Annotated in this window: 36 protein-coding genes; 15 read left to right on the top strand and 21 right to left on the bottom strand. The window is 65.4% G+C overall.

Annotated elements, in window-relative coordinates:
* The 18 genes from GPJ75_RS02755 to repA form a co-directional block, all read right to left on the bottom strand.
* Nucleotides 1-686, bottom strand: a 686-nt coding sequence (locus GPJ75_RS02755) for a hemagglutinin repeat-containing protein (protein ID WP_163264831.1), incomplete at its 3' end; no start/stop codon positions are given.
* A gap of 423 nt (nucleotides 687-1,109) precedes the next feature.
* Nucleotides 1,110-1,481 carry a hypothetical protein gene (locus GPJ75_RS02750; protein ID WP_163264829.1) on the bottom strand — a complete coding sequence of 124 codons (372 nt, stop codon included), beginning with the start codon at nucleotides 1,479-1,481 and terminating at the stop codon, nucleotides 1,110-1,112.
* Nucleotides 1,482-1,490: 9 nt separating this feature from the next.
* Nucleotides 1,491-2,345: a hypothetical protein gene (locus tag GPJ75_RS02745; protein ID WP_163264827.1), complete on the bottom strand. Its 855-nt coding sequence runs from the start codon at nucleotides 2,343-2,345 to the stop codon at nucleotides 1,491-1,493.
* 201 nt (nucleotides 2,346-2,546) lie between these two features.
* The gene (locus GPJ75_RS02740) at nucleotides 2,547-2,828 is read right to left on the bottom strand and encodes a hypothetical protein (protein ID WP_163264825.1); all 282 of its coding nucleotides are present in this window, start codon (nucleotides 2,826-2,828) and stop codon (nucleotides 2,547-2,549) included.
* Between the two features lie 341 nt (nucleotides 2,829-3,169).
* Nucleotides 3,170-3,418, bottom strand: coding sequence for a hypothetical protein (locus GPJ75_RS02735; RefSeq protein ID WP_163264823.1), 249 nt, complete (start codon nucleotides 3,416-3,418; stop codon nucleotides 3,170-3,172).
* A gap of 11 nt (nucleotides 3,419-3,429) precedes the next feature.
* On the bottom strand, nucleotides 3,430-12,762 hold the full coding sequence (locus GPJ75_RS02730) for a two-partner secretion domain-containing protein (RefSeq protein ID WP_163264821.1): 9,333 nt from the start codon (nucleotides 12,760-12,762) through the stop codon (nucleotides 3,430-3,432).
* Between the two features lie 192 nt (nucleotides 12,763-12,954).
* Nucleotides 12,955-13,263: a hypothetical protein gene (locus GPJ75_RS02725; RefSeq protein ID WP_163264819.1), complete on the bottom strand. Its 309-nt coding sequence runs from the start codon at nucleotides 13,261-13,263 to the stop codon at nucleotides 12,955-12,957.
* Nucleotides 13,264-13,311: 48 nt separating this feature from the next.
* Nucleotides 13,312-14,130 (bottom strand): tetratricopeptide repeat protein, encoded by an 819-nt coding sequence (locus GPJ75_RS02720; protein WP_163264817.1) that lies wholly within the window; start codon nucleotides 14,128-14,130, stop codon nucleotides 13,312-13,314.
* A gap of 48 nt (nucleotides 14,131-14,178) precedes the next feature.
* Nucleotides 14,179-16,047 (bottom strand): ShlB/FhaC/HecB family hemolysin secretion/activation protein, encoded by a 1,869-nt coding sequence (locus tag GPJ75_RS02715; protein WP_205602448.1) that lies wholly within the window; start codon nucleotides 16,045-16,047, stop codon nucleotides 14,179-14,181.
* Nucleotides 16,048-18,093 carry a filamentous hemagglutinin N-terminal domain-containing protein gene (locus tag GPJ75_RS02710; protein WP_246248880.1) on the bottom strand — a complete coding sequence of 682 codons (2,046 nt, stop codon included), beginning with the start codon at nucleotides 18,091-18,093 and terminating at the stop codon, nucleotides 16,048-16,050.
* Nucleotides 18,090-19,058, bottom strand: a complete 969-nt coding sequence (locus GPJ75_RS02705) for a ChaN family lipoprotein (RefSeq protein WP_246248879.1) — start codon at nucleotides 19,056-19,058, stop codon at nucleotides 18,090-18,092. Before GPJ75_RS02705 ends, GPJ75_RS02710 begins: the two co-directional genes overlap by 4 nt.
* A gap of 73 nt (nucleotides 19,059-19,131) precedes the next feature.
* On the bottom strand, nucleotides 19,132-19,728 hold the full coding sequence (locus GPJ75_RS02700; protein ID WP_246248878.1) for an invasion associated locus B family protein: 597 nt from the start codon (nucleotides 19,726-19,728) through the stop codon (nucleotides 19,132-19,134).
* 101 nt (nucleotides 19,729-19,829) lie between these two features.
* Nucleotides 19,830-21,002: an RHE_PE00001 family protein gene (locus GPJ75_RS02695; protein WP_163264815.1), complete on the bottom strand. Its 1,173-nt coding sequence runs from the start codon at nucleotides 21,000-21,002 to the stop codon at nucleotides 19,830-19,832.
* Between the two features lie 98 nt (nucleotides 21,003-21,100).
* The gene (locus GPJ75_RS02690) at nucleotides 21,101-21,619 is read right to left on the bottom strand and encodes an RES family NAD+ phosphorylase (RefSeq protein WP_163264813.1); all 519 of its coding nucleotides are present in this window, start codon (nucleotides 21,617-21,619) and stop codon (nucleotides 21,101-21,103) included.
* Nucleotides 21,616-22,017 carry an MbcA/ParS/Xre antitoxin family protein gene (locus GPJ75_RS02685; protein WP_246248877.1) on the bottom strand — a complete coding sequence of 134 codons (402 nt, stop codon included), beginning with the start codon at nucleotides 22,015-22,017 and terminating at the stop codon, nucleotides 21,616-21,618. Before GPJ75_RS02685 ends, GPJ75_RS02690 begins: the two co-directional genes overlap by 4 nt.
* Before the next feature lie 79 nt (nucleotides 22,018-22,096).
* Nucleotides 22,097-23,455: a plasmid replication protein RepC gene (repC, locus tag GPJ75_RS02680; RefSeq protein ID WP_163264810.1), complete on the bottom strand. Its 1,359-nt coding sequence runs from the start codon at nucleotides 23,453-23,455 to the stop codon at nucleotides 22,097-22,099.
* 210 nt (nucleotides 23,456-23,665) lie between these two features.
* Nucleotides 23,666-24,739: a plasmid partitioning protein RepB gene (gene repB, locus GPJ75_RS02675; RefSeq protein ID WP_163264808.1), complete on the bottom strand. Its 1,074-nt coding sequence runs from the start codon at nucleotides 24,737-24,739 to the stop codon at nucleotides 23,666-23,668.
* The gene (gene repA / locus GPJ75_RS02670; RefSeq protein WP_163264806.1) at nucleotides 24,736-25,995 is read right to left on the bottom strand and encodes a plasmid partitioning protein RepA; all 1,260 of its coding nucleotides are present in this window, start codon (nucleotides 25,993-25,995) and stop codon (nucleotides 24,736-24,738) included. Before repA ends, repB begins: the two co-directional genes overlap by 4 nt.
* Nucleotides 25,996-26,752: 757 nt before the next feature.
* Between repA and GPJ75_RS02665 the strand changes: the two genes are divergently transcribed.
* On the top strand, nucleotides 26,753-28,000 hold the full coding sequence (locus tag GPJ75_RS02665) for a bifunctional alpha/beta hydrolase/OsmC family protein (protein WP_163264804.1): 1,248 nt from the start codon (nucleotides 26,753-26,755) through the stop codon (nucleotides 27,998-28,000).
* A gap of 20 nt (nucleotides 28,001-28,020) precedes the next feature.
* On the opposite strand, the gene GPJ75_RS02660 is transcribed toward GPJ75_RS02665, so the two are convergent.
* Entirely contained in the window at nucleotides 28,021-28,914 is an 894-nt protein-coding gene (locus tag GPJ75_RS02660) for a LysR family transcriptional regulator (protein WP_163264802.1), read from the bottom strand.
* A 118-nt stretch (nucleotides 28,915-29,032) separates the two neighbouring features.
* Between GPJ75_RS02660 and GPJ75_RS02655 the strand changes: the two genes are divergently transcribed.
* The 14 genes from GPJ75_RS02655 to GPJ75_RS02590 all read left to right on the top strand — a co-directional run bounded on the left by GPJ75_RS02655 (nucleotide 29,033) and on the right by GPJ75_RS02590 (nucleotide 44,623).
* Entirely contained in the window at nucleotides 29,033-30,331 is a 1,299-nt protein-coding gene (locus tag GPJ75_RS02655; protein WP_163264800.1) for an NAD(P)/FAD-dependent oxidoreductase, read from the top strand.
* Nucleotides 30,328-31,491 carry an NAD(P)/FAD-dependent oxidoreductase gene (locus GPJ75_RS02650; protein ID WP_163264798.1) on the top strand — a complete coding sequence of 388 codons (1,164 nt, stop codon included), beginning with the start codon at nucleotides 30,328-30,330 and terminating at the stop codon, nucleotides 31,489-31,491. The genes GPJ75_RS02655 and GPJ75_RS02650 overlap by 4 nt, the downstream gene beginning before the upstream one ends.
* A 30-nt stretch (nucleotides 31,492-31,521) precedes the next feature.
* On the top strand, nucleotides 31,522-32,235 hold the full coding sequence (locus GPJ75_RS02645; RefSeq protein ID WP_163264796.1) for an SDR family NAD(P)-dependent oxidoreductase: 714 nt from the start codon (nucleotides 31,522-31,524) through the stop codon (nucleotides 32,233-32,235).
* A 55-nt stretch (nucleotides 32,236-32,290) separates the two neighbouring features.
* Nucleotides 32,291-33,832, top strand: coding sequence for an ABC transporter substrate-binding protein (locus GPJ75_RS02640; RefSeq protein WP_163264794.1), 1,542 nt, complete (start codon nucleotides 32,291-32,293; stop codon nucleotides 33,830-33,832).
* A 278-nt stretch (nucleotides 33,833-34,110) separates the two neighbouring features.
* A complete protein-coding gene (locus GPJ75_RS02635) occupies nucleotides 34,111-35,052 on the top strand; it encodes an ABC transporter permease (RefSeq protein WP_163264792.1) in 942 nt (313 codons plus the stop codon).
* Entirely contained in the window at nucleotides 35,049-35,951 is a 903-nt protein-coding gene (locus GPJ75_RS02630; RefSeq protein WP_163264790.1) for an ABC transporter permease, read from the top strand. The genes GPJ75_RS02635 and GPJ75_RS02630 overlap by 4 nt, the downstream gene beginning before the upstream one ends.
* The gene (locus GPJ75_RS02625) at nucleotides 35,948-37,759 is read left to right on the top strand and encodes an ABC transporter ATP-binding protein (RefSeq protein WP_163264788.1); all 1,812 of its coding nucleotides are present in this window, start codon (nucleotides 35,948-35,950) and stop codon (nucleotides 37,757-37,759) included. Before GPJ75_RS02630 ends, GPJ75_RS02625 begins: the two co-directional genes overlap by 4 nt.
* Before the next feature lie 87 nt (nucleotides 37,760-37,846).
* A complete protein-coding gene (locus GPJ75_RS02620; RefSeq protein ID WP_163264786.1) occupies nucleotides 37,847-38,749 on the top strand; it encodes a LysR family transcriptional regulator in 903 nt (300 codons plus the stop codon).
* 111 nt (nucleotides 38,750-38,860) lie between these two features.
* Nucleotides 38,861-39,715 carry a putative hydro-lyase gene (locus GPJ75_RS02615; protein ID WP_163264784.1) on the top strand — a complete coding sequence of 285 codons (855 nt, stop codon included), beginning with the start codon at nucleotides 38,861-38,863 and terminating at the stop codon, nucleotides 39,713-39,715.
* Nucleotides 39,716-39,738: 23 nt separating this feature from the next.
* Nucleotides 39,739-40,776 (top strand): TRAP transporter substrate-binding protein, encoded by a 1,038-nt coding sequence (locus GPJ75_RS02610; RefSeq protein ID WP_163264782.1) that lies wholly within the window; start codon nucleotides 39,739-39,741, stop codon nucleotides 40,774-40,776.
* A 29-nt stretch (nucleotides 40,777-40,805) separates the two neighbouring features.
* A complete protein-coding gene (locus GPJ75_RS02605) occupies nucleotides 40,806-41,348 on the top strand; it encodes a TRAP transporter small permease subunit (RefSeq protein ID WP_163264780.1) in 543 nt (180 codons plus the stop codon).
* A 3-nt stretch (nucleotides 41,349-41,351) separates the two neighbouring features.
* On the top strand, nucleotides 41,352-42,632 hold the full coding sequence (locus GPJ75_RS02600; RefSeq protein WP_163264778.1) for a TRAP transporter large permease: 1,281 nt from the start codon (nucleotides 41,352-41,354) through the stop codon (nucleotides 42,630-42,632).
* A gap of 24 nt (nucleotides 42,633-42,656) precedes the next feature.
* Entirely contained in the window at nucleotides 42,657-43,328 is a 672-nt protein-coding gene (locus GPJ75_RS02595; RefSeq protein WP_163264776.1) for a DUF2848 domain-containing protein, read from the top strand.
* A 17-nt stretch (nucleotides 43,329-43,345) separates the two neighbouring features.
* Nucleotides 43,346-44,623: an amidase family protein gene (locus tag GPJ75_RS02590; RefSeq protein WP_163264774.1), complete on the top strand. Its 1,278-nt coding sequence runs from the start codon at nucleotides 43,346-43,348 to the stop codon at nucleotides 44,621-44,623.
* A 259-nt stretch (nucleotides 44,624-44,882) separates the two neighbouring features.
* Here GPJ75_RS02590 and GPJ75_RS02585 read toward each other — a convergent pair whose 3' ends face one another.
* Together GPJ75_RS02585 and GPJ75_RS02580 are read right to left on the bottom strand one after the other, a co-directional pair.
* Nucleotides 44,883-45,302, bottom strand: coding sequence for a hypothetical protein (locus GPJ75_RS02585; protein WP_163264772.1), 420 nt, complete (start codon nucleotides 45,300-45,302; stop codon nucleotides 44,883-44,885).
* Nucleotides 45,303-45,580: 278 nt separating this feature from the next.
* Nucleotides 45,581-45,766, bottom strand: a complete 186-nt coding sequence (locus GPJ75_RS02580; RefSeq protein ID WP_163264770.1) for a hypothetical protein — start codon at nucleotides 45,764-45,766, stop codon at nucleotides 45,581-45,583.
* Between the last annotated feature and the right edge of the window lie 49 nt (nucleotides 45,767-45,815).

The raw sequence follows: 45,815 nt of genomic DNA, 5'->3' as shown, positions 1-45,815 counted from the left end.
TCGCCGAGCTCGCGCAGGTTGGTGACGTTGAGCTCGCCCGAGAGCCTGGTGTGCCGGTCGCGCGTGATCTCCTGCCAGGTGCCGGCGTCCTTGTTGATGGCCGCGAGCTGCTCTTGCGCCGCCCTTTGGTCGGCGGCCGTGCCCGGCGTGCCGTCGCGGTCTGCGTCGCGGATGGTGACGTCGAGTTCGCCCGCCGCGTCGAGTGTCGTGCGCGTTTCGCCCCGCTTGTCCTTCTCCTCGTAGGAGAAGCCCGCCGTGTCGAGGCCGCCGGCGTTGAAGCCGAGGGAGCCGCCGATGTTGCGGTACTGGTCGTGGTCGCGGTTGTCGGTGACGGTGAGCGTGCCGGTGTCGATCCTGATGTCGCCGTCGGTGGCGTGGAGCAGCGCGCCATTGAGCACCGTGTCCTCGCTGGCGGAGATGTCGATCAGCTCCTCGGCGACGATGGACGAGCCCGAGGACCAGGCCTTGGAGCCGTCCTCCTTGGAGCCGCGGATGCCGAAGGAGGCCGGGTTCCAGCCGATGGTGAGCCCGAAGGAATAGCCGTCGCGCCAGCCTTGAGCCTGCGGCGACAGCACGGCGAGATCGCGGCCGGCGTCGATGGCCACCCGCCGCCCCTCGATGTTGCCGCCGAGGAGCGCCGTGTCGCGGCCCGACTTCAGCGACACGTCGCCGCCGGCGACGATCATGGCGTTGGTCAGCGCCTCGTCGTAGCCCTGCGACCGCGATTAGACTACCGCATCACATTAATCTGATAATCTCATCGGTCGTGCGCTTGGGAACGCCGTCCGACAGGTGGGACCAAATCGACTGAAACATGGCCCCACGCGCATCAGACCTCTGCAAAAACCTTTGCACGCGCAAGACTGTCTCTCTATAGTCGTAATAGAAATTATCAAAAGTTATTAAATAATGGCTATTTCTATCAAAATTCTACGTTCTTTTGGATTTTTACTTTCATAAATTATTCCGTAATTCTCCAAAAATTGATGCATAAAGCCAAATCGAACTAATGATGGTGAGAAGAAGTTTGTCGTATCTTCACCATGTGTGCTGAACGTATGGCCAAACCTTGCCTTAGTAATCTGAATTGGTGCAGTATTTGGCGCCTTTTAATTTTTGTTCAGGCTCTGAGTGAAGGCAACCTTTATTCTTGGCCAGACAGAAAGTTCCAATCTTTGAGACCAACTGTCATCACCTAGGGTAACGACAATCATTTGCCGTCCCTCGTCCAATCGAATGCTGGAAAGACGCTCATCGTAGACCCGCACTATTTCGGCACCATCTCTTGCAATTGATAGGCTAAATGTCCGATCTGCGGTCCCAATCCACATCTTGGATATCTGCTTGAAACTATCAGTAAATGCATAGCACTCGGTGTGTGTCTGTTCGTCAAACTCGACATCACAACCAAATGCTGCAACAAAATCCTCGGATGCTGGGAGACTTAAATCGTCTCGCTGAATAGCTGCTCGCATCATCATCGCTCACTTCTATCTGTAGGGAATAGTGGTGATGAAACGGCTTGAGCCGTCAGCCATTGTTTCAAACGTAGTTTCTAGTCGAACAAAGCCCCCTGGACCTGGAAGCAGCGACTCCCTCACTATGAAGTTCTGTGTCACACCGTTTCGTGTTTCCGTAAAAGTTCGCACAACGCTCGACGGATCGGACGCCACATCACTGAAATGACTAGCCAGCGTCTGTCGTCCGCTCGGCGTGTCATAAATTCCTACACGAGACAGTTCGCTTTGCAATTGTTGTGAACGGGCCGTGTTATGTGGGTTAGATGTGACTCGACCGAAAAGGTAGTCAAATTTCCCGCTATCAATTTGCACCGTTCCCTTTGGTGCACCTCCCTTGGAAATGATTATCGCCCCTCCTCTGTCATCGACAAAGGCAAGGCCCTTGGCTTTCAGATAGTCGATAGTTTCTTTCGAGATGAGCGTCCCGGTGGCGGTCTGGAAATACTCCACGCCAGCCTTGACGACGAACTTGCCGGCGATTTTGGTTGCCACACCCGCGACGCCGACCACGTCGAAGATGCCATCGGCCGTTTCGATCCCACCATACTTGGTGTCGGTATGCGCCACACCTTCCTGTGCATTCGACACCAGCCAGTTCGTGCGCTGAAGATTGGCGCCCGGTACGGAAGAGACAATGTCAGAAAGCGGGTTCGCGCCCACATTGTCAGCACACAGGAGATAGGAATAGTAAGCCTGCTGCAGTTCTGCCTCGACGACATTGTAACGAAGGCGCTCCTCATCACTCATCCGCCCTACATCGCTAGGAATCAGGAGACGATGGCCCCGACGGCTCTGGCCAATCTTGGTCATCCATAAAAGTGTCATAAACCTCCTTTGTTCCGCTCAAATCTTTGCGGCGGAGATACATATGGAGATCCAAAAAGGTCGCGAACTCGATAGAATCCGCGCAGAACCACGTGGCCTCGCATTCATAGCACAGAAACACCGTCCGGTTCGTCGCCCCAATGTAGACCTTTCTTACCCAGTCTTGCTCACAACGAGGACATGCAATTTTCATCTCAACACCTAATACGGGTAAGCGGTAATGACTTCGGTCGTTCCGGGCTTCACGATGATCCGAATACTGGTCTCGCCCGATGTACCTATGGGCCGTCCCATATCTACGACGTACGCACCTGGGTCTTTCGGGTCTGGCGCTCCTCGCATTGCCCATGCCTCATCAACCAACGCCAGAGCATTATCATCCTGCGTGTTGAATACTGAATGCTTTGGTTTGGTGGCGGCGCCGGCGATGATGCCCTTGCCCTCTTGCGCCTCCGCCCAGCGGTGGAATTCCTCGTCCGCCACGCGTTGCGTGCGCGTGCGTTTTCAGGAATTTGGAAGCCATGTGAAACGGCTTCATCCGCTGCCCCTACTCCCTTTGGAGGCAGTAGATTATTGAATGTCGCTAGCCTCCACCGTCGCAAGTGCATACCTGTCACTGTCCTTCAAAAATGCCTCCACCTCATAGGCGACGGGTGCGCAAGGATCGCCAAGCACAAGTACAACTGAAACGACCTGTCCCGCAGGCAACAACACTACGTCGTGTTTGCCAATCACTGTGGCCTCGACAGGCTTCGACAACTAAAATACGTCATTCTCTCTCATTATTTTCATTTTTTTGAATCGTGAGACCCCGCAAGACTATTTCAGTAGACGACCTTGAAACGTTCCTGACTTGAATCGCCAAACAGTGCCAAAAAATCCTTCGACGCTGAGATCGATTTGGAAACCTGATGCAATGGTAATGATGAGAAGTCCGCAATCCCATCTAAATCAGGAATGTTCATACCATCCTTACAGAGAAATCTCTCTATCCCATATATAAACGTGCCGTTCTCCTCACATTCCTGCACAAACTGATGAGCTTGATCCAACGTCAGGTAGCCAGTTTCCATGGTCTTGCACCTCAATCGAAGGGTGATTTCCAACTTGGATCAGTACGATCTGAAACTTGAACAATATCACCGGTCCGGTCGTTCCTCACCACATAGCTACCGTCTGCATTGATATACGCGGTTGCCGGATCATCGTTGCGAGTGCCAGTTTCCGGATTGTGGCGAGTATCCTTGGTTGTGACGGTTCGCTGCGGTTTGGAAATCGTTTCATCGATAGAAACCCTATCCCAGCCTCGCTTGCCCATCTGCTTTTCAATTTTAGGGGCAATCTGGGTCCCTACAGTATTTGCGGCACCGCCTCGCTTAACAAAAAGGGCGCCACTGACATCGTCGACGAATGCCCTGCCTGTTGCAACCAACTCATCGACGGCCTCCTTTGAGATCAGCGTTCCAGCGGCGGTGCGGAAGGCTTTGACGCCGTTGACGACGACGAACTTGCCGGCAATCGCGGTGCCGCCCGAGACCACTCCGGCAAGGTCGAGCGCTTCCATGTCGGCGTTGTTGATGTGGTCGCTGTTCTCGTAGGAAGCCTTTGTCCGCGCGTCGGAGACCGCGCCTTCCACATAGACCGTCGTCAGATAGGCGGCATAGTGTTCGGGCGAGATGGGCCCCAGGCCGTCCGCGGGTGCCGCCTCCTGCACCCCCTTCACGACTGGTCCTAGGACATCGGCCAACGGACTGGCGCCCACCGTGTCGTAGCAGAGCTCATAGATAAAGGCGGCTTCCGTAAGCTTGGCCTTCAGCCGCTCAATCTCAAGCGACAGTCCGGCGCTGTTTCCCTCCAGCAGCCTGCGCTCGAGCAGCGCGTTGAGCTCGGGCACCAAGCTTTCGATCGTCTCTTCCGCATCGCTGACCGCGAGCGTCGCAAACTGCTGGTAATCCTGAATCCCACCGGGACCCCCAGCCTGTTTGTTGAATTCATAGAGGCAGCCTTGGCCAAAGGTCCCGCAACCTGAGCGCCGCACCATAGGGGCACCTTGCGAGAAGTCGAAATCGATGCCGCTGGCGATCGCCGCCCTGACCTCCGGCGGCACGCTGCCGGCCGATCCGTAGAACTTAACGGCCTCGTTCCAGTTCTGCTGGGTAGAAACCAGCGACTGGACCTCCGGCGTCTGCAGCGCGGCTTGCGCCTCCTGCCCTGTCAGCCCGTTGGCGCGCAGCCTGCGATAATAATCGACATTCTCCGGCCCATCGGCGGCCACAGTGTCGGGAACGGGCGCATTGACGGCGTTGAGATAATCGTTGATCGCCCTGACGTTCTCGCCGAGCTCGCGCAGGTTGGTGACGTTGAGCTCGCCCGAGAGCCTGGTGTGCCGGTCGCGCGTGATCTCCTGCCAGGTGCCGGCGTCCTTGTTGATGGCCGCGAGCTGCTCCTGCGCCGCCCTTTGGTCGGCGGCCGTGCCGGCGATGCCGTCGCGGTCGGCGTCGCGGATGGTGAGGTCGAGTTCGCCCGCCGCGTCCAGCGTCGTGCGCGTCTCGCCTCGCTTGTCCTTCTCCTCGTAGGAAAAGCCCGCCGTGTCGAGGCCGCCGGCGTTGAAGCCGAGGGAGCCGCCGATGTTGCGGTATTGATCATGGTCGCGGTTGTCGGTGACGGTGAGCGTGCCGGTATCGATCTTGATGTCGCCGTCGGTGGCGTGGAGCAGCGCGCCATTGAGCACCGTGTCTTCGCCGACGGAGATGTCGATCAGCTCCTCGGCGACGATGGACGAGCCCGACGACCAGGCCTTGGAGCCGTCCTCCTTGGAGCCGCGGATGCCGAAGGAGGCCGGGTCCCAGCCAATGGTGAGCCCGAAGGAATAGCCGTCGCGCCAGCCCTCGGCCTGCGGCGACAGGACCGCCAGATCGCGGCCGGCGTCGATGGCCACCCGCCGCCCCTCGATGTTGCCGCCGAGGAGCGCCGTGTCGCGGCCGGACTTCAGCGACACGTCGCCGCCGGCGACGATCATGGCGTTGGTGAGGGCCTCGTCGTAGCCCTTCGAGCTGGCGATGTCGAAGCCGATGGAGGAGAAGGAAAGCGACAGGCCGAAGGAGGAGGATTTGTCCTTGGCGTAGTCGGTGAGCGCGGCGAGCACGATGTCGCGCCCGGCGTCGATCGACACGTCCTCGCCGGCGATCAGCTTGGTGCCCTCATCGAGGATGACGTCGAGCCCCGCCTTCATCACCACGTCGCCGCCGGCCACCAGCTCCGAGACCTGGCTTTCCGACCAGCGCTGCTCGTTCTTCCACGAGGAGATCGTCAGGCCGAAGTTCTTGAAAGAGAAGTTGCCCTCGGCGTCGGTGAACTGCGACAGCGGGTTGAGGCGGTCGGTGAGCGCCTTGCCGACGCCCGCCGCGCCGCCGTCGATGCCCAGCTTGTTGAACTCGGGAACGGACTTGCCGAAGATGGACGCCCCGCCCGTGGCAAGATCAACCGCCGCCAGCCCCGCGGCCAGCCCGTTGTCGGCGTTGGCGAGGCGGGCGAGCGTGCGCGTCAGCGGGTTGAGGTCGGCAAGGCCCGTCAGCACATCGCCGCTAGAGCCGCCCTGCAGCGCCGCATCGATGCCGGCCGAGCCGGGGAAGGTCAGCCCGATATAGAAGCCCTTCTCGGTGAAGTAGCGGGCGTCCTGGGCGGCCTTGAAGCGGATGTCGCTGTCCGTCAGCATCAAGAGGTCGCCGGCGGCCTGGATCTTCGTTCCCGTGCCGGTGATCGGGCCTGTCGCATCCAGCGTGACGTTGTTGCCGGAGATACGGGTGACGGAGGTGGAGATGTCGTTCCACCGCTGCTTGACCTTGCCCCAGCCGAGCCCCTTGAAGCCCCACTCCTTGTAGGTGTTGTGCACCTCCTGCGACACCGCGCCCATCTCGATGCCGCCGGTGGCCTTGAGCGCCACGTCGCCATAGGCCGACACCAGGGCGCCGTTCAGCACCGCATCGGCTTGGCTGTCGCCCGCGCACAGCGTGCCGCCGTCGCACACGCCGTAGCCGGCGAGGATGGACACGTCCCCCACCAGGCTCTGCGCCTTGGCTTCCGCCGTGGTGATGGTGTGCTCGACGATATCCGTGCCGGAGAGGAAGCCGCGCTGATGGAAGTCCTTCGTGAGGTACGAATCTTTCAATGTCTCGAATTCGACATTGCCGCGGGCGGCCAGAAGCATGTCGGTGACGGAGCCGAGCTCGCCGCCCCGGTTGATCAGGTCCTCGCCGGCAATGACGGTGAGATCGCGGCCGGCGGTGATCTTGGCGATGTTCCAGTCCACCGCGTCGCCGCCGCAGGCATCGCCCAGGCACAGGTCGAAGCCGTCGACGGCGCGGCGGTAGCGCTGCGTCTCGTTCAAGAGGCTGCCGCCCACCCGCAGGTCGAGCGAACCGGCCGAGGCGATCGTGCCGCCGCGGTTGACGAGGTCGCCATCGGTCGTCATCAGCAGCGTGCCGGCGGTGATGAAGCCGGTGTCGCCGCGCCCGCCCGTATAGGCGCGCTCCCGCATGTCGAGGTCCGCCATGCGCTGGTTGATGATGGACGAGGCCGAGATCGAGGCGAGGCCTTCGGCCGCCAGCGTGCCGGTGTTGGCAAGCCGGCCGGAAAGATCGAGAAGGAGATCGTCGGCCGCGATCAGGCCGGGGCCGCGCGGCCCGCGCAGAAGCGCGTCGGAGGACGGCAGGTAGAGCCGCGGCACCAGCACCGGCTTGCCGTCGATAATCCGCGTCTCGTGCCAGACGACGGGCTCTGTGAGCGCGGCGCGCTGCGCCTCCGTCAGCGCCACGCCGTACCGGGCACCCGTGCGCTCGGCGAAGGCGGCGGCGTTGCGGTAGAGTTCGGTGCGCTGCTCCTCGGGCGAAAGCGACGGGTCGATCACCAGATGCGTGCCCGTGGCTCTCAGCGCCGCTTCGGCCAGCGCCCGGGCCTCGCGCACCGGATCGGAATAGTAGGAAAGCTCAGAGCCGGTGATGTTGCCGGCGCTGGCGAGCAGCCTTGCCGCCTCGAGCGAGCCGGTGAAGCGCTCCAGATTGCCGAACGCGTCCGGATCGAGGCCCACCAGATTGCGCTCGTTGAAGGCGCCGAGGTCGAGAGGCGGCACCGCCACATCGTCGAGCACGAAGTCGACGACGCCTGCCCGGCCGCCGACAAGGCCGAGGCCGGAGCCGCCGTGGGCCGCCACGCCCTTTCGGGTGGGATCGAGGCCGGCGAGGCCGGAACCCTCACCCGGCGCAACGCCGGCGCGGTCGAAACGGCCGAAGCCGGAGCCGTCGACACCGTCGATCGCGCCGATGCCGTTGTGGAGCGTGCCGCCCTCGATGGAACCGAGGGTGCCCTCCATGGTGCCGCGATTGGTGATCTCGTCGCCCGAAATCAGGAGCGCGCTGCCGGCCTTGATGAGGGAACCCTGCGCGACGGTCGCCTCGCCGACGTAGGTCTTGTCTTTGAAGCGGTAACGGCCCTCGCCGAGATCGTCTATGCGGCTGGAAAGCACGACCGTCTCGGACAGGCTTCCAGGCTCTATGCCGAGCGCCTCGAAATTCAGGAACTGCGCGACGTCGGCATTGTCGAAGATTTCCAGCTTGGCATGGCCTTCTGCGTCCGACTGGCTGATGTCGTCGGAGCGAATCGAGACGGGCGAATCGCCAGAGGCGATGAGGACGCTGCCGATGCTGTCGAACAAGAGCATCTGGCCTTCCGGCGTATGGAGCTCGTCGACAGGAACGGTATTGAAAAGCCCAAGAACGGCATGCTCGACCCCGTCGACGGTCGTCTTCGGCAGCCCGGCGATCAGAGCGTCCAGGGCCTCCTCTGTAAGCACACCGGGCTTCCACTCGAACACCGACCAACCGCCGCCATCCGGTGCGGTGAAGGGCAGGTAGTGGTCGTCGGTGTAATCGCCCCACTTCAGCTTGTAATGGTCGACGGCGTATTCCTGTGCGTCGTTGACCAGGATGCGGGTCTCGATGCTGAGGTCGCCCTCCGCCAGGATGCGGCCTTCCTCGTTGTGAAGGGTGTCCGTTTGAAGGATCAGGTCGCGGCCGGAGCGGATGACACCGGGCTTGTCGAGCTCGATGGTGCCGGAGAACTCGTCACGCTCGGCGGTGATGAAGGTCTCGTGGTCAGTGCTGAGGAAATGCCGATCCTTATCGTATAAATAATCGACCGTGAGTGCGCCGAGCGCGTAGTGGTCGACCGTCCCCCCGTCGGTGCCGGCGAGTGCGGTGTTGATCAGCGTCCGCGCGGCGATCTGCATGTCGCCGCCCGACTCGATGCGCGCCGAGGCGTTGGTGAGGGTGCCGCCTGCTTCGATGCCGAGCGAACCCTCGGCCAGGATGCGGCCGAGCAGATTGTCGAGCTTGCCGGCCACTTTGATCGACAGGTCGCCATCGGCGCCGATCAGCGCATCCTCGCCGCGGTTGGCAAGGCTGCCGGCCTCAAGAGCCATGCTGCTGCCGGAGCGGATGGTCCCCTCATTGGTCAAGAGCCCGGTGACAACGGCCTTCAACGCACCCTTGGAAATGATCGATCCGAGATTGGTGAGGTTTTCGGCGATCGCCATCTCGATCGCGCCAGCCTCGATGCGACCGGTTTTCGTGTTGGTGAGGCTGCCATCGATATCGAGGCCGAGGCGCCCGGCGACGGCGAGCTGCCCGTCATTGACGAGCGAGGAGCCGAGGATGAGGTCGAGGTTGTGGGCCGCCAGCCGTGCCGCTGGCGAGCCCGGCACGTAGGCATATGCTTTAAGCCGCAGATTGCCGCCGGCTTCGATGCTGCCGCCGTTGGCGACGTTTTGGCCGCTCTTGATATTCAGGGCGTTGGCCGAGACGATCTCGCCGAGATTGGCGAGCCCACCGGAAAGGCGCATGGTGAGCGTGCCCGCATGGACAATGCCCTCCGCCGTCGTCTGGATCGTCCCGACATGGATCCTGCCGCCGGCCCGATTGTCGAGCGTGCGGGCGGTGAGCGTTGCGCGGCTGCCGCTCTCCAGGAGCCCCGAATTGTCGAGCGCTCCGGCGACGGCGAGGTTGAGCGCGCCGCTGGTGCGGATGTCGCCGCGGTTGGAAAGGAGGCCGCCCACCGTGGCCTTCAGCGCCCCTTCGGAAAGGAGCGCACCGAGATTGACAAGGTCGCCGGCGACTTCGGCTTCCAGCGCCTGCGCCACGATCTCGCCTGCAGCCTCGTTGCGCAGGTTCTGCCCGACATCGAGGCCGAGAGCGCCGGCGGCCGCGATCAGCCCGGCGTTCCTGAGCGCGCCGCCGAGGATAAGGTCGGCCTTCGCCGCCACCAGCTCTGCTTCCGCCGCGCCGGCCGTATAGGAGCGCGCTTGCAGATGCAGCGTGCCGCCGGCCTGGACGATGCCGTCGTTCAGGACATCGCCGGCCTTGAGCACATCGAGCGTGCCGCCGCTGACGATCTGCCCGAGATTGGAGAGATCCCCGCCCTTGAGATCGATGCGCACGGTGCCCGCATGCAGCGCGCCGCCGGCAAGGTTGTCGAACCCGTTCGCCGCCAGCGATACGCCCTGTTCGCTGTAGAGCAGGCCGGAATTGGTGAGCCTCGCGGCGGCCGCCAGGTCAAGGTCGCCCGTGGCGAAGAGGCCGCCTGAAAGATTGTCGATCCTGCCCGCCGACTGCACCTTCAGGGCGGCCTTGCTGTCGATAACGGCTCCTGAACCGCTGTTCACCAGATCGGCGGCCGTAAGGTTGATATCGGCGCCGGCGCGGATGGTGCCGGAGTTGGAGAAGAGGCCTTGAACGGCCACTTCGAGGGTCTCTTCCGACAGAAGCGTACCGAGATTGGTGAGCTCCCCGGCGATGCTGGCTTCCAGCACATTGGCGGCGATCTCGCCGGCGGCCATGTTGCGCGCATCGCCCCCGACATCGAGGCTGAGCTTCTCCGCCGCCGCGATCAGACCTGCGTTCCTCAGCGCGCCGTCGAGGATGAGGTCGGCCCGCGCGGCGACCAGCTCTGCCTCGGGTGCGTCGGCCGCATAGGAAACCGCCTCAAGGCGCAGGGTCTTACCCGCCTGGACGATGCCACCGTTCAGGACGTCGCCGGCCTTGACCACGTCGAGCGTGCCGCCGCTGACGATCTGCCCGAGGTTGGAGAGGTCCTTGCCCTTAAGATCGATGTGCACCGTGCCGGCGTGCAACCGGCCGGCCGCTTTGTTGTCGAAGCCGCCGGCGACAACCGACACGCCTTCTTCGCTGTAGAGCAGGCCGGAATTGGCCAGAAGGGCGCCGGCCACGAGGTCGAGGCCATCGGTGGCAAGGATGCCGCCGCCCCGATTGTCGATGCCGCCGCTTGCGTGGACGGTCAGTGCCGTGTTGCTGTCGATGCGCGCATCCTCGCCCATGTTGAGGAGATCGGCGACCGTCAGGTTGAGCGCCCCGCCGGAGCGGATGTCGCCGGCATTGGAGAATTTGCCGCCGGCCTTAATGTCGAGCGTGCCGGTGCTGAGGATGGCACCGCTGTTGCTGACGTCCTTGCCGAGGACGAGATCGGCCTTCGCCGCAAGGAGCTGTGCCGCCCGCGCGTCGGCCGTGTAGGAAAGCGCCTCAAGGGTGAGCACGCCGTCGGTGCCGATGGTGCCGTCGTTGAAGACGTTGCCCTCGGCCAGGAGGGCGAGCGTCCTTTCAGACAGGATCTGGCCGAGATTGGTAAGGTCGCCGCTGGTGTGGATGTCGATGCCGACGGCTTCGATCACGCCGGTCTCGGCATTGGTGAGGGTTTCGGCATTCACGGCCGCATCGCCGCGCGCCAGAAGCACGCCGGCATTGTCGAGCGTGCCGGCCTCGATCGCGTGGCTGTCGCTGGCGAAGGCGCCACCCTCGGCGATGGCGAGGTCGCGGAAGGCCAGCGACAGGGCCGGATAGTCGGCCGTGTCGAGCAGCGTGCCGATGGTCAGCCGCCGCGTGGCCTCCACATCGATGCCGATGTCCGGATCGAACGCGGTGTCCTTGCCGAGCGTGACATCGACGCCGGCGACCCTCGCCCCCTCGCCTGGAATGATCCAGGTGCCGGTCACGTCGATCGTCTCCGCGCCGAGATCGATCGTCGGCGCGATCAGCGTCGCCTTGTCGGTCGTGAGGCTGTCGCCGGCCGAAAAATCGAGCCCGTCATGGGCGGCGATCAGACTGGAGAAGGAGGCGCTGCCGCCGGCCGCCGCGCGCAGCGTGCCGCCGGATTTGAGCGTCGCGCCGGAGACGATGTCCTCCTGCGCGACGATTTCCAGGCCTTGTCCGGCGTGAACGCCGGCGCTCTTGAGAAGCGTGACGTCCCCGGCGGTGATTGCGATCCTGCCGGTGGCCGACAGGTCGCGCGCCAATTCGAACGCGCGTGCCGCCTCGACATGGACAGCGCCCGAGGCCTCGCCCGAGACGAGGCTCTGGCTCCCGGCAGAGACGATCTTCAGGTCCCCGGGGACGAGCTTGCCGTCTTCGTCGTAGGACCCCAGCGCCTGCAGGTTGCCGGAAAGCACGATCCCGGTGTCGAGATCGGAAGAGAGCACATCGATCGATGCTGCGCGGATAACGCCGGCGGCGCTGGAGACGATCGCATCGCCGCCTTCGGGCGCGGCATCGGTAAGCCGGCTGGCGGTGCCCGTCGCCGGGTCGATGCGCGTTGCACCGGCGCTGATATCCACCTTCTCCTTCGCCTCGGCCAGGCCGTCGAGGTTGACCGTGCGGCCGATAAGGTTGAGGCGGTCGGCCATCTGGCCGCCCGGCGCTAAGACCCCCGCCCCGGAGATCGTGATGTCGCCCTTGCGGGTCTCGAAGCCCACCGTGCCGGCGTCATAGTCGACGATGGGGCGGCCGGTGGTGAGCGTGGCGGTGCCCGTGTTGATGAACCCGCAGCCCACGCAGCCGATCCCGTTCGGGTTGGCGACGATCACGTCCGCCTTCCGGCCGAACACCTCGGTCACGCCGTTGAGGCTGGAACGCTTGGTGCCGGTCACCTCGTTGACGATGATCCTCGCCTCGCCGCCCGGCTGAAGGTTCGGATTGGGCGCTACCTTGCCGCCGATCACCGAGGTGCCGCCGAGCCCGGAGTTGTTGAGGATCAGCCCGCGCGTGTCGATGTTGTATTCGCGGAACTTGTTGTGGCTGACACCGCCCTTGGACGGCGTGACGATATTGACCGTCGGCGTGCCGTTACCCGATGAGGCGATGCCGGGCCGGAACTGGATCGGCGCGGTGGGATCGGTGATCACCTGCGCATAGGCCGGCGCCAGCGGCCCGACGAGGGAGGACAACAGAAGGTTGAGCGCCGCGAGACAGGCGACCGGCCGCCGTAGAGCGGGGCCCTTGGGCCTGATCTTGCTTAGGAAATGGAAAATGCTGAGCGACCGCCGGGCTTCACCGGTCTCCGCAATCCGACGGTCCATATGACCCCCACAATAAAAATATAACAAACACTAATGCGCGCGCAGTATCGAAAAGAACCGGACTCTTCAACCTGGGGTATTGCGCCACAGCCCAACCACCCCATCATATTTTGCTACTCTCGGTTACAATCCCTCTAAAAAAGGGGGGACTGCCGCTCTTAAGGTCTCAGCGGCGAGGCGAGCCCGCCGGCGCTACCGGCACCCCTTGATGAAATACCTCCAGATCGTCTGCTCCATATAGCCTCGCGGCGTATAAGCGAGCCGCGAGGAGGTCTCGACGTTGAGGACGGAGGCACCCGGTTCGCACTTGGAAAGCACCTGCTTGCGGCACTCGCCCTCGGTGAGCGTGAAAAGCGTGCTCCGACAGGTGCTGGTCATGACATCCCCTCCCCCCGCCACGGGCACCGCACGCGGCTCCGTCGCGTAGCAGCCGGACAGCACGAGAAGCAGTGCCGCTGCCGGCAGGATCGGCCGGACTTCAAGGACGCGAGAAAGTGTCATCTCACCGGACCTCTCGATTTCATCCAGACAATGTTGCACTTGGTTACGCTAATTCCCCTCCGCGGCCCCGGCCGGCTTCCAGTTCCTCGCCCGCGCCTGCGCGTCCTCGATCTGTTCGGGCGTCATCGTCGCGGTGAGGCGGTCGAGGGCGGCCTTGGCGCCAGGGTGGCTGCGCTCGTTGGCCAGGTTGTAGTAGAGGTGCGCGCGCACGGGGTCGGCCGCCGTGCCCTCTCCGTTTTCCAGCATCTCGGCCAAGCTGAACAGCGCCACGGGATTACCGAGAGAAGCCCCCTTCTCGAAATATCCGAGCGCTTTCTCGGGGTCCTGCTCGGTTCCCGTGCCGGTCCGCAGAAGGACGGCCACCATGTTGCGGGCGCCCGTATGGCCGTTTTCGGTCGCTTTCTCGTAGTAGGCGAAAGCGGCGGCGGGATCCTTCTGGCGGCCCGTGCCTTCGAGGGTGAGGCCCGCGCAGTTGAACTGGCCCTCGGGGTTGCCGAGGTCGGCGGCCTTGCAGATGAGCTCGGCAGCGGCGGCGAAATCCTGGCGCACGCCCTCGCCGCGCAGATGCATGAGGCCGAGCCGGTTCATGGCCGCGGCCGAGCCCTTCTCGGCGGCGGCGATATAAAGCGCCCGCGCCTTGGTGAGGTCCGGCGCAAAGCCGACGCCAAGCTCCACCATGCGGGCGAGGTGGAAGCCGGCCTCGGCATCGCCCGCGTCGAACCCTTCGGCGAATTTTTCCGCCGCTGCCGCGAAGTCCTTCTTCTCCAGAAGGACCTTGCCTTCCTCCAGTGCGTCGGCATGGGCAAGGCCAGGCCCAGTGGTGGCGAGGGCTGCCGCGATTGCCAGCCCCCGCAGGAGCCCGGTCATCTTATTCTTTCCTGGAATATGAAAATGCATGAGCCAAATCCTTTTCAGTCAGAAAACCTTCAGGCGCAGGTTGAAGAACAGCTCGCCGGTGGCGTCGCCGTCGGTCGTCTTGTCGTCGTGGGCGAGGCGGAATGCGTAGCCGACGTCGTAGCTGAACGTGCGGCCGCCATAGCGCACGCCGAGGCCGGCGGAGACGCGGTAGCCGGTGATGTCGTTGGCGTTGTCGTGGCCGAGGCCGCCGTCCAGGAAGACATAAGGATTGACGCGGGAAAGCACCGCGCGGGCCCATTCGGCGGACGCCGTCTCTCCCTTGACGAGGCGCTGCGCAGGAACGGCGAAGAAAGCCTCGTTGCGCCAGATGAAGCCGCTGTCGGCTTTCATGAAATCCTTGGAGAAGCCGCGCACGGTCTCCACCGAGCCGATCGTCATCTGATCATTCGATAGGAGCGGGCGCTCCGTCCACTGCCCCTTGACCGTGGATGACAGCGAGGCCGTCTGCGGAATGGTGTAGGTCGCGGAGAGTTCGCCGTCGAGCTTGGCGAACTGATAGCGCGCCGTGTCGGGAGCGGCGTCGCTTGGATCCCGGTTGGCATTCAGGATCGGCAGGCCGACCGTCACGCCGAGACGGCCCGACACCGAGCCCCGCTCGAAAAGACGCGTGTAGGTGACGCCGGTGGCGAGGGTAGTGACGCGCTGCTCGTCCAGTCTGAGGCCGCCGATGTAGCGGTTCTCCTCACGGTGATCGAGGGTCAGGTCGAGCGTCGTGCGCGCCGTCTTGGTGTTTTGCACCGTCCAGTAGACGCCGGCCGAAGCGCTCCACATCGTGTAGTAAAACTCCGTCAGGCCATCGAGCTCCGTCGTGTTCTCCGACCAGGTGCCGCCGCCCGTGAACGTCAGGCTGCCCACCGGAACGGAAACGCTGCCCGACAGCTCGTTGCTGTCGACGTCGCTGCGCAGGGTCGCCGACCAGCTGTCGTTGATGCCGATCAGATTGTCCTTTTCGGCCGTGATGCCGAAGCGCCGGCGGTCGATGCCGGAGGCCGACTTGTTGTCGTAGCCGGCGTAAAGACGGAACGTATCGTCGACGCGGTTCTCGATGGTGACCTTCGAGGTGGCGGACACGCGCCCCGGCGCCAGATCGGCCTTTGCGTCGTGGGAGGAAACGCTGTTGAGCGCGTCGAGCGTGCCCTGAAGCGCGTCAAGCTGCAGGACATCGCCGTCCTCGACAGTCCTTGTCATGGCGATGCGCGCCGACGGCGGCAAAAGACTGAAACGGTCGAGATCGTCGTCGACGGCATCCCACCAGTCCCCCGCCCGCCCGACGAGATCGCCGGGGCCTTCCGCCTTGAAGAGGCGCGAGGTCCGGTCTGCCATCCGCGGCAGGAACCAGCGCCAGGGCTTGTGCTTCTCCACATAGACGATCTCGTCGATCCGCCCCGGCACGACGCGCAGGGTCAGGGTTCTCGTGGCGGCGATGTCCTGCTCGGGCAGCCAGGGCTGGGTGGTGACGAAGCCGTTCTCCGCGTACAGCCCGCTGACGGCTTCCAGAAGGCCGCCGACGCTGGTGTTGCCCTGGCAGGAAACGGCGTGCGGCCTGACCGCCTCGACGATTTTTTCACGCGGCAACAGCGTGTGGTCGCCGGCGATCTCGATCGTATCGACCGGAAAGCATGGCTCGGCCGCCCCTTCCCCACCATCGGCAGCCGCCCCGCCGGTGGGGATGCGGATCGGCTCCGGCTCGCCCTCCGTCGCAAGCAGCCCGGAGGCGCCCGGCGCCTGCTGCCCCTCGGGGGCGACGGCCTGCGCCAGCGCGCCGTCCCAGGCAAGCGATGCCAGAACGGCGGCGAGGCCCACCGGCCAGTGCCGGCGAGGCTCCCACGCCTTCGCCAATGTCCCCCTGCGTTCGCCAGCCTCCATCTAGTTTCCGCTCAACTTGCGGAAGAGGCCGATCGGGTCCTTGCCGAACGGCAGGTCCCTGGACGGCGGGGCGACGATCTCGACGCCGCTCGGGATGATGATGTCTTCCTGCGCGTCGAGGATGCCGGCGTCGACCTTGACGGGCTCGACGGCATTGATGACGAGGGTTCCCTCCGGCACGGTGAAGACACCGCCCAGGTCCTCCGTGCCGACCCAGGCCGAGGATCCCGACCAGAAATTGTAGAGGCCGGGCGGGCGGGTATGGATGCTCGGCACCCGCAGGCCCGTAACCGTCACCTCCGGCGCCGACAGAACGGAATTGTCGAGCCCGGTGAGTTGCCCGCCCTTGTTGTCGATGCGCTCCCCGGCGCTGAGGAGGATGTCGCCGTCCGCGTTGAGGCGCCCGCCCACGAGGCTCACATCGGACGAGCCGTAGCCGACGCAGGTCAGGCGGCAGGTCTTGGTGAAGCGCAGGGACCCGCTGGCGGTAGCCTCGTTCAGGATCGAGGATCCCGCCGCGACGGTGAGAGACCCGCCCGCCGCGCCTTTGGGAGCGCCCTCATCGGGGATGTCGGCGTTGATCGAGCTGCCGCGGTTGATGACGTCGCCGCCGGCCTGCAAATCGACATCCAGCCCGACGATATAGGCTTGCTGGTCCTGAACCCGCGGTGCGCCGTAGGTTACGCTGATCGTCTCGGTGCGCTCGCGCTCCAGCCACAGCGTGTACCACAGGCGCTTGCCGCGCTTCGTCTCGCGCTTCCATTCGCCGATGGTCTCGCCCGGCGCCACCATGTCGGTCACGTTGGCGATGTCGCCGCCGGCCGACACATGGGCCGTGGCGTTGGACAGAAGCCGCCCCGTGTCGTTCGTCACGTTTCCGTTTGCGCGGACCACGAGGTCGTCCGCGGAGGAAAAGACGATTGCCAGTTGCTCGGCATTCTCCGTCAGGAGATCGATGTCGCCCGCGGCCCGCAGCGTGGCGCCGCCGAGCGAGTTCGCGTCGGCGGCATTGCGGCTCCTGCCCTGCATCAGGACGCCCGTGTTGGAAATGCCGCCCGAGGTTGCCAGCAGCGTCAGCGCGCCGTTGACGGCCTCGATCGTCGCCTGCTCTTTGCCGGGCACGGAGGAGGAGGCGATGGATCCCGCCGAGATGCGCACATCCCTCGCCGCCTTGATCGAACCTTTCGTCGTCACCTTGCCGCTGGCGTCGATGATGAAGTCGCCGCGCGAGGCGAGCCCGCTTCCGGCATGGCTGACGCCGGCGCCCCGGCCGGTCGCCCGGATGCGGACGCTGTTCGCCTTCAGCGAGCCGCGCGAGGTGATCTCGACCGCCACGCCATCGTCCGCCGTGCCTTCCTCGGTCACCTCGCCCCAGTCCTCCAGATCGGAGATCGGCAGGATGGCAGAATCGTATTCCACGCGGCTGCCGCCGCCCAGAAGCCGCACATCCGCCCGCTCGTTCTCCGACGTGTTCTCGACCGGCCCGTCGACGCGGATGCGCCCGGCGATCAGCTGCAGGCTGGTCATGGCGCCGGCAAGCCCGCCCTCTCCGACGTCGATCCGGCCGCCACCGGTGTCGAGAACCACATTGTCCTGGGTGAAGCCAGGTGCGGTCGGCCGGGTGACGATGGAAGGGCGCCCTGTCGAAAGCACCACGCCGCCCGTGTTCTTGAAGCTCGCGCCGTCGACCGAGATGCCGTTGGGATTGGCGAGGATCACATGCGCCCGTGCGCCCAGAACCTCCAGGGGGCCGTTGAGGTTGGAGATGCGCGAGGAGGTGACCTCGTTGAGGATGGTGCGTGCGTTGACGCTCCTGTTGTCGAGGTTTACCCCCGCCGGCGCGACGGAGAAGCGCGAATAGGTGTTGTGGCTGATCCCCGCCGTGTTCGGCGGCGGGGCAATCGACACGTTGGCGGCGCCGGAGACCGGATCTTTCGTCACGCTCGTCGCGGTGCCGCCGTCGGGCTCCACCTGCGCCCGCGCCATGCCCGCCAGGAAAAGGCCGCAGCACAGGGCCGCGCAACGGAAGCCGGGTCTGAAAGTCACGGTTTTTGCTCCTTGGCCGGTGTGTCCCCGAGCAAGCAGGGCTCCACCGCCGCCTTGTCCTCGCCGACGACCCAAAGGAAATCGTGGGCCGCACGGTCGGCGGACGTTATCTCCTCGTTCGTCGTGAAGGCGCCGATGCTGAGCGTGGTGCTTTCCGACCCGCCGGCCGACCCGCCGAAAAGAACGGCATGAAGCGAGCGGTCCTTGCGGCTGTGCCCGCGCCCCACCTCAAGCAGCACCGCGCCGCCCCCCGCAGCGGCGACAAGCGCCGCATCGGCAATGGAAAGGTCGCGGCGCACCTGGTGCAGCCCGAGGCGCTCGTCCTCCTGCGGCGAAAGCAGCCCGCAGTGGGCCGCGTGCATGGCCGCCTGCCAGTTCTCGAGGATCGCCTCACCGCCCTCGCCGAGGCGCTGCAGCAGGGCTGTCCGTTCCTCGCGCGTCAGCTCGCGCGGCTGGCTTTCGCGCGCCGGCAGGTCGCCGCCGTAGAGCGGTACGCGCAGGCCGAAGGCCCGGCCGATCAGCGGCAGCCAACTGTCGAAGGCCGGCCAGCCGCGCTCCCACCATTTGAGTTCCTTGCCGAGGCCGGCCGCGTTCTCCGGATGCGTCCGGCGCCAGCCGTCGATGGCTTCCTGGTCGTCGCGCGACAGCATCTCCATCACCAGCGCCACCGGGCGTCTGTCCGCCGCCATGGCGCTGAGGACGCAGGCCGAAGCCTCGGCGTGCGCACGCACCCCATGGCGCTCGCCGAACAGCACGAAGCCCGCCTCGGCAAGCTCCGGCGCAAGCGATGCGAAGTCCATTTCGACGCCGGTCGCCGCGCGTACGATCCGCCCTTCCTCGCACCGGGCGTATAGGCCGGGCTCGGCCAATGCCGGGCCGACCGCGCTCCCCACCATAAGAAGGAAGAGGACCGCCGGCGCCGCCTGCAACCATGCGCATGTGTTGGGGGATATCTTTCGCTGCACTACCGTTCCGACCTTAAAAATCAACGCGTTCAAAATTCACGGGCAAAATTTACAGACAGAATTCACAGGTGATTCAATTTTGCTCCGCGAGTGCCTCCAGACCGGCTGTAATCCCCTTCAGCGATACCTCGACGGGGACCTGGCTCGCCTTGGAATCCTTCATTGTCACGGACAACACATTGCCACGGCGCAACCCCGCCAGGAGTGGCCCTTCCAGCGCAAATCCGGCGTGGCATCCCGAGATGTTGCACGTCTCGAAGGCGGCCCGCCTGGCACCGCCACCATCGATCCGCAGTTCCAGGCCGGCCGGCAGATAGACGTTCAGCGGCGTCGAGATGATGGCGATCGGCTTGTTCTCCTGCATCACCACGTTGAACAGGAACACCACGTCCTTGCCCCCGTTAACCGCCTGCGCCTGCTGCAGCCGGCATGCCCCTTCCGCCTCGGTGGCTGCCGGCGCCGTGGCTTCCCCCTCTGCCGGGCAGACCAGTTCCCAGTCGTCGAACCGCGTCGAAGCAACAGCGGCGGGAGCGAAAATCGCGGACCCGGACGCGGCGGCCGATGCAACGAGAATGAATGTCGATAGATATGCGCGGAGCCGAAGATACGGCGGGAGACAGTCTTTCATCTCAACAGCTCGAGTGCCATTGGCCGCGCCATGCACGTCCATTCGCCCAGCCCCGCGGGCCGCTCATTGCCAGACTCGCGTCGCATAAGCAAGTGTTTATGCGAGCAAAATTCAATTTATGCGAGTATTTTGAAAAAACCCCGTCACACGATCCCCCACGCCCGATAGCGTCCGCGACCGGTCAGTTCACGCACGCCGAGCTCGTCGATCAGGTTCAGCGCCGCCCGTTGGGTGACCTTCAACTCGGCGGCGACGAGGCCGGCCGAGACCATCGGGCGTGACAGGATCAGCTCTGCGAGCCTCGGCAGGCTGGAATTGCGGCGCTTGCCTTTCAGCCGCCGCTCCATCTGGGCGGCCGCCAGCTCCAGCCGGTCGATCTCCCTGGCGCCGGCGAGGGCAGCCGCGCTCAACGCTTCGAGGAAGGCCAGGCAGCGTGTCGCCCGGTCACGGCTCTGCCGGCGTTCGCGCGAAATGTCGCGCAGGCCCGCCGAAAGCCCCGCCAGGTGGGCGCCGGTCTTGCCGCTCTTGCGCAACAGCGCAGCCACCAGGAGGTTGCCCAGCCAGCGCTGGCGTTCCAGCGGCTCGATCCGCTCCCATGCCTCCCAGGCGAGGAAGGCGGCCATGACGGGGGGCAGCGCCTCAGCCTCGGCCCGGCGCACCACGGCGAGCCATTCACCCAGAAGGGCGGTCTCGTCCCGGTCGGGGTCGCGCATCAGGGCGCCGAGCACGGCTTCGCCGGCCTCCGCGAAGCCTGCCGGTGCGGCGGGCGCCGGCAGCGGCCACGGGGCTGCGAACGTGTCGGCACCTTGAACCGCGCCCTTCTCGGCAAGCGTCCGGCCCGCGCGCGCCAGCACGGCGTCGATCTCCGCGAATTCCTCGGCCAGCGGCTCCGGCTCCTCGTCCTCCTCCCGCGCACGCTCGGCGTGCCCCGGCGCCTCGGCCGGCATCACCGGCGGGGGAGCCCCCTCCCCTTCCCGCGCGACGAGCACCCCCAGCCCGGCCGGCGAAAGCGCCCAGTCCGGACGGTTGCCGGCAATGCGCCGGCGGGCACGCAGGACGCCATGGGCGCGGGTGATCTCGTGCGTCGGCGCGCGTACGTCCATGCGCCCGTCATGCAGAACCAGATCCTCCACATGGACCAGTTCGCCCGCCAGCCACAGGGCGGCGGCGGCATCGGTGAAGTGCTGCCTCTCGAGGAAGCCGGGCCCCTGGTTGCTGCGCGCCACCCGCTCGTCCAGCCGCGCCAGCAGATCCTCGGCGCGGACCAGCGGCTTAAGCAACCCATGGCTCGAAAGATCAAGCGAATCATGCCCCATAGAGGGACACTTAGCATATTATCATACGGAAGTTATCTCGGCCTTTTCTTCCGCTCGTCGGGATTTGCGTTTTTGGCCTTTGGGGCGGTATGCGCGCCTCACCGCCACGAAAGCTGGTTGTGTGGTAGGCGGCCTTCGGGATCGATGACGCGTACTTGATGCGGCGGTCTTTCACTCCAATGCCAGAGAACGAAGTTGTGCTCCGCCGCATCGGCGCCTGGTGCAAAACTCGGTACGAGTATTCCAGCAGTCCCTTTCTTGGCGAGCTTATCGTAGATCCCCCACGAAGGTGGCCGCTTCCTTTCCGCCAGGAACTGCATCCACGCGCAGTTCATATCGTCGAGCCGTATTCCCCTCTCTGCCCGGTCTTCCGGGCTTGTGAGGTCGACGATGTCCTCGCAGTCCACCTCGTAGGCGCACAAGACGCAAGGGTCGATGCGGCGGGCGAGGCCGTGGTTCACCTCCTTGATCGCCGTGACAATGCCGAGCGCCAAGTAAAGGGCCGGCACGCCTTTCGGGTTGAAGCGGGCGCCCCGGACAGCAGCCCCCTCGCCCGAGGTCGGCTTGAACGACCAGCGAGGGTCATGGGCACGATAGCATGTGCCGGAAAACCTCACGCAAAGCCGCCGAGTGCAATATGGTCCAGATAGTCGCGGACGGCGCCTGCCTTACCTTCCTTCACCAGCGCTTCGGCTGTCCTGCCGCCGAAAGCGGGAATCGGCTGGGCACGGTACCAGGCCATCGCCTGCTCCTTGCTGCCGGCCCACTCCGTAATTCGGCTGATGATCTCCAGCATCTCGCGCATGCGCGCCTGGGTTCTGGGTGCGCGGTTGCGCGCCGCCTTGTAGAGCGACTCGCGCGCAAGCCCGACGGTCTCGGCGAGCTGTGTCTTGGACATGCCGAACCCTGCAGCCAAGCGATCAATGGCGATGGCGCCGGACTTGTCCATATATCTCAGCACCAACGCATCTTCGCCCGGTAGCCCGGCGCCATCCTTACTTGCCAGTGCACCCATTGTCCTATTCCTTGTCCTATTTTTATCTATAAATATAGGCCTGGGGATACTTCTTGGCAACCTGTACGGTGGCCGTGCATCAGGCAGGGACATGACACTGCCGCCCCTTGCGCAGCCGCGCCGAGACCAGCGCGCTCAGCATCGGCTTTGGCGAGAAGCCGCCTTCCTTGGCGCGCTTTGCCAGGTCGCGCAGATAGGCGCCGGGAGACTTGAGCTCGTCCGCCCGCTCCAGCATCGCCGCCGCGACGATGGCTGCGTTGACGTCTCCCATGGTCCGCCGCGCCTGCAGCCATGTCTCGCCGGAGATGCCCAGCATGGTGCGCACGAGATCGGCTGCCTTGGCAAGATCGTGCCAGCCACGAATGCCGCCGGGAACGTAATCGCCGATCTGCGGACAGGCCGAGAGGACCGATGTGAGGGCGATGTCCGGCGCGGCGGGCCGTGAGAGTTGACAGCTGTCAACTTTTTGAGGCGAAGTGCGGCGCGGGCGGTCGGCGAATTCAGGAAAATCCCTTTTATTGTTTGAAGAGTCTTCGGATTCTGAACTCTCTATATGGCGCTCATTTTGCGCGTCATTGGCGCTCATTTTTCTGTTTCCCGGCAGCGTTTCCCTGGGCTGGGCCGCAGAGTTGACAGCTGTCAACTCCGATGCCTTCTCGGGCTCCGGCGTTTCCGAAAGCCACGCGGTTTCCACCCGCGCGCGCAGCGCCACCAGAAGGTCGCAACGCGCCTGAAGCGTCTCCATATCCGTGTTGCGGCCGAGCCGGCCGGAAAGCGCTTCCAGCTCCTGCCGGAGAGCGGGGAAGGCATCTCCCCTGCCCTCCTCTTCCGCGGCCCGCAGGATGGACGCCACGTCGCGAAGGTGGATGGTGATCTCGCTCCTGAGCGTGCGGACGGCGGCTGCCTGGCGACGGGCCTCCGCGGCCAGCCGCTCGATCTCGGGCGCGCGCACGGCAAGCGCCGACAGGTCGAAACCGAAGGCGGTCTTGATGCGCCCTTCCTCGTCGCGGCAGGCGTAGCGCTTGCCGTTGGCGCTATCGCGCCGCAGGACGAGGCCCTCCTCCACCAGGGTGGCCAGATGGCGGCGCAGGGTAGCCGGCGCCATGCCGCGCGTGCGCAGCGACAATTCGGCATTGGACGGAAAGACGACCAGCGGCCGCCCGACGGCAAGCGTGCGCTCCGGGCAGAAGCTCACCAGCGCCTCCAAAACGATGATGGTGCGGTTGGAAAGCTTCAGCGCCGCGCGGGCCTCGGTGACAGCGCGCAGGAGCTTCCACTTGTCGGGGCCGCTCCCTTCTACGCGCTCACCGCTGGCAACTGCCGACGTGTGGCTGGCCTCACTCTTCCGGCGTGCGTGCAAAACCTGCTCGTTGACGGCAAATTGCGCGCGCACCAACCCCTTCCCGCCGAATGGCGAGACGGCAAATCTCTCCGACATGGCTCCTGCCTCTCAAAAGGCAAGAAAAAGGCGTCACCGGAGCGCGCCGATGCTTGACATTACCGATCGGAAGTGATTCTTTCAGATTGCTACATCGAAAGGGGCTTCCGGAATGGCGACGTTCTGGGGGCCTTTTTCTTGCGCGGTTTTCCTCTTTTCGTTGGTCCTCGTTTCACTCCATACGCGCCGGGGCCAGAGCCCAGGCGATCCTCAATCTGTCTTGTCGGCCTTCTCCTCGGCAAAGCGGGCGGCAAGCTCAGGCAGGCGCTCGGCTATGTAGCGGGCAAGGCCGGGCTCGACCGTCTCGTCGAACTCGAGCTTGGGCTTCTTCCCCTCGCTGAGGCGGGCGAGCACCCTGCCCTTTCCATCGGCGATCTGCCGTGGCGCCGGCTTGCCGGGCCGCTGCGATCTCGAAAGCCGCGCAACGCGCTCGAAGAGCGAGCGGAAGCGCTCGTCGGTCGGCAGCTTCAAGAAGCTCTCGGAGGTGACCAGATCGTCGGCGATGACGGCGGCCGATTCCCGCTGCAGGTACTCGGCCAGCGCCATCCAGCGCTCGCGGCCGGCCTTGGGCGCCGGGCCGATGCCGCGCGCCACCCGCTCCGGCACGGCATCGGCCACAGCCAAGAGCCGCGTGATGTCGGCCTTATGGACGGAGAGCGCGCGCTGGGCGATGGCGCGGTCGAAACCATGGCGTATGAGCGACTTGGCGAAGAAGGCGCGCTCGATGAAGGAGAGGTTGCGCCGCTCGCTGTTCTCCTTGCCCTGGGCGAGCACCAGCTCCTCGTCGGCGAGCTGGCGCACGACGGCCTGCACCGGGATTGCCAGCCGGGCGGCGGCGCGCACGCGGCGATGACCGTAGGCCACCTGATAGCGGCCGGCCTTCTCGGGGTGCGGGCGCAGGAGCACCGGCACCTGCTGGCCGCTCTCGCGCATGCTTTCCACCAGCACCTCGAAATCCTCTTCGCCCGTCTCTTCGCCGGAGAGCCGGTCCCGCACGGGCGAGGGGTCGACAAGCGCGGTGTCGACCGCCACCACATGCTCGCCCTTGGCGAGGGTTTCGCGGATCGCGCGGGCCTCGTCGATCTCGCGCGTCACGCCGTCGAGCGTCAGCCCCATCGCCTTGACCGCGCCCGAGGCACTGCGGGGCGGGCCGGCCTTGGTCGGCGAGGGAAAGGATTTCGTCTCCGGCGCGCGGCTTGTCTGCGGGGCCGGGGAGGGCGCTTCCTCTCCGGGCAGCGGGGCACCGCCGAACAGCGCCTTCAGATGGTCCTTGCGCTTGCTCATACGCCGCCTCCCTCGCCCCGGCCCCAGGCTTCGATGATGAGGCCCTCGATCTCGGAGTTGACAGCTGTCAACGCTTCCATCGCCCGGTCGTAGGTGGAGCGGGTGAAGCTGTCGCGGCCAACCTCGTAGAGCGTCTGCTTGGTCAGACCGGCGTCGGAAATCGCCGTCGATTTCACCATTGGCGCCGTCAGCACCCGTTCGCCGAACTGCGAGCGCAGGAAGCCGACGATCTGCGTCTGCGGCCCGTCATTGGGCTCGTAGCGGGTCACCAGATAGCGCAGGAAATCGAAATTGAGCGTGCCGCCGGCAGACCGCACAACCGACAGAAGGTCGGCGGTCATGAAGAGGAACTGGCTCATGGAGGCCACGTCCAGCATCTGCGGGTGCACGGTGACGATGACCGAAGTGGCCGCACAGAGCGCCGACAGCGTCAGGAAGCCGAGCTGCGGCGGACAGTCGATGACGACCACGTCGTAATCGTCGGCCACGGTGGCAAGGGCTGCCTGGATGCGGGCGAAGAAGAACTCGTCGGCGCCGCCGCCCACCTGCCGGTCGGCCAGCATGCGCGGCGTGGTGTGCTCGAACTCGTGCAGCTCCAGATTGCCCGGCACGATGTCGAGGCCGTCGAAATAGGTCTTGCGGATGATCTGCGAAAGCGGCCGCCGCTCCTCGTCATAGCGGATGGCGCCGTAGAGCGTGTCGTTGCCGGAAAGGTCGAGCTCCGGCTGATAGCCGAAGAGGGCTGAAAGGGAGGCCTGCGGGTCGAGGTCGACGGCCAGCACCCGATAGCCGGCGAGCGCCAGGTGCTGGGCCAGGTGGGCGCTGGTGGTGGTCTTGCCTGAGCCGCCCTTGAAGTTGGTGACGGCGATCACCTGCAGGTGCTCTGTCTCGGGATCCCGCCATTTCACGTAGGAGCGCGCCTTGGCGAGGTTGCCCTTGGCGCGGGCCTGCTCGGCCAGATAGCGGCGCAGCGCGTTGATGTCGGCCAGCGAATAAAACCGCCTGCCGCCGACGCCCGTATCCGGCTGCGGCCCATCGCCGGCAATGGAAAGCTGGCGCAGATAGCCGTCGGAGACGCCCACGAGCTTCGCCGCCTCGCCGCTCGAAAAGGTGCGCAGCGATTTTTGCGAGGAGGGCGGGAAAACCCGGTCGCGCAGGACGCGAAGCTGCTCGGAAAGCAGCGCTGCATCGGCGGCGATCCGCTCGTCGGCCGCCACGCTAACGCTTATCGTCCGGTCCACCGCGTTGTCCAACATCGAACTCCCTTCGGGCGCACGGCCCATCCCTGGCTCATCGGCGGCACCATGCCCACCGAGCTCCACATTCTACGCGCACACGAAAGGGCGGGGATAAAGGTCCCTCCATGCCGCCCAGCGGACGGCAACCCCTCTACAACTGCGGCACCTTACCGCGATTCGCCCCCGACGGGCGAGCCGCCTACGCCGGCGGCCGCACATGCCCCTTTTCGAAGCCGTTACGACAGCGATCCGGCATTAACGCAAATAACCCACAATCTCCGCGCCCGGCATACGGTTACGCCCCTGCCGCCAAAACGCGGTTGTTTCCGTAACTATTGGAATGGCGCGTGCCCGCTTCGTCAAGAAGTTTTTGGTTAACAAAGGGTTAACGGCTTCCGAAGGGTGCGGAAGCCTATGAATCCGCTGGCGGATTCGGGCGGGGAGGGGAGGGCGCTACCGGGCGTGCCTCCCATCTCCGGCGTCCTCCCGCTCGCTGGATGATGCATTGCCGCCCCATCGGTGCCGAGTCGCGAATAGCGAGTCGCGATCCGTGGGTGAAGGGGCGTGAATCGAAAAGTCCGGAGATGGCGGTGGCGGCGCCGCTCTATCCGGCCATATCCGGGCAGAGAAGCAAATCCCGACCAGCGGAAGGAAAGCCGCCGATTGCTTCCGTATGATCGCGGCCATTTTTGCACTGCCGGTGCCGACGGATAGCCGGCGTGTGGCCCGTGCGCACATACGGTATGCTTTTCCTTCGATAACGAAAGGCCTCGCCATGACCTCGTTGACCCAGCGGCTTGAATTTGCCGGCCACTCCGGCGCCACCCTGGCTGCACGCCTCGATCTGCCGGGCGGGCCGGTGCGCGCCTATGCGCTGTTTGCCCATTGCTTCACCTGCTCGAAGGACCTGGCGGCGGCCCGCCGCATCGCCGCGGAGCTGGCGCGCGAGGGCATCGCCGTTTTGCGCTTCGATTTCACGGGGCTCGGATCGAGCGAGGGGGAATTCGCCTCGACGAACTTTTCCTCCAACGTTGCCGATCTGGTCTCGGCCGCCGATTATCTGCGCGAGCATTACCTGGCGCCATCGGTGCTGATCGGCCATTCGCTGGGCGGTGCGGCGGTGCTGGCAGTGGCCAAGGATATTGCGGAAGTGCGCGCCGTCGTCACCATCGGCGCCCCGGCCGATGCCGCCCATGTGCTGAAGAACTTCGGCGCCAGCCTGGAGGCGATCGACAGGGACGGCGATGCAAAGGTCGATCTCGCCGGGCGCACGTTCCGTATCGGCAAGAAGTTCGTGGAGGATGTGCGCGCGCAGCGCATCTCCAAAGCCGTGGCGGCGATGAGGAAGCCGCTCCTCATCCTGCACGCGCCGCGCGACGAGACGGTGGGCATCGACAATGCCACGGAGATCTTCATGGCGGCCAAGCACCCCAAGAGCTTCGTGTCGCTGGATACCGCTGACCATCTTCTCACCCGGCCACAGGATGCGGCCTTCGCAGCGAGCGTGATCGCCGGGTGGCTTTCGCGCTACATCGTCGGCGACGTGCCGCAGGACCGTGTCACGATGGAGCACGTGCGCATCACGGAGACGGGGGAGGGCGCCTTCCAGAACACGGTGCTGGCGGGCCGGCACAGGCTGTTCGCCGACGAGCCGGAAAGCGCGGGCGGGCTCGATTCGGGGCCCTCGCCCTACGACTTCCTGTCGATCGCGCTGGGCGCCTGCACGTCGATGACGCTGCGCATGTATGCGGACCGCAAGGGCCTGTCGCTCGGGCGCGTCAGCGTCGACGTCTCGCATGCCAAGATGCACGCCCGCGACTGCGCGGAATGTACGGATGAGGAGCGCGAGGGCGGCGGCAGGATCGACCGTTTCGAGCGCGTGATCTCGGTGGAGGGGGAAGTCTCCGAGGAGCTGCGGGACAAGCTGGCGGAGATCGCCGGGAAGTGCCCGGTGCACCGCACGCTGGAGGCCAAGGCGAAGGTGGCGACAGTGGTGGAGGCCGGCGACGGCGGGGCGGGGTAGGGGCCTCTGGGCGAGGCCACTCAAACCCGATGCACATCCGCCAGGGCCTCGAAATGCTCCACCAGCGCCGCGCACTCGGCGCCGAGCTTTTCGCCGAGCGGCTTGATGATCGAGTACTCGAACCGCTCTTCCGCCTCGAACGGCCGTGAGATGCCGCCGAGGCGCACGTGGTCCTCCGCCGTGAAGGGGTCGATCAGCGCGACGCCCAGGCCGCGCCGCACCAGCGCCGAGATGACGATGGAAAGATAGGCGCGCATCTTCACCAGCGGCGGCCGGCGCATCTTGGCGAAGCGGCGGTCGAAGAGCCGGCCCGTCATGGTGGAATCGACGAAGCTGACGAAGTCGACGCCGGAAAGGTCGTTGAAGGAGACGGTTTCCTTTTCGCCGAGCGGGTGGCCCGCCGGGGCGATGAAGCGGTAGGGCAGGGCGCCCGTGCGCACCACGTCGATCTCGAACTTGTGCTGGGTGGGGATGCCGAAGCCGATCTGGCATTGCCTGAGCGCCACCTGGCGCACCACCGGCAGCGTGGTCATGGCGAAGAACTCGGCGCGGAACTCCGGCCGCTCGGCGTGCAGTTGGGCGACGGCCTGCGGCAGCGCCGTGTGGGCGAAGGCGGGGGCGGCGGCGATGCTCAGCGTCGTGCGCTGGCCGCGCTTGATCTGGTCCGCCGCGCGCTCGATCTGCTTCAGGCCGGTGAAGCTGCGCTCCACCTCCAGCCAGAATTCGTGCGCCTCGGGCGTTGCCACCACGCGCCCGCCGTGGCGCGTGAAGAGGCGCAGGCCCGAGCGCTCCTCGAGCTCGCGGATGAGCCGGCTCACGGCCGGCTGCGAGATCAGAAGCTCCTCCGCCGCGCCCGAGACGGTGCCGGTGCGCATCACCTCACGGAAGGCTTCCAGGGATCGTTGGCTGAGCATGTTTGCACCCACGACTATAAGGTTTCATGATACTCGCGTAATGATTCCTTATTTGCCTTATAGCAAGGCCGCCCATTCACTGACGAGGTTTTTCCGGCTCGTGTGAGGGGCATCCGCAGTGGGCGGGACCAAGACCGATATCGCATCTCTTCCGGCAAGGACCGACGTCGTCGTCATCGGCGGCGGGGTGGTCGGCGTTTCCGCGGCTCTTTATCTCGCCGGGCGCGGCATGCGCGTGGTGTTGTGCGAGAAAGGCCGCATCGCCGGCGAGCAGTCGTCGCGCAACTGGGGCTGGATCCGCAAGATGGGGCGCGACCCCGGCGAATTGCCGCTGATGATCGAGAGCGCCCGGCTGTGGGCGCGGCTCGTGCCCGAGCTCGGGACGGACATCGGCTACCGGGTGTGCGGCATCACCTATCTGGCCGATACGGAGGAGCAGCTGGCCGCGCATGCGGCGTGGCTCGAGAAGGTCCGTGCATTCCAGCTCGACACGGCGCTGCTCTCCCCGGCGGAGACCGATGCGCTGCTCGGCCGCGAGGACCGGCGCTTCAAGGGCGCGCTGCACACGCCGTCGGATGCCCAGGCCGAGCCGTCGCTGGCCGTGCCGGCGATGGCGCGGCACGCGGCGAAGCTGGGCGTCACCGTTCTGGAGAACTGCGCCGTGCGCACGGTCGAGCGCGCGGGCGGGCGCGTCAGCGGTGTCGTTACAGAGCGTGGGGAGATCGCCTGTCAGGCGGTTATCCTTGCGGGCGGCGTCTGGTCGCGCACATTCCTTGAAAATCTCGGGCTCGGCCTGCCGCAGCTCGCCGTCAAATCCTCGGTCTTGAGGACCGCGCCGGCGCCGCAGATCACGCCCGGCGCGCTGGGGGCGGCCGGCGCCTCCGTGCGGCGGCGGCTCGACGGCGGCTACACGATTGCGCGCAGCGGGGCGGCGGAGTTCCAGCTCATCCCGGCCGCCTTCCGGCACTTCGGCGCCTTCCTGCCGGTGCTCAAACAGCGCTGGCGTATCATGAAGATCAGGGCCGGGCGCGACTTCTTCGGGCCCTTGGGCGCGGTGCGCTGGCGCGCCGACGAGACGAGCCCGTTCGAGAAGGTGCGCGTGCTCGACCCGGAGCCGGACGGCAAGCTGCTTGCCGATGTCATGGCTTGCGCACGGGCATTGCATCCGCAGCTCGCCGAGGCCCGCCCCGTGCAGAGCTGGGGCGGCATGATCGACGTGATGCCGGACGAGCTGCCGGTGGTCGACACGCCGCTCGGCTGGGCAGGGCTGCTGATCGCGACCGGGCTTTCCGGCCATGGTTTCGGCATCGGGCCGGGCGTCGGCCTGATGGCGGCGCAGGCCGTTCTCGGCGAGGCGCCGCTGGTCGATCCCGCGCCCTTCGCGTTGTCGCGTTTCGAGCGGAGGGCGGCGGCATGAGCGCACCGGACGTCCTCGTCATCGGTGCCGGCATCACGGGGGCGGCGGCTGCCCTTGCGCTGACTGAAGCGGGGGCGCGGGTGGAGATCGTCGACCGCTACGGACCGGCGGCAATGGCCTCCGGCTGGACCCTTGCCGGCGTACGGCAGTCCGGCCGGCACGCCGCCGAACTGCCGCTTGCGCGGGCGGCCGTGGCATTGTGGCCGGAGCTCGACCGCATGCTGGAGGCCGACACCGGCTATCGCCAGCACGGCAACCTGAGGCTTGCGCGCGATGCGGGGGAAATCGAGACGCTGAAGGCGCTGGTGGCCGAGCAGAAGGCGGCGGGGCTCGATCTTACGCTCCTGCCCGACCTTGCCGCGGTGCGCGAGGTGACGCCGGCCCTTTCGTCCACGGTGCTCGCGGCTTCGTGGTGCCCGACGGACGGGCATGCCGACCCGGTGGCGACGGTCCTGGCCTTTCTCGACCGGGCCGAGCGGCTCGGGGCGCGCGTTTTAATGGGTGAACGGGTCCTGCGGCTGGAGGCGGAAGGCGGGCGCATCACCGGGGCCATTACCGACCGGCGCCGCATCGCCGCCGGCGCGGTGCTCGCCGCGCCCGGCATCTTCGTCAACGCGGTGCTGGAGCCGCTCGGGCTTCAGATCCCGCTGCGCCGGCCGATGGTGACGGTGGTGCGGACGGCACCGTGCGCGCCGCTGCTGCGGCCCGTCCTCGGCGTGGCCAATGCGGACATGGCGGTGCGGCAGGAGGTCTCCAGCCGGCTGCGCGTGACGAGCGGCGCCGAGGTGTGGGCGGGGGCGCTCTGCGAGACGGAACGCGGCCCGGTTGTCCGCCCCACCGCGCGAAGGGTGATGGAGACCATCGGCAGGGTGGCCGCGGTGCTGCCGGCGCTGGCCGAGGCCGAGGTGGAGAATGTGTGGGGCGGCGTGCTCGACCTGACGCCGGACGCGCTGCCGGTGATCGACCGGGCGCCGGGCTGCGACAATCTGGTGGTGGCGGCGGGCTTCTCCGGCCACGGCTTTGGCATCGGTCCCGTCACCGGGCCGCTGGCCGCCGACCTTGCCTTGGGGCGCCCGCCGGCGCTGGCGCTGGATGCTTTCCGCTTCGACCGCTTTTCGAAGAGCGCCCGGCCGGAAGCCGAACTCACGTTGCATGGCTGACACCATGGAGAGAAACGAAAGGGACTAGAAGTGCTCGATCCGAAAGGCCGTGTCGTCATGATCTCCGGCGCCAGCCGCGGCATCGGCCGCGCCATCGCCGAGACCCTGCACGCCAAGGGCTATGCGGTGAGCGCCGGGGCGCGGGACGTGGCGGCGCTTAAAGCCGCCCTTGCGCCGCTCTCCGGCGAGCGGCTTTTGTGTGCGCGCTACGAGGCGGCGGACCGGGAGAGCCATGCGGCCTGGCTCGCCGCGACGCTGGAGCGGTATGGCAGGCTCGATGCGCTGGTCAACAACGCCGGCACCTCCAACACATTTTCCATAGAGGAAGGGGAGGAGGCCGATCTCGACGCGCTCTGGACGATCAACGTCAAGGGGCCGCTCTTTCTTACCCGAGCCTGCCTGCCGCACCTGAAGGCCGCGGGCAGCGGGCGCATCGTCAACGTCGCCTCGCTTTCAGGGAAGCGGGTGCGCAACGAGAACATCGCCTATAACATGACGAAGCACGCGGTGATGGCGCTGACGCACGGCACGCGCCGCATCGGCTTTGAGCACAGGGTGCGGGCGACCGCGCTTTGCCCAAGCTTCGTCGCCACCGATCTCACCGCTGGCGTCACCAAGGTAAGCCGCGAGGAGATGATAGAGCCCGGCGACCTGGCCGAGCTCGCCGCCACGGCGATTGCGCTTCCCAACAGCGCGGCGATCGCCGAAATGCTGGTCAATTGCCGGCTCGAGGACACGCTTTAAGGAGCATTCGACGACACGTACCAACAACCGAATAACAAGGAGAGAGGTGGAACCAATGAGAAGAACGATCGGACTGACGCTCATAGGCCTGGCCATGGCAGGCAGCGCCCACGCGGCGGGGGAGACGCTGAATGTCGGCATGGGCAGTGCCGACGCCGGCAAGCTCGACCCGCATGTGGCGACGTCGACGCCGGACAAGGGCCTTCTGCACTGGATGTTCAACGGCCTGGTGCGCATCAAGCCGGGCGAGGCGAGCCCGGCCGATATCGAGCCCGACATCGCCGAAAGCTGGACCACCTCCGAGGACGGGCTGACCTGGACCTTCACGCTGCGCCAGGATGTCGATTGCCATGGCGACTACGGTCCGCTCGATGCCGAAGACGTCGTCTTCTCGCTCAACCGCGCGGCCGATCCCGACATCTCGGCCTTTGCCGACAGCTACGCGGCTTTTGAAAGCGTCGAGGCGACGGGCGACCATGAGGTGACCATCACGCTGAAGAACCCGGTGCCGAGCCTGCTCGGCCTTCTGGTGCCCTATCACGGGGGCAACATCGTGTGCAAAGACGCCGTCGAGGCGCTCGGCACGGAGTTCGAGCGTACGCCGATCGGCACCGGCCCCTTCATGTTCGAGGAGTATCAGCCGCAGCAGTATGTGAAGCTGGTGGCGAACCCTGAATATTTCCGCGGCGAGCCGCAGATCAAGGAGATCTACTACCGTTACATCCCGTCGGACTCCTCGCGCGACCTCGCCTTCCAGTCCGGCGAGATCGACATGATCTACGGCAAGCAGGACCAGACCTGGGTGGAGCGCATCTCCGAGGTGCCCGGCACCAAGGTGGCGGTGATGACGCCGGGCGAAATGTCGGTCATCCATCTCAACATGACGATGCCGCCCCTCGACGACGTGCGCGTGCGCCGCGCCGTCGCGCACGCCATTGACCGCAACGCCCTGGTCGAGTTCAAGGGCCCGGACGTGACGCTGGCCGCCGTCTCACCGGTGCCGGAAGGCAATCTCGGCTATACGGGCGACGTGCCGACCTATGAGTTCTCGGTGGAGAAGGCGAAGGCGCTGCTGGCCGAGGCCGGCCATCCCGACGGCGTGACCATCAAGGCCATCCACACGACGCTGCCGGGCATGCTGACCACCATGGAGGCGGTGCAGGCGCTTCTGCGCGAGGCCGACATCAACCTGGAGATCGAGACGGTGGAGCACGCCACCTTCCACGAGCAGATCCGCAAGGACCTGAGCCAGGTGACCCACTACGCCGCGGCGCGCTTCCCGGTGGCCGACGTCTATCTGTCGCAGTTCTTCCACTCCGACGCCATTGTCGGTAAGCCGACCGCCGTCGCGAACTTCTCGCACTGCGACGTGGCCGATGAGGAGATTGCCGCCGCGCGCGCGGAGACGGACGATGAAAAGCAGCTCGAACTGTGGGCGGAGGCCCAGCGCAAGATCATGGACGAGGTCTGCGCGGTGCCGCTTGTCCAGAGCTTGCAGCTCTGGGCGTGGAAGGACACGCTCGACCTCGGCGTCGAGGTCAACGGCTCGCTCAACCTGAGCCCGCCGGTGACCGAGGCGGCGCGGTTTGTGGAGTAGGGATCGTGCTGGCTCCCTCTGCCGTAGAGCGTAGGGCTATCGCATGTGGATTGTGAGTCCTTGATTGGAACCCCCACCCCTTACCCCTCCCCTCAAGGGGGAGGGGGATTCTGAGACGCCGGTGTCCCCCTCCCCCTTGAGGGGAGGGGTGAGGGTGGGGGTTCCGGCGAAGCCAAAAAAAGACTCATATGCCATAACCCCCTGTGAGCGGGGTCGGTGAGGGAAACCAGCGTCTTGCGAAAACACCTGAAAATGACCGACTTCCTCCGGAACACGCCATGACAGCTTTCGTCCTCAAGCGGCTCGGTTTCGCCGTCATCACGCTTTTCGCGGTGTTGACCATCGTCTTCTTCATCGTGCGGGTTTTGCCCGGCGATCCGGCCATGGCCATTCTCGGCGATCAGGCGAGCCAGGCGGCGCTCAATGCGCTGCGTGCCCGGCTTGGCCTCGATCAGCCGCTTTATGTGCAGTATGTCCAGTTCCTCGGCGGCGTCGTGGTCGGCGACTGGGGTGTTTCCATGGTCTCCGGCCGGCCGGTGATCCAGGAGATCCTGAAGGTGCTGCCGGCGACGCTGGAGCTGACCTTCGTGTCGCTGGTGCTGGGGGCCGCGGTCGGCATACCGCTCGGCGTGTGGTCGGCGGTCAGGCGCAACAAGCTGCCCGACTATATCACCCGCATGGCCTCGCTCCTGGGGCTCTCCTTCCCGGCGTTCGTCTCGGCGGTGCTGCTTCTCATCGTCTTTGCCATCCAGCTTCGCTGGTTTCCCGTCATTTCCTCCGGGCAGGGGACGACCCTTTCCGACCGGCTGCGCGATCTGGCGCTGCCGGCGATCAACCTTGGCCTCATCATGGCCGCCTACATCACCCGCGTTTCCCGCTCGGCGATGCTGGAAGTGCTCAACCAGGACTATGTGCGCACCGCGCACGCCAAGGGGCTGGCCTTCGCCACCATCATCTGGCGCCACTGCCTGCGCAACGCGCTGATCCCGGTGGTGACGGTGGTGGGCCTTTATCTCGGCATCCTGATCGGCAATTCCGTTCTCACCGAGATCGTCTTCAATCGGCCGGGCCTTGGCAAGCTCATCATCGGCGCGCTCAACCAGCGCGACTATACGATGCTGCAGGGGATGATGGTGATCTATACGCTGATCGTCGTTCTGGTGAACCTGATCACCGACCTCACCTACGGCCTGATCGACCCGAGGATCAAATACTCATGACCGACGTGACGACAGCGCCCCTCTCGCGCGCCGCCTATCTGCGCAGCGCCGCCGTCGCCATGGGCGGCGGTCTCATCAAGGCGTTCAACGCCAACAAGACCTCCTGGGTCGGGCTCGGCGGCTTCCTCATCGTCGTGCTGCTGGCCGTCCTGGCGCCGGCGATCGCGCCTTACGACCCGCTCGACCAGAACATCCTCTACCGCCTCAAGCCGCCATCGGCCGAGCATTGGCTGGGCACGGACTTCTATGGCCGCGATACGCTCTCGCGCATCCTGTGGGGCGCGCGCATCTCGCTTGCCATCGGGCTTATCGCCATCGGCTCGGCGATGGTGATCGGCACGCTGATCGGCATGGTGGCGGGCTATTACGGCGGCCGCACCGACATCATCGTCATGCAGGTGATGGATGTGCTTCTGGCCTTCCCCTCGCTCATCCTCGGCCTGATCGTCGTTGCCATGCTGGGGCCGTCCATCGCCAATCTGGTGATCGCCATCGCGCTGACCGCCGTGCCGCCCTTTGCCCGCATCGCGCGGGCGCCGACCATCGCGGTGAAGAACCGCGAATTCATCGAGGCGGGCCGGGCGCTGGGCTATTCCGATCTGAGGCTGATGTTCGGCCATATCCTGCCCAACATCGCGCCGGAGATCCTCGTCATGGGATCGCTGTGGCTGGCGACCGCCATCCGCGTGGAAGCCTCGCTCGCCTTCATCGGCCTCGGCGTCAGCCCGCCGACGGCCACGTGGGGCGGCATGATCCGCGAGGGGTTCGAGAACATCCTCGACTCGTTCTGGCTGGCGCTGTTTCCGTCTGTCGCCATTCTCGTTGTCGTCTTCGCGCTGAACCTGCTCGGCGACGGGCTGCGCGATGCCATCGACCCGCGGCTGAGGGGTGAGGAATGAAGATGCCTATCCTATCCGTCCCCGTGCTTTCCGTCGAAGGGCTCACCACCTCCTTCCGCGTCGACGGCGAATGGCTGCCGGTGGTGCGCAATGTCGGCTTTGCCATCGGCGAGGGCGAGACCGTGGCGGTGGTGGGGGAATCCGGTTCAGGGAAATCCGTCACGGCACTCTCCATCATGCGGCTGGTGCAACAGGGGGTGGGGCGGGTCGAGGGGTCCGTCAAGCTCACCGGTAGAGAGCTCACGACGCTCGACGATGCCGCCATGCGTGACGTGCGCGGCGGCGAGATCGGCATGATCTTCCAGGAGCCGATGACGAGCCTCAACCCGGTGCTGACGGTCGGCTTCCAGGTGGCCGAGGCGCTACGCCGGCATCGCGGCATGGACGGGGCGGAAGCCGGGGCCGAGGTGTTGCGCCTGTTCGATCTGGTGCGCATTCCCGACGCTGGGCGGCGCGCGGGCGAGCATCCGCACTCCTTTTCCGGCGGCATGCGCCAGCGCGTGATGATCGCTATGGCGCTTGCCTGCCGGCCGAAGCTGCTCATCGCCGACGAGCCGACCACGGCACTCGACGTGACCATCCAGGCGCAGATCCTGGAGCTGATCCGCGAACTGCAGAACGAGATCGGCATGTCGGTGATGTTCATCACCCACGACATGGGCGTGGTGGCAGAGATCGCCGACCGGGTGGTGGTGATGCTGAAGGGCGAGAAGGTGGAGGAGGCGCCGGCGGCCGAGCTCTTCACCGCACCGAAACACGGCTATACACGGATGCTGCTCGGCGCGGTGCCGAAGCTCGGGGCGCTTGCCGAGACGGCGACCCCGCGCCGCTTTCCCGCCATGGCGCAGACGGGCCCCGGGCCGGAGCCGGATGGCGAGCCGGACAGGCGCGGCGATGCCATTCTGGATGTCGAGGGGCTGACGACGCGCTTTTCCATGCATGGCGGGCTCTTCGGCCGCACCACCGGCTACGTACACGCGGTGGAGGATGTCTCGTTTGCCGTGCGCGCCGGCGAGACGCTGGCGCTGGTGGGGGAATCGGGCTGCGGCAAGTCCACCACCGGCCGCTCCATCCTGCGCCTGGTCGAGCCGACGGCCGGCAAGGTGCGCTTCGAGGGCGAGAACCTGATGGAGGCCGACGCCGCCGCCTTAAGGGCCGCGCGCCGGCGCATGCAGATGATCTTCCAGGATCCCTACGGCTCGCTCAACCCGCGGCAGACCGTCGGCTCGGCCATCGGCGAGCCCATCCGCGTGCACGGGCTGGCAAACGGGGTGGAGGTTGAGGAGAAGGTGGCGCGCCTCCTGGATCTGGTCGGGCTGGCGCGCGAGCACGCGCTGCGCTTTCCGCACGAATTCTCCGGCGGCCAGCGCCAGCGCATCTGCATTGCCCGTGGCCTGGCGCTCGAGCCGAGCCTGATCGTCGCCGACGAATCCGTCTCCGCGCTCGACGCCTCCATCAAGGCTCAAGTGGTCAATCTCATGCTCGATCTGCAGCGCGAGCTGGGGCTTGCCTATCTCTTCATCAGCCACGACATCGCCGTGGTGGAGCGGGTGAGCCACCGCATCGCGGTGATGCTTCTGGGCGAGATCGTCGAGATCGGCCCGCGCGACGCCGTGCTTTCAAACCCGCGCCATCCCTATACGCGCAAGCTCATCGAAGCCGTTCCGGTGCCCGACCCGGCGACCCGGGGCCGGCGGCGCGGCCTGATCGCCGACGAGCTGCAAAGCCCGGTCCGGCCGGTTGGCTGGACGCGGCCCGAGCGGCGCATGGTGGCCGTGGGGCCGGACCATTTCGTGATGGAGCATTGAGGGGACCTGCCTGCGATCGATCCCTGACGATTGTCCTGCGCGGCGAACTGGTCCACAAGGTTGAAGGCTCCAGGACGCGGGTATCAGATGTTTGGCTTTCGCGATGTCGAGATCGTACATGCGGTGGTTCGGGCGGGCGGCTTCCGTGCGGCCGCGCAAAGGCTCGGGCTCGCGCAGTCGGCGATTTCCGCGCGCATTGCCGCGCTGGAGAAGCGGCTGGGGGTCAGGCTGTTCGACCGGGTGGGCCGCCAGGTTCGTCTCTCACCGGCCGGCCGCCGGTTCCTCGAAGAGGCGGACCGTCTCGTCCACAGCCGCGACCGGATCGTCCAGGAGATCACGCAGACGAGCGGGCTCAACGGCACCGTGCGCATCGGCGTTGCCGAGACAATCGTCCATACGATCCTGACGGCAATGCTCAAACGGCTGCGGCGCGAGCATGCCCATGTCCGTTTCGAGCTCTCCGTCGATACGTCCGAGCAGCTTGCCAACAAGCTTGTGGAGGACGAGATCGATGTCGCCATCCTCTTGAGGGACCTGCAACCGCGGGATGTGGTGGCGGCGCCGCTACGGCCCATCGCGCTCGGCTGGTATGCCTCCGATCGCCTGCCCAGGCCGGCCGCGCCTTTGACCCTTGCGGAGTTGGCGGCCCACCCCATCGTCACGTTTCCCAAGGGGACGCCGCCCTACAAGCAGGTTGAGCGGCTCTTCACCGGGTCCGTTGGCGATGCGCCCATTCTTCATGGCTCGGCATCGCTCTCCACCGTGCTTCATCTCGTTGCCGACCAGTTCGGCATTGGCGTTCTGCCCTGCCGCATGGCGACGTCCCACCAGCTTGGCGCCGCCGATCATATACAGCAACTGGAGGTGGAGCCTTGCGCTGCACCGGAGGACCTGAATTTCGTGGTGGCGTACTTTCCCGAGCGTAACCGTGAGGCGGGCCGTATCATCAGTGAAGCGGCCTTGGAAGCCGATCAAAATGATCTGCTGTAGAGATCGATAAGTTATAAAAATGATCGATTGACAAGATCAATGAAGTTTGGAATCCCTTTTCAAGATAATGGAAGGGGGAAGAACATTTTGGCGTCGACGCATTTTCAGGCAATGGCATCAAAGGCCGGGGTATCGACGGCCGGCCAGCAGACATTCGGTTCGGCCTGCGCCTTGCGCCGGGCGGTTCGTGCAGGCCTCATGCTGGGCGACACGGCGGGAAAGGCGCCCGGCTATCTGCAGGGCAACCTGGCCATCCTGCCGAAGGCCTTCGCATCCGATTTCCTCCTCTTTTGCCAGAAGAACCAGAAGCCGTGCCCCATCATCGGCATCGGCGAGGCCGGCTCGCCGGCGCTGCCGGAACTTGGCGATGACATCGACATAAGGGTCGACGTGCCCCGTTACCGCATCTTTCGCGGCGGCGCCGACTTCGAGAGTGTCGAAGACCTCAACGAGGTGTGGCGCGAGGATCTCGTTACCTTCGTGCTTGGCTGCTCTTTTTCCTTCGAGGAAGCCCTGGCGTCGGCCGGGATCCCCGTGCGCCATATCGATGCCGGGCGCAACGCGCCGATGTATCTGACGTCGATAGACACCGTTCCGGCCGGACCTTTCAAGGGTCCTCTCGTCGTCAGCATGCGCGCCTTCAAGCCTTCCGATGCCATTCAGGCCATCCTGCTTTCGGCCCGGCAGCGTCTGGCCCATGGCGCGCCGGTTCATATCGGCGATCCCGCGCAAATCGGTATCGCCGACATCATGCGCCCCGACTTCGGGGACACACCCGTGATGGAGGAAGGCGACATTCCGGTGTTCTGGGCCTGTGGCGTCACACCGCAGATCGCCATACGCACCTGTGGCGCCGACCTCGCCATCACCCACGAGCCCGGCCACATGCTGGTGACCGACATCCCCGCGGAAGCCGCGGAGAACCGTCTTTCCGGCATCGGCGCGGCGCTCGCCATAAACAGATAAGCGAACCAACAGAGGATAGAGCCATGAATACCATTCGCAACGCACTTCTGGCCGGCGCAGCGCTCTTGGCCGGCGCGGCCGCTGCCAATGCGGAGGAACTCTCAGTCGTCGGAAGCTGGAGCAGCCTGCCGCTCTACAAGCAGTATGAGGCGCCGTTCTGGACCGAGACCCTGCCGGCGGCCGGCGACTTCGAAATCAGCATGACGACCTTCGACCAGATGGGCGTCGCCGGCTCGGATGTTTATCGAATGCTCGGCGATGGGGTCTTCGATGTCGGGATGACGGTTGCCGATTACACTGTCGGAGATGCGCCCGAATTGGAGGGTCTGGACGTGCCCCTGGTGGCGACGACCGCGGAAGAGGCGCGCAAGATGGTCGAGGCGGCCCGCCCCATGGTCGAAGAGATCATGACCGAACGCTTCAATGCGAAGCTTCTGGCAATCGCGCCGTACCCGCCGCAGGTGGTGTTCTGCAAGCAGCCCGTCTCCTCGCTTGCGGACCTGAAGGGCAAGAAGATCCGCGGCTCCGGCCGCATGACCACAAAGCTGCTGGAAGCGCTTGGCGCCGAAGGCATCAATGTCGACTTCTCGGAGGTTCCAGGCGCGCTCGAGCGCGGCGTGATCGACTGCGCGGTTACCGGTGCCGGCTCGGGCTACAGTGCCGGTTGGTGGGAAGTTTCCTCCCACTTGATGACCCTGCCGCTTGGCGGTTGGGACCCGGTGGTGACCGCCATCAACCTCGACAAGTGGGAAGCGCTTTCCGGTGAGCAGAAGGAGCTGCTCTCAACCCAGATCGAGAGCCAGTTCGAGGCTCCGGCCTGGGAGGCGGCCTCCGGTGCGCTCGCCACGGACGTTGCCTGCCTTACCGGCAACGGCGATTGTCCCGCTGGGGAGCCGGCCGACATGACGCTTGTCGAGCCGACCGAGGCCGATGCCGAGGCCGCGCGGGCGATCCTGCAGGAAACCGTTCTTCCCGAATGGGCCGACCGCGCCGGCGCCGACTGGGCAAAGCGCTGGAACGAGAGCGTCGGCGAGACCGTGGGCGTGCAAATCCCGCTCTGATGGGTGGAACGCGGGTCGGAGGGCGAGATATGTTTGAGAAAACCGTAGACGCCCTCCGGCGCTTGAACCGGCTGATAGCGCTCATCGTGGGTGTCGTTCTGGCGCTCACGGTGGTCTTCATCCTTGTGGATATCACCCTGCGCCAGTTCGGCCGCTCTTTCGGCGGCTCGGACGAGATATCCGGTTACGTGATGGCGATGGTCGCAAGCTGGGGCCTTCCCTTCGCGCTTCTCGAACTGGCCCATGTGCGCATCGATCTCTTGCGCCTACGCCTGGCGACGACCGGCCGGAGCGTTCTCGACATACTGGCGATCTCAACGACGGCCGCCGTCACGTCGGTCGTTGCCTGGCAGGCCTGGCCGGTGCTCGAGAAAACCATCGACCGCGGCTCGCGCGCCAATACGCCGCTTGAAACGCCGCTGTGGATTCCGCAGGCGATCTGGTTCTCCGGCTGGGTCTGGTTCGCGGTCGTGTCGACGGTCTTGCTCTTTTGCGCGATCGGCCTCATCGCCCAGCGCCGGACTGCTTCCTTTGAACGCTCCTTCGGCACCGCGACGGAAATGGAGGCTTGAGCCGTGATCTGGTCCGTCTCCATCGCGCTTCTTGGCTTGCTCTCCCTCTCCATCCCGGTTGGGATCGTCCTGTTCATCCTGGGATTCGGCATCGACCAATTCGCTTCGCCATTCCCGCTGATCCGCGGGCTCGGCCAGGTGGTCTGGTCGTCGTCCAACAGCTCCACGCTGATCGCTATCCCGTTCTTCGTATTGCTCGGTGAAATCCTCGTGCGCGGCGGCGTGGCCGAGCGGACTTATTCCTCCCTCGACAAATGGTTCTCGTGGCTGCCGGGCGGCCTGGTTCACGCCAATATCGGCACCGCCACCCTGTTTTCGGCCACTTCCGGCTCTTCGGTGGCGACGGCGGCCACGGTGGCGACGGTGGCCATGCCGCAGGCCGACAAGCTCGGCTATGATCCGCGCCTCTTCTCAGGGGCGATTGCGGCGGGCGGCACGCTTGGCATCCTCATACCGCCGTCGATCAACCTGATCGTCTACGGCTTCCTGACCGAAACCTCCATTCCGCGGCTCTTTCTGGCGGGTCTCGTACCCGGCCTCCTGATGGCGGTCGCCTTCATGGCGATAACCGCGCTCATCTGCTGGTTCCGGCCGGCTCTCGGCGGTTCGAGCCGCAGCTTCGGCTGGGGGGAGCGCTTCGCAAGCCTCATTCAGCTTCTGCCCATCATCGCCCTCTTCACGGTTGTCATCGGGTCCATCTATGCCGGATGGGCGACGCCGACGGAATCGGCCGCCATCGGCGTCGCGATGGCACTGCTGATCGCCGCGATCAACGGCGGGGTGGGGCTGAACATGCTGCGCGAAGCGCTGCTGGGCACGATCAGGATCACCGCGATGATCATGCTCGTCATCATCGGCGCCTATTTCCTCAATTTCACCCTGGCCTCGGCGGGTCTCGGCCGCGAGCTCACCGGCCTGCTGCAGGGATCCGGCCTGTCGCCAATGGGAACGCTGTTCCTGGTGATCCTGCTCTACATCGTTCTGGGCTTCTTCATCGAAACGCTCTCCCTGATGGTCGCCACCATCCCCATCGTCGTGCCGATCATTGCCGAGCTCGGCTTCGACAAGGTCTGGTTCGGCGTCCTGATGATCGTCCTCATCGAGATGGCGCTGATCACGCCGCCGGTGGGGCTCAACCTCTATGTCGTTCAAGGTGCGCGCAAATCGGGAACGCTGAGCGAGGTGATGACGGGCGCTCTGCCTTATGTGCTCGTCATGCTGGCCATGGTGGGGATGCTTATCCTCTTTCCCGGCCTGGCATTGTTCCTGCCTGCCGCGCTGTAACTCTCTTCAAGAAGGAATATCTCCATGCGCTTCACATGCGCTGAAGGAACGCTCGACCTCGATTTCGCCCATTGCGTCGTGGCCGGCTGGACGGGCCGCAACCCGGACGCCATCCAGCATCATATCGACGAGCTTGTGGCCATCGGCGTGGCCCCGCCGTCCGCCGTTCCGCTCTACTACCGCGTTTCGGCGGGCCTTCTCACACAGGCGCGGTCGCTCCAGTTCGTGGGGGCGGGCACGTCCGGCGAGGTGGAGCCGCTCATCGTGCGCGCGGGGGGCAAAACCTATCTGGGTCTTGCCTCCGACCACACCGACCGGGAACTGGAAGCGCACTCGGTAGCCCTGTCGAAGCAGGTCTGCGCAAAGCCGTGCGCCGGCGAGCTTTGGGATTTCCAAGAGGTCGCGGATCGTCTCGACGCTCTCGAATTGCGCTCCTGGATCAGGGAAAACGGCGACTGGACGCTCTACCAGGAAGGAACACTGAGCGCGATGCGGCCCATGGCGGAGCTGATGGAGGGCGCGCAGCTGGAGGCATTGTCGAGGGAAGGGCCGGCGGCCATGCTGGGCGGGACGCTCGGCGTCACGTCAGGCGGCGTGCGCCCGGCCGCCGAATTCCGCATGGAGATGCGCGATCCGCAAAACGGACGCACGATCGCCCATAGCTATTCTATAAGGACATTGCCGGCAGTTGCCTGACAGGAGAGGGATCGAAGATGACCGACATCGTTGCCAAGGCCAAAGAGGCCATCGCCAAGGTGGACGGGCTGGGCGATGAGGCCGGCCGGATATTCACCGCCTTCGATCCCGACAGGATCCTGGCCGACGCTTCCGCGCTTGCGGCGCGCAGAAAGGCCGGGGAAGCGATGCCCCTTTATGGCATGCTGGTCTCCCTCAAGGACCTCTTCGACGAAGAGGGCCAGGTGACGAGCGCCGGCTCGAAGCTTTTGAAAAACGCTCCCCCCGCGAAAGCGGATGCCGCCGTGGTGGCGCGCCTGAAGGCGGCGGGGGCGCTGTGTTTCGGCCGCACGTCGATGAGCGAGTTCGCCTATTCCGGCGTCGGCCTCAACCCTCACTACGGAACGCCGGGAAGCGCGTTCGACGCATCGCGCATTCCCGGTGGTTCTTCATCGGGGGCGGCACTCACCGTTGCCCATGGGCTGTGCGATGCGGGCCTGGGGACGGATACGGGCGGTTCCGTCCGCATTCCCGCGGCGGTCAACGGGCTCTACGGCTACAAGCCTTCGCAAGGCGCCGTGCCGCGCGAAGGCGTTCATCCGCTGTCCGATCTGCTGGACAGCGTCGGCCCGCTCTGCGCCGATCTTGAAAGGGTGCTCCTTTTCATGCGCGTTATGGGGGACGGGCTGGAGCCTCAACAGGCTCCGGAGCGGCCGCTGCGCCTGGCGGTTCCGGTCAATGCCTTCGTCAACGACATCGACGCCTTCACGCGCGATCATTTCATGCACGCCTGTGACCGGCTTCGCCAGGCCGGGCATGACCTTGTGGAGCTCGATCTGGGCTTTCTGCCGGAGGCGCTGGGGCTCAACCGCGTCATCATCGCCTCCGAGGCCCATGCGCTTTATCGCGACCACCTCGACGCGCTTGAGACCGTGGGCGACCCGCGCGTCCTGAAACGCATCCGTTTCGCCGAGACGCTTTGCGCCACGGACCTGGAAGACGCGCGCCGGAAACGCGCCGGGGTGGTGCGTCGGTTCACCGATGTGATGGCAGGCTACGATGCATTGATTGCTCCGACGCTGGCGATCATGCCGCCGACCATTGCCGAGGCGAACGAGAATTTCGACGCGGTCAACGCGATGATGCTGCGCAACTCTTCCCTGATCAATCTCGCGGACGGCTGTGCCATGGCCATGCCCACGAAGGGCAACGGCGTATTGCCGGGAAGCCTCATGCTGGCGGGGTGCAACGGAGATGACGCGCGCATTCTCGGGCTGGCGAAGGCGCTGGATAAGATTGTGACCGCCAGGGCGTGATCGCGCCCAATCAGGGGAGGGGACGACCGCAAAGGACGAGATCGCAGTGGCCCGCCTGACCTGTTTCGGCGACTGGCTTCGGGTGGCGGCGCGCTTTAATGCGGGCGCCGAATGTACCGTCTTCGTTTCAATTCACCTGAAAGCCTGAAGTTGGCGGTACGATAGCGTGGCTGTCGCGGCGCAAAAAAAAAGCAGCCCCGGGATCGAGGCTGCTTTCTTGTCCTAAGGGTGGACTGCCGGCCAGGCGGGAAGGTCGCTTCTAGCGTGCGGTCTGGAAGCGCGGGGCCGGCCGGTCGCTTGAGTCGCTGGGGTCGAAGCCCTGCGCGGCGGAGAAGCCGATCGGCCCACGAATGGTGGGGCGGGACGAGCCGCCGATGCCGGCGGTCACGGTCCGATCGACCTGGTTGCCCATCTGGAAGCGCGGGGCCGGCTGATCGCTGGCGTCGCTGGGGCCGAAGCCCTGCGCGGCGGAGAAGCCGACCGGCCCGCGAATGGTGGGGGCGGACGAGCCGATGCCGGCGGTCACGGTCGACCGATCGACCCGGTTATCCATCTGGAAGCGCGGGGTCGGCTGATCGCTGGCGTCGCTGGGGCCGAAACCCTGTGAGGCATCGAAAGCGAACGCGTTGCCGGCGCCAAGCATGGCGAGTGCGGAAGTGAGGACGGCGATCTTGTACATGATAGTCTCCGGTCTTGTTTCTGCGGGGAAGGAGTCCCTCGCATTCATGTAAATATAGGATCTATTCTTGGTTTTTCTATTCAACAGTGTTACACATAAGCGTATCTGCTATCGTGATTACTTCACGGACTCGTATCTATTAATGTGATTACTATCACACGCTCGTGAGCGGTGGGTGTGACCCGATGACGGCAAAGACACTTGAGCGCCTTCCGTGCTACGCCGGGCATCTTTCGATGAAGACGACGAAGAGGCTCACGGGATGTCGGAGGGGGATTCTATAAGCGGGCTTTTCGCGGAAAGGGGACGATCTCGGCAGGCGGCCTGCGATATTCGGCGGTGGCTATGGCTTCGATGAGCAGGTCAAGGCTTTCCCGTATTTTTTGGCTGGTCTCATCGGAGCCGCACAATTCGTCCTGTGCGCGCTCGAGAAGTTGCCGCGCGGCCGCGAAATCGCTTTGCATGTCTCACCACAATCTGCGCCCGCCCATCCGCAGCTAATTCTGACCCAGG

The sequence above is a fragment of the Chelativorans alearensis genome (assembly GCF_010993735.1).
GTDB lineage: Bacteria > Pseudomonadota > Alphaproteobacteria > Rhizobiales > Rhizobiaceae > Chelativorans > Chelativorans alearense.
Note: the sequence above shows the minus strand (reverse complement) of the source record. Positions and strands in the feature narration are given on the sequence as shown.

Excerpts from the sequence above, each read along its gene's own strand:
- GPJ75_RS02590 (WP_163264774.1), top strand. The coding sequence starts at position 43,346 with ATGACCGACATCGTTGCCAAGGCCAAAGAGGCCATCGCCAAGGTGGAC.
- GPJ75_RS02715 (WP_205602448.1), bottom strand. The coding sequence starts at position 16,047 with ATGGAGGCTGGCGAACGCAGGGGGACATTGGCGAAGGCGTGGGAGCCT.
- GPJ75_RS02750 (WP_163264829.1), bottom strand. The coding sequence starts at position 1,481 with ATGATGATGCGAGCAGCTATTCAGCGAGACGATTTAAGTCTCCCAGCA.
- GPJ75_RS02595 (WP_163264776.1), top strand. The coding sequence starts at position 42,657 with ATGCGCTTCACATGCGCTGAAGGAACGCTCGACCTCGATTTCGCCCAT.
- GPJ75_RS02650 (WP_163264798.1), top strand. The coding sequence starts at position 30,328 with ATGAGCGCACCGGACGTCCTCGTCATCGGTGCCGGCATCACGGGGGCG.
- GPJ75_RS02665 (WP_163264804.1), top strand. The coding sequence starts at position 26,753 with ATGACCTCGTTGACCCAGCGGCTTGAATTTGCCGGCCACTCCGGCGCC.
- repB (WP_163264808.1), bottom strand. The coding sequence starts at position 24,739 with ATGAGCAAGCGCAAGGACCATCTGAAGGCGCTGTTCGGCGGTGCCCCG.
- GPJ75_RS02745 (WP_163264827.1), bottom strand. The coding sequence starts at position 2,345 with ATGACACTTTTATGGATGACCAAGATTGGCCAGAGCCGTCGGGGCCAT.
- GPJ75_RS02700 (WP_246248878.1), bottom strand. The coding sequence starts at position 19,728 with ATGGACGTGCATGGCGCGGCCAATGGCACTCGAGCTGTTGAGATGAAA.
- GPJ75_RS02720 (WP_163264817.1), bottom strand. The coding sequence starts at position 14,130 with ATGACCGGGCTCCTGCGGGGGCTGGCAATCGCGGCAGCCCTCGCCACC.
- GPJ75_RS02730 (WP_163264821.1), bottom strand. The coding sequence starts at position 12,762 with ATGGACCGTCGGATTGCGGAGACCGGTGAAGCCCGGCGGTCGCTCAGC.
- GPJ75_RS02640 (WP_163264794.1), top strand. The coding sequence starts at position 32,291 with ATGAGAAGAACGATCGGACTGACGCTCATAGGCCTGGCCATGGCAGGC.
- GPJ75_RS02610 (WP_163264782.1), top strand. The coding sequence starts at position 39,739 with ATGAATACCATTCGCAACGCACTTCTGGCCGGCGCAGCGCTCTTGGCC.
- GPJ75_RS02695 (WP_163264815.1), bottom strand. The coding sequence starts at position 21,002 with ATGGGGCATGATTCGCTTGATCTTTCGAGCCATGGGTTGCTTAAGCCG.
- GPJ75_RS02620 (WP_163264786.1), top strand. The coding sequence starts at position 37,847 with ATGTTTGGCTTTCGCGATGTCGAGATCGTACATGCGGTGGTTCGGGCG.
- repA (WP_163264806.1), bottom strand. The coding sequence starts at position 25,995 with ATGTTGGACAACGCGGTGGACCGGACGATAAGCGTTAGCGTGGCGGCC.
- GPJ75_RS02625 (WP_163264788.1), top strand. The coding sequence starts at position 35,948 with ATGAAGATGCCTATCCTATCCGTCCCCGTGCTTTCCGTCGAAGGGCTC.
- GPJ75_RS02725 (WP_163264819.1), bottom strand. The coding sequence starts at position 13,263 with ATGACACTTTCTCGCGTCCTTGAAGTCCGGCCGATCCTGCCGGCAGCG.
- GPJ75_RS02585 (WP_163264772.1), bottom strand. The coding sequence starts at position 45,302 with ATGTACAAGATCGCCGTCCTCACTTCCGCACTCGCCATGCTTGGCGCC.
- GPJ75_RS02685 (WP_246248877.1), bottom strand. The coding sequence starts at position 22,017 with ATGGGTGCACTGGCAAGTAAGGATGGCGCCGGGCTACCGGGCGAAGAT.
- GPJ75_RS02660 (WP_163264802.1), bottom strand. The coding sequence starts at position 28,914 with ATGCTCAGCCAACGATCCCTGGAAGCCTTCCGTGAGGTGATGCGCACC.
- repC (WP_163264810.1), bottom strand. The coding sequence starts at position 23,455 with ATGTCGGAGAGATTTGCCGTCTCGCCATTCGGCGGGAAGGGGTTGGTG.
- GPJ75_RS02580 (WP_163264770.1), bottom strand. The coding sequence starts at position 45,766 with ATGCAAAGCGATTTCGCGGCCGCGCGGCAACTTCTCGAGCGCGCACAG.
- GPJ75_RS02605 (WP_163264780.1), top strand. The coding sequence starts at position 40,806 with ATGTTTGAGAAAACCGTAGACGCCCTCCGGCGCTTGAACCGGCTGATA.
- GPJ75_RS02735 (WP_163264823.1), bottom strand. The coding sequence starts at position 3,418 with ATGGAAACTGGCTACCTGACGTTGGATCAAGCTCATCAGTTTGTGCAG.
- GPJ75_RS02615 (WP_163264784.1), top strand. The coding sequence starts at position 38,861 with ATGGCATCAAAGGCCGGGGTATCGACGGCCGGCCAGCAGACATTCGGT.
- GPJ75_RS02635 (WP_163264792.1), top strand. The coding sequence starts at position 34,111 with ATGACAGCTTTCGTCCTCAAGCGGCTCGGTTTCGCCGTCATCACGCTT.
- GPJ75_RS02630 (WP_163264790.1), top strand. The coding sequence starts at position 35,049 with ATGACCGACGTGACGACAGCGCCCCTCTCGCGCGCCGCCTATCTGCGC.